General features: G+C 64.2%; 60 protein-coding genes and 2 pseudogenes (1 of these 62 running past the window's edge). 34 read left to right on the top strand and 28 right to left on the bottom strand.

Features of this window, described 5'->3' with window-relative positions:
- Positions 1-1,582 precede the first annotated feature (1,582 nt).
- From gatB to ABIB80_RS24285, 8 genes are all read right to left on the bottom strand, one after another.
- On the bottom strand, positions 1,583-3,067 hold the full coding sequence (gene gatB / locus ABIB80_RS24320; protein WP_007603352.1) for an Asp-tRNA(Asn)/Glu-tRNA(Gln) amidotransferase subunit GatB: 1,485 nt from the start codon (positions 3,065-3,067) through the stop codon (positions 1,583-1,585).
- Positions 3,064-3,960, bottom strand: a complete 897-nt coding sequence (locus ABIB80_RS24315; protein ID WP_219684731.1) for a class I SAM-dependent methyltransferase — start codon at positions 3,958-3,960, stop codon at positions 3,064-3,066. The genes gatB and ABIB80_RS24315 overlap by 4 nt, the downstream gene beginning before the upstream one ends.
- Positions 3,957-4,262 carry a hypothetical protein gene (locus tag ABIB80_RS24310; RefSeq protein WP_219684732.1) on the bottom strand — a complete coding sequence of 102 codons (306 nt, stop codon included), beginning with the start codon at positions 4,260-4,262 and terminating at the stop codon, positions 3,957-3,959. Before ABIB80_RS24310 ends, ABIB80_RS24315 begins: the two co-directional genes overlap by 4 nt.
- Positions 4,253-5,728: an Asp-tRNA(Asn)/Glu-tRNA(Gln) amidotransferase subunit GatA gene (gene gatA, locus ABIB80_RS24305; RefSeq protein ID WP_354128568.1), complete on the bottom strand. Its 1,476-nt coding sequence runs from the start codon at positions 5,726-5,728 to the stop codon at positions 4,253-4,255. Before gatA ends, ABIB80_RS24310 begins: the two co-directional genes overlap by 10 nt.
- Positions 5,725-5,937 carry a hypothetical protein gene (locus ABIB80_RS24300; RefSeq protein WP_007603337.1) on the bottom strand — a complete coding sequence of 71 codons (213 nt, stop codon included), beginning with the start codon at positions 5,935-5,937 and terminating at the stop codon, positions 5,725-5,727. The genes gatA and ABIB80_RS24300 overlap by 4 nt, the downstream gene beginning before the upstream one ends.
- 83 nt (positions 5,938-6,020) lie before the next feature.
- Positions 6,021-6,308: an Asp-tRNA(Asn)/Glu-tRNA(Gln) amidotransferase subunit GatC gene (gene gatC, locus ABIB80_RS24295; RefSeq protein WP_007603335.1), complete on the bottom strand. Its 288-nt coding sequence runs from the start codon at positions 6,306-6,308 to the stop codon at positions 6,021-6,023.
- A gap of 77 nt (positions 6,309-6,385) precedes the next feature.
- Positions 6,386-7,462 carry an NAD(P)H-dependent flavin oxidoreductase gene (locus tag ABIB80_RS24290; RefSeq protein ID WP_219684734.1) on the bottom strand — a complete coding sequence of 359 codons (1,077 nt, stop codon included), beginning with the start codon at positions 7,460-7,462 and terminating at the stop codon, positions 6,386-6,388.
- Positions 7,463-7,479: 17 nt separating this feature from the next.
- Positions 7,480-8,454 (bottom strand): NAD(P)H-dependent flavin oxidoreductase, encoded by a 975-nt coding sequence (locus ABIB80_RS24285; protein WP_219684735.1) that lies wholly within the window; start codon positions 8,452-8,454, stop codon positions 7,480-7,482.
- Between the two features lie 95 nt (positions 8,455-8,549).
- On the opposite strand from ABIB80_RS24285, the gene ABIB80_RS24280 reads away from it, so the two are divergent.
- The 4 genes from ABIB80_RS24280 (at position 8,550) to ABIB80_RS24265 (ending at position 11,950) form a co-directional block, all read left to right on the top strand.
- The gene (locus ABIB80_RS24280) at positions 8,550-9,440 is read left to right on the top strand and encodes a LysR family transcriptional regulator (protein WP_219684736.1); all 891 of its coding nucleotides are present in this window, start codon (positions 8,550-8,552) and stop codon (positions 9,438-9,440) included.
- A gap of 386 nt (positions 9,441-9,826) precedes the next feature.
- Positions 9,827-10,465, top strand: coding sequence for a hypothetical protein (locus ABIB80_RS24275; RefSeq protein ID WP_219684737.1), 639 nt, complete (start codon positions 9,827-9,829; stop codon positions 10,463-10,465).
- 66 nt (positions 10,466-10,531) lie between these two features.
- Complete coding sequence (gene ruvX / locus ABIB80_RS24270) at positions 10,532-11,023, top strand: Holliday junction resolvase RuvX (protein WP_007603328.1); 492 nt, start codon at positions 10,532-10,534, stop codon at positions 11,021-11,023.
- A 3-nt stretch (positions 11,024-11,026) separates the two neighbouring features.
- On the top strand, positions 11,027-11,950 hold the full coding sequence (locus tag ABIB80_RS24265; protein ID WP_007603326.1) for an AEC family transporter: 924 nt from the start codon (positions 11,027-11,029) through the stop codon (positions 11,948-11,950).
- Here ABIB80_RS24265 and ABIB80_RS24260 read toward each other — a convergent pair.
- From ABIB80_RS24260 to ABIB80_RS24245, 4 genes are all read right to left on the bottom strand, one after another.
- The gene (locus ABIB80_RS24260) at positions 11,947-12,708 is read right to left on the bottom strand and encodes a CPBP family intramembrane glutamic endopeptidase (RefSeq protein ID WP_354128567.1); all 762 of its coding nucleotides are present in this window, start codon (positions 12,706-12,708) and stop codon (positions 11,947-11,949) included. The two genes, ABIB80_RS24265 and ABIB80_RS24260, sit on opposite strands and share 4 nt — an antisense overlap.
- Before the next feature lie 23 nt (positions 12,709-12,731).
- Positions 12,732-14,375: an acyl-CoA dehydrogenase family protein gene (locus tag ABIB80_RS24255; protein WP_354128566.1), complete on the bottom strand. Its 1,644-nt coding sequence runs from the start codon at positions 14,373-14,375 to the stop codon at positions 12,732-12,734.
- 20 nt (positions 14,376-14,395) lie between these two features.
- Complete coding sequence (locus ABIB80_RS24250) at positions 14,396-15,148, bottom strand: M15 family metallopeptidase (protein WP_051058558.1); 753 nt, start codon at positions 15,146-15,148, stop codon at positions 14,396-14,398.
- Positions 15,149-15,291: 143 nt separating this feature from the next.
- A complete protein-coding gene (locus ABIB80_RS24245; protein ID WP_007603317.1) occupies positions 15,292-15,537 on the bottom strand; it encodes a hypothetical protein in 246 nt (81 codons plus the stop codon).
- Between the two features lie 504 nt (positions 15,538-16,041).
- Here ABIB80_RS24245 and ABIB80_RS24240 point away from each other — a divergent pair.
- The 4 genes from ABIB80_RS24240 (at position 16,042) to ABIB80_RS24225 (ending at position 20,295) form a co-directional block, all read left to right on the top strand.
- Complete coding sequence (locus tag ABIB80_RS24240; RefSeq protein ID WP_007603315.1) at positions 16,042-16,989, top strand: aspartate carbamoyltransferase catalytic subunit; 948 nt, start codon at positions 16,042-16,044, stop codon at positions 16,987-16,989.
- A 5-nt stretch (positions 16,990-16,994) separates the two neighbouring features.
- On the top strand, positions 16,995-18,296 hold the full coding sequence (locus tag ABIB80_RS24235) for a dihydroorotase (protein WP_219684747.1): 1,302 nt from the start codon (positions 16,995-16,997) through the stop codon (positions 18,294-18,296).
- Between the two features lie 47 nt (positions 18,297-18,343).
- Complete coding sequence (gene plsY, locus ABIB80_RS24230) at positions 18,344-18,940, top strand: glycerol-3-phosphate 1-O-acyltransferase PlsY (RefSeq protein WP_219684748.1); 597 nt, start codon at positions 18,344-18,346, stop codon at positions 18,938-18,940.
- Between the two features lie 146 nt (positions 18,941-19,086).
- Entirely contained in the window at positions 19,087-20,295 is a 1,209-nt protein-coding gene (locus ABIB80_RS24225) for a patatin-like phospholipase family protein (RefSeq protein ID WP_354128565.1), read from the top strand.
- Here the strand turns inward: ABIB80_RS24225 and ABIB80_RS24220 are convergent.
- A complete protein-coding gene (locus ABIB80_RS24220) occupies positions 20,292-21,536 on the bottom strand; it encodes an amidase (RefSeq protein WP_219684742.1) in 1,245 nt (414 codons plus the stop codon). The two genes, ABIB80_RS24225 and ABIB80_RS24220, sit on opposite strands and share 4 nt — an antisense overlap.
- Positions 21,537-21,626: 90 nt before the next feature.
- Between ABIB80_RS24220 and dprA the strand changes: the two genes are divergently transcribed.
- On the top strand, positions 21,627-22,769 hold the full coding sequence (gene dprA, locus ABIB80_RS24215; RefSeq protein WP_354128564.1) for a DNA-processing protein DprA: 1,143 nt from the start codon (positions 21,627-21,629) through the stop codon (positions 22,767-22,769).
- Here dprA and ABIB80_RS24210 read toward each other — a convergent pair.
- The gene (locus ABIB80_RS24210; RefSeq protein WP_219684744.1) at positions 22,766-23,176 is read right to left on the bottom strand and encodes a winged helix-turn-helix transcriptional regulator; all 411 of its coding nucleotides are present in this window, start codon (positions 23,174-23,176) and stop codon (positions 22,766-22,768) included. The genes dprA and ABIB80_RS24210 overlap by 4 nt on opposite strands.
- 83 nt (positions 23,177-23,259) lie before the next feature.
- On the opposite strand from ABIB80_RS24210, the gene ABIB80_RS24205 reads away from it, so the two are divergent.
- A complete protein-coding gene (locus ABIB80_RS24205) occupies positions 23,260-23,868 on the top strand; it encodes an FMN-dependent NADH-azoreductase (protein ID WP_354128563.1) in 609 nt (202 codons plus the stop codon).
- A gap of 72 nt (positions 23,869-23,940) precedes the next feature.
- Here the strand turns inward: ABIB80_RS24205 and ABIB80_RS24200 are convergent, their stop codons facing one another.
- Both ABIB80_RS24200 and ABIB80_RS24195 read right to left on the bottom strand, forming a co-directional pair.
- Complete coding sequence (locus ABIB80_RS24200; RefSeq protein ID WP_007603307.1) at positions 23,941-24,123, bottom strand: hypothetical protein; 183 nt, start codon at positions 24,121-24,123, stop codon at positions 23,941-23,943.
- A 178-nt stretch (positions 24,124-24,301) separates the two neighbouring features.
- Positions 24,302-25,075 (bottom strand): SDR family oxidoreductase, encoded by a 774-nt coding sequence (locus ABIB80_RS24195; protein ID WP_219684745.1) that lies wholly within the window; start codon positions 25,073-25,075, stop codon positions 24,302-24,304.
- Between the two features lie 121 nt (positions 25,076-25,196).
- Between ABIB80_RS24195 and ABIB80_RS24190 the strand changes: the two genes are divergently transcribed.
- Both ABIB80_RS24190 and ABIB80_RS24185 read left to right on the top strand, forming a co-directional pair.
- On the top strand, positions 25,197-25,664 hold the full coding sequence (locus ABIB80_RS24190) for a winged helix-turn-helix transcriptional regulator (protein WP_354128562.1): 468 nt from the start codon (positions 25,197-25,199) through the stop codon (positions 25,662-25,664).
- 171 nt (positions 25,665-25,835) lie between these two features.
- Positions 25,836-26,390: a flavodoxin family protein gene (locus tag ABIB80_RS24185; protein WP_219684943.1), complete on the top strand. Its 555-nt coding sequence runs from the start codon at positions 25,836-25,838 to the stop codon at positions 26,388-26,390.
- A gap of 317 nt (positions 26,391-26,707) precedes the next feature.
- Here the strand turns inward: ABIB80_RS24185 and ABIB80_RS24180 are convergent, their stop codons facing one another.
- Positions 26,708-26,947 carry a hypothetical protein gene (locus ABIB80_RS24180; RefSeq protein WP_354128561.1) on the bottom strand — a complete coding sequence of 80 codons (240 nt, stop codon included), beginning with the start codon at positions 26,945-26,947 and terminating at the stop codon, positions 26,708-26,710.
- 227 nt (positions 26,948-27,174) lie between these two features.
- Between ABIB80_RS24180 and topA the strand changes: the two genes are divergently transcribed.
- The 7 genes from topA (at position 27,175) to ABIB80_RS24145 (ending at position 36,167) form a co-directional block, all read left to right on the top strand.
- Positions 27,175-29,919 (top strand): type I DNA topoisomerase, encoded by a 2,745-nt coding sequence (gene topA, locus ABIB80_RS24175; RefSeq protein WP_219684940.1) that lies wholly within the window; start codon positions 27,175-27,177, stop codon positions 29,917-29,919.
- A gap of 7 nt (positions 29,920-29,926) precedes the next feature.
- Positions 29,927-32,281 carry a ribonuclease R gene (rnr, locus tag ABIB80_RS24170; protein WP_354128560.1) on the top strand — a complete coding sequence of 785 codons (2,355 nt, stop codon included), beginning with the start codon at positions 29,927-29,929 and terminating at the stop codon, positions 32,279-32,281.
- The gene (locus ABIB80_RS24165) at positions 32,275-32,709 is read left to right on the top strand and encodes a DUF983 domain-containing protein (RefSeq protein WP_007603299.1); all 435 of its coding nucleotides are present in this window, start codon (positions 32,275-32,277) and stop codon (positions 32,707-32,709) included. The genes rnr and ABIB80_RS24165 overlap by 7 nt, the downstream gene beginning before the upstream one ends.
- A gap of 32 nt (positions 32,710-32,741) precedes the next feature.
- Positions 32,742-33,491, top strand: coding sequence for an NUDIX hydrolase (locus ABIB80_RS24160; RefSeq protein ID WP_219684938.1), 750 nt, complete (start codon positions 32,742-32,744; stop codon positions 33,489-33,491).
- Positions 33,492-33,738: 247 nt separating this feature from the next.
- On the top strand, positions 33,739-35,064 hold the full coding sequence (locus ABIB80_RS24155) for an LLM class flavin-dependent oxidoreductase (protein WP_354128559.1): 1,326 nt from the start codon (positions 33,739-33,741) through the stop codon (positions 35,062-35,064).
- A 124-nt stretch (positions 35,065-35,188) separates the two neighbouring features.
- Positions 35,189-35,356, top strand: coding sequence for a 50S ribosomal protein L33 (gene rpmG, locus ABIB80_RS24150; protein ID WP_007603295.1), 168 nt, complete (start codon positions 35,189-35,191; stop codon positions 35,354-35,356).
- Between the two features lie 256 nt (positions 35,357-35,612).
- Positions 35,613-36,167 carry a hypothetical protein gene (locus tag ABIB80_RS24145; RefSeq protein WP_219684936.1) on the top strand — a complete coding sequence of 185 codons (555 nt, stop codon included), beginning with the start codon at positions 35,613-35,615 and terminating at the stop codon, positions 36,165-36,167.
- 254 nt (positions 36,168-36,421) lie between these two features.
- Here the strand turns inward: ABIB80_RS24145 and plsY (ABIB80_RS24140) are convergent.
- A pseudogene (gene plsY / locus ABIB80_RS24140) lies at positions 36,422-37,064 on the bottom strand (glycerol-3-phosphate 1-O-acyltransferase PlsY).
- A gap of 437 nt (positions 37,065-37,501) precedes the next feature.
- On the opposite strand from plsY (ABIB80_RS24140), the gene ABIB80_RS39415 reads away from it, so the two are divergent.
- A complete protein-coding gene (locus ABIB80_RS39415) occupies positions 37,502-37,780 on the top strand; it encodes a DUF7957 family protein (protein ID WP_473367965.1) in 279 nt (92 codons plus the stop codon).
- Between the two features lie 77 nt (positions 37,781-37,857).
- Here ABIB80_RS39415 and ABIB80_RS24135 read toward each other — a convergent pair.
- Positions 37,858-38,242 (bottom strand): annotated as a pseudogene (locus ABIB80_RS24135) (MFS transporter); the annotation flags it as partial.
- Positions 38,243-38,302: 60 nt separating this feature from the next.
- Here ABIB80_RS24135 and ABIB80_RS24130 point away from each other — a divergent pair.
- Both ABIB80_RS24130 and ABIB80_RS24125 read left to right on the top strand, forming a co-directional pair.
- Positions 38,303-39,055, top strand: coding sequence for a DUF6064 family protein (locus ABIB80_RS24130; RefSeq protein WP_246649430.1), 753 nt, complete (start codon positions 38,303-38,305; stop codon positions 39,053-39,055).
- Positions 39,056-39,121: 66 nt separating this feature from the next.
- Positions 39,122-39,571: a DUF6789 family protein gene (locus tag ABIB80_RS24125; RefSeq protein ID WP_354128558.1), complete on the top strand. Its 450-nt coding sequence runs from the start codon at positions 39,122-39,124 to the stop codon at positions 39,569-39,571.
- Between the two features lie 13 nt (positions 39,572-39,584).
- On the opposite strand, the gene ABIB80_RS24120 is transcribed toward ABIB80_RS24125, so the two are convergent.
- On the bottom strand, positions 39,585-40,823 hold the full coding sequence (locus tag ABIB80_RS24120; RefSeq protein ID WP_354128557.1) for an MFS transporter: 1,239 nt from the start codon (positions 40,821-40,823) through the stop codon (positions 39,585-39,587).
- Between the two features lie 129 nt (positions 40,824-40,952).
- On the opposite strand from ABIB80_RS24120, the gene ABIB80_RS24115 reads away from it, so the two are divergent.
- The 5 genes from ABIB80_RS24115 (at position 40,953) to ABIB80_RS24095 (ending at position 43,506) form a co-directional block, all read left to right on the top strand.
- Positions 40,953-41,561 (top strand): TetR/AcrR family transcriptional regulator, encoded by a 609-nt coding sequence (locus ABIB80_RS24115; RefSeq protein ID WP_354128556.1) that lies wholly within the window; start codon positions 40,953-40,955, stop codon positions 41,559-41,561.
- A gap of 262 nt (positions 41,562-41,823) precedes the next feature.
- Positions 41,824-42,042 (top strand): hypothetical protein, encoded by a 219-nt coding sequence (locus ABIB80_RS24110; protein WP_007603284.1) that lies wholly within the window; start codon positions 41,824-41,826, stop codon positions 42,040-42,042.
- 776 nt (positions 42,043-42,818) lie between these two features.
- Positions 42,819-43,019 (top strand): hypothetical protein, encoded by a 201-nt coding sequence (locus tag ABIB80_RS24105; RefSeq protein WP_007603283.1) that lies wholly within the window; start codon positions 42,819-42,821, stop codon positions 43,017-43,019.
- Positions 43,016-43,222, top strand: coding sequence for a GDCCVxC domain-containing (seleno)protein (locus ABIB80_RS24100; RefSeq protein ID WP_354128555.1), 207 nt, complete (start codon positions 43,016-43,018; stop codon positions 43,220-43,222). Before ABIB80_RS24105 ends, ABIB80_RS24100 begins: the two co-directional genes overlap by 4 nt.
- 125 nt (positions 43,223-43,347) lie before the next feature.
- On the top strand, positions 43,348-43,506 hold the full coding sequence (locus tag ABIB80_RS24095) for a hypothetical protein (RefSeq protein ID WP_007603280.1): 159 nt from the start codon (positions 43,348-43,350) through the stop codon (positions 43,504-43,506).
- Positions 43,507-43,986: 480 nt separating this feature from the next.
- Here ABIB80_RS24095 and ABIB80_RS24090 read toward each other — a convergent pair whose 3' ends face one another.
- The 3 genes from ABIB80_RS24090 to ABIB80_RS24080 form a co-directional block, all read right to left on the bottom strand.
- On the bottom strand, positions 43,987-44,133 hold the full coding sequence (locus ABIB80_RS24090) for a hypothetical protein (RefSeq protein ID WP_354128554.1): 147 nt from the start codon (positions 44,131-44,133) through the stop codon (positions 43,987-43,989).
- Between the two features lie 445 nt (positions 44,134-44,578).
- A complete protein-coding gene (locus ABIB80_RS24085) occupies positions 44,579-45,952 on the bottom strand; it encodes a PleD family two-component system response regulator (protein WP_354128553.1) in 1,374 nt (457 codons plus the stop codon).
- Positions 45,953-45,966: 14 nt separating this feature from the next.
- Positions 45,967-46,332 (bottom strand): response regulator, encoded by a 366-nt coding sequence (locus tag ABIB80_RS24080; RefSeq protein ID WP_007603272.1) that lies wholly within the window; start codon positions 46,330-46,332, stop codon positions 45,967-45,969.
- Between the two features lie 241 nt (positions 46,333-46,573).
- Between ABIB80_RS24080 and ABIB80_RS24075 the strand changes: the two genes are divergently transcribed.
- Genes ABIB80_RS24075 through ABIB80_RS24065 form a run of 3 tightly spaced genes read left to right on the top strand, consistent with a single transcriptional unit; the run spans position 46,574 to position 48,578 of the window.
- Positions 46,574-46,885: a DUF3572 domain-containing protein gene (locus ABIB80_RS24075; protein WP_007603271.1), complete on the top strand. Its 312-nt coding sequence runs from the start codon at positions 46,574-46,576 to the stop codon at positions 46,883-46,885.
- Positions 46,882-48,171: a DNA polymerase IV gene (locus tag ABIB80_RS24070; RefSeq protein ID WP_354128552.1), complete on the top strand. Its 1,290-nt coding sequence runs from the start codon at positions 46,882-46,884 to the stop codon at positions 48,169-48,171. Before ABIB80_RS24075 ends, ABIB80_RS24070 begins: the two co-directional genes overlap by 4 nt.
- Entirely contained in the window at positions 48,171-48,578 is a 408-nt protein-coding gene (locus ABIB80_RS24065; RefSeq protein WP_354128551.1) for an ACT domain-containing protein, read from the top strand. Before ABIB80_RS24070 ends, ABIB80_RS24065 begins: the two co-directional genes overlap by 1 nt.
- 41 nt (positions 48,579-48,619) lie before the next feature.
- Here ABIB80_RS24065 and ABIB80_RS24060 read toward each other — a convergent pair whose 3' ends face one another.
- Complete coding sequence (locus tag ABIB80_RS24060; RefSeq protein WP_219684926.1) at positions 48,620-49,021, bottom strand: RidA family protein; 402 nt, start codon at positions 49,019-49,021, stop codon at positions 48,620-48,622.
- A gap of 64 nt (positions 49,022-49,085) precedes the next feature.
- A complete protein-coding gene (locus ABIB80_RS24055; RefSeq protein WP_354128550.1) occupies positions 49,086-49,931 on the bottom strand; it encodes a cell envelope integrity EipB family protein in 846 nt (281 codons plus the stop codon).
- 232 nt (positions 49,932-50,163) lie between these two features.
- Here ABIB80_RS24055 and ABIB80_RS24050 point away from each other — a divergent pair, with 232 nt between their 5' ends.
- Genes ABIB80_RS24050 through ABIB80_RS24035 form a run of 4 tightly spaced genes read left to right on the top strand, consistent with a single transcriptional unit; the run spans position 50,164 to position 53,159 of the window.
- Complete coding sequence (locus ABIB80_RS24050; protein ID WP_007603263.1) at positions 50,164-50,631, top strand: RidA family protein; 468 nt, start codon at positions 50,164-50,166, stop codon at positions 50,629-50,631.
- A 5-nt stretch (positions 50,632-50,636) separates the two neighbouring features.
- Positions 50,637-51,383, top strand: coding sequence for a glycerophosphodiester phosphodiesterase (locus tag ABIB80_RS24045; protein WP_354128549.1), 747 nt, complete (start codon positions 50,637-50,639; stop codon positions 51,381-51,383).
- Between the two features lie 54 nt (positions 51,384-51,437).
- Positions 51,438-52,679, top strand: a complete 1,242-nt coding sequence (locus tag ABIB80_RS24040) for a GNAT family N-acetyltransferase (RefSeq protein WP_083870077.1) — start codon at positions 51,438-51,440, stop codon at positions 52,677-52,679.
- 51 nt (positions 52,680-52,730) lie between these two features.
- Positions 52,731-53,159, top strand: coding sequence for an HIT family protein (locus tag ABIB80_RS24035; protein ID WP_007603258.1), 429 nt, complete (start codon positions 52,731-52,733; stop codon positions 53,157-53,159).
- A 92-nt stretch (positions 53,160-53,251) separates the two neighbouring features.
- Here the strand turns inward: ABIB80_RS24035 and tsaA are convergent, their stop codons facing one another.
- The 3 genes in view from tsaA to ABIB80_RS24020 are tightly spaced (at most 31 nt apart) and all read right to left on the bottom strand, a layout consistent with a single transcriptional unit that may run on beyond the window.
- Positions 53,252-53,743, bottom strand: coding sequence for a tRNA (N6-threonylcarbamoyladenosine(37)-N6)-methyltransferase TrmO (gene tsaA, locus ABIB80_RS24030; protein ID WP_007603257.1), 492 nt, complete (start codon positions 53,741-53,743; stop codon positions 53,252-53,254).
- 31 nt (positions 53,744-53,774) lie between these two features.
- Complete coding sequence (locus tag ABIB80_RS24025) at positions 53,775-54,125, bottom strand: AzlD domain-containing protein (RefSeq protein WP_007603256.1); 351 nt, start codon at positions 54,123-54,125, stop codon at positions 53,775-53,777.
- Positions 54,122-54,167, bottom strand: the final stretch of a protein-coding gene (locus ABIB80_RS24020; RefSeq protein ID WP_035994751.1) for an AzlC family ABC transporter permease. 695 nt of this gene lie beyond the right edge of the window; only the last 46 of its 741 coding nucleotides appear in the window; the start codon falls outside the window, past its right edge; the stop codon is at positions 54,122-54,124. The genes ABIB80_RS24025 and ABIB80_RS24020 overlap by 4 nt, the downstream gene beginning before the upstream one ends.

Below are 54,167 nucleotides of genomic sequence, written 5' to 3'. Positions count from 1 at the left end.
GCGGGCAAATTTGAATGGCAGTTTAAGTATCGCGATGAAGCAGACGTAAACGCGCCCGCGCCAGGCGCGTGCGACAAATGCAAGAAGTCCCTGTTTTGCAGGCACTTCTGCAATTCGTCAGATTCGGTTTACCTTGGGATTTTGGGAGAACGATAACCATCGCGCACGGAGACGCGCGTCCTGTGGTGATCCCGCCCGCTATCGTCACCGGATTCCTGAGACGACAATGGTCCCACGGGAAGCTGCGGCGTCCTGGATCGCCCGATCGGAGCCGGGCGATGACGCCGCGAATGGACCAGCGGCGCGCGAACAGCGAGCAATTGCGCCGCAGCCTCCCTGCTCGAGCAGGGCGCGCATATGGAGAAACATATGGCTGGAAGCTCGACTGCGGCCATCCTTCGAGACGCCCGCCTGCGGCGGACCCTCAGGATGAGGGATGAGGATGCGGCAGCAGCAACGCAGATGGGTGCAGCTGAGCCTCATCCTGAGGAGGCCGCGAAGCGGTCGTCTCGAAGGACGAGGCGCTCGCTCAGGCGCCGCTGAGACCTCATATGCGAACCCGCCTGCTCAACGGCAAAACGGCCATGCCGCGGTCAGATCAACAATGTGGGGATATGGGAATGCCGGCAATACCCCGGCCTCATGAGAACGAGGGCGTCGGCGAACACGTCAGGACCAGCTTCCACGTTGGCCCGAAGGCCACTTGTGAAATTGCGGAGCCCCTTACGGAGAACCGCACGAACGAAGAAAACTTGTTTCTTCTGCCGGACCGGCCTTTGGCGAGCGAACCCGCGAAAGAGAACGATCCGACCGTTGACCTGATGTCTCGCCGACACCCTCTATCGTCGACCAGAACCTTTTGAGAGGCGCTGATGACGTGCCGGCTCTCTAGGAGCCGGCAACTTCAAAAAGCGAAGTTACTTCTTCTTGGCGACCTTGCGGGTCTTCTTCGCAGTCTTCTTCACTGCGCTCTTCGCCTTCTTCGCCTTCTTTGCCTTCTTAGCTTTCTTGGCCATGTTGCCCTCCGATGTGTGAGATGGCTTAATCGCTGCATGCAGTCGGGGATCGAGTGCACACTCATCCCGAATACACCAACACAACGAAAAAAACAGCGTCTCGCTTAAAGAAGTGTTGACGACGCAACGCGCCTGCGCTTGGCGAACGCGATGCAAGCGGTCTGCATGACGTGTGCTTGCGATCGCGGAGAGTGCCCGCAGCATCGACCTTTGCGAGAGATGCGATTGCAGAAAAACGCTATGCAGAAAGTATTTTTTTGCGCGCGCGCATCGCGCGCGATCGTTGCAATGATGCATCCTGCCGATCGCGCGAGCGCCTCGCGAAGGCGTTTCGCGGACTCTGAGTCGCGACTTTTGGCAACGAAAATATTTTCATGATTAACGGCGCGAACGCTCGTCAGAGCGCGTGCAAGTCGCCGTTTTGCGCGAATCGCGTGACGGCGATTCGGTCGGCGTATCGCGTTCGATCGGGATGAAGTTCGTCGCCGAGGATGCGCGCGAGCGTCGCATCGCGAACCGAAGCGAGGTGACGACGCCCGTCCGTCACCTCGTTCGAACGCGCGAGGTCAGATGCCGAGCTTGGACTTGAGCAGCTCGTTGACGCTCTGCGGGTTGGCCTTGCCGCCGGATGCCTTCATCACCTGGCCGACGAACCAGCCGAGTGACTGCGGCTTGTCCTTGACCTGCGCCGCCTTGTCGGGATTGGCCGCGATGATGTCGTCGACAACCTTTTCGATCGCCGAAAGATCCGTGACCTGCTTCATGCCGCGGCTTTCGACCAGCGCGCGGGGATCGCCGCCCTCCTGCCAGACGATCTCGAACAGATCCTTGGCGATCTTGCCGGAGATCGTGCCCTCGCCGATCAGGTCGATGATCCCGGAGAGCTGTGCGGCATCGACCGGAGAGTCCGTAATATCCCGGCCTTCCTTGTTGAGACGACCGAACAGCTCGTTGATCACCCAGTTCGCGGCGACCTTGCCATCGCGCGCGCGGTTGGCGAGCTTCTCCAGCACGGTCTCGTAGAACACCGCGCTCTCGCGCTCGGCGACCAGCACGCTGGCGTCGTAGGCCGACAGGCCGAGATCCGCGACGAAGCGCGTCTTCTTCTGGTCTGGCAGCTCGGGCAGCTCAGCCTTCAGCTCGTCGACGAAGCTTTGCGAAAACTCCAGCGGCAGCAGGTCGGGATCGGGGAAGTAGCGATAGTCGTGCGCCTCTTCCTTGGACCGCATCGACCGCGTCTCGCCCTTGTTGGGGTCGTAGAGCCGGGTCTCCTGGTCGATCGCGCCGCCGTCCTCGAGGATTTCGATCTGGCGCCTGGCCTCGTACTCGATCGCCTGGCCGATGAAGGTGATCGAGTTCATGTTCTTGATCTCGCAGCGGGTGCCGAGCGGCGCGCCCGGCTTGCGCACGGAGACGTTGACGTCGGCGCGCAAGGATCCTTTCTCCATGTCGCCGTCGCAGGTGCCGAGATAGCGCAGGATCGAGCGCAGCTTGGTCACATAGGCCTTGGCCTGCTCGGCGTCGCGGATGTCGGGCTTCGAGACGATCTCCATCAGCGCCACGCCGCAGCGGTTGAGATCGACATAGGACATGGTCGGCGACTGATCGTGCAGCAATTTGCCGGCGTCCTGCTCCAGATGCAGCCGCTCGATGCCGATCGTGGCGGTCTTGCCTCCGTCCAGTTCGACCACGACCTCGCCTTCGCCGACGATCGGCGACTTGTACTGGCTGATCTGGTAGCCCTGCGGCGAGTCCGGATAGAAATAGTTCTTGCGGTCAAACACCGAGCGCAGATTGATCTGCGCGTTCAGCCCGAGGCCGGTCCGGACAGCCTGTCTGACGCATTCCTCGTTGATGACGGGCAGCATGCCCGGCATCGCCGCGTCGACCAGCGACACATGCGAGTTCGGTTCGCCGCCGAACGCGGTGGAGGCGCCGGAGAACAGCTTCGCGTTCGACGTCACCTGAGCGTGGACCTCCAGGCCGATGACCATCTCCCAGTCACCGGTTGAGCCCTTGAGAAGCTTGTGGGGTGCGGCAGGTGCGTTCATGGCTTGACTGGTTCCTTTACTGGTCCCTTGACCGCTCGCGCTTCACCGGCTTCGAGAAGCCCGTTGAGCGACCGAAGCACATCGGCCGGCTGGCGCAACGCGATCTCGCGGCGGCCCATCACCTCAATCTCTCCGAATAGCGCGTCGACCTCCGGCGAGGAGGCGAACACGAAGCCGTCGAACGACGTGCTCTGCTCCTCGAAATCGCTGGAGATCTCAACGCGGTAGCCGTGCGCCTTGAGACGATCGACGACCTCGTCATGGAGGGCCTGCGAATGGGTTGCGATGAAGAGATAATCGACGCGGCGCTTGGCGAGCACGCTCTCCGCGCCTTGCAGCATCTCGACCTCGAAGGCCTGGATATCGGCATGCAAGATGTCGAGATGCTTGATCTTCCTGTCCCTGAAGAAGGCGTCGACCTCGAATTTGCCCTTGCCGACGAAGGCCTTGACGAATTCGGCCCGCAGTCCGTTGCGCGCGAAATTATCCTGACCGGTCTTCAGGCAAGCGGGATCCGGCTCGACCAGGATGACCTCTGCCTTGGGCCGCGCCTTCTTGAGCCACATCGAATAGTGGCCCCAATAGGCGCCGAGCTCGATCATCGAGGGCGCCTCGCCCAGCCGCTTCAGCAATTCCTGGAAGACATATTCTTCCAGCGGCTCGTGGACGCCGCGATTGATGATGAGCACACTGCTGAAAGGTCCGTAATAGGCTCCGGGCCCGATGCCCGGAACCTTCAGGCCGTTATGCAGATAGACCTGGTCGCCTTCGACGAGGCCGGCCATCGGGACGCGCTCGATCAGGAGGTTGAGCGGATCGGAAACGATCTCGCGAAAACGGCCGAATAAATCCTCCGGCTTCGCTTTCGGACCCGTGAAACCAGGCTCGCTCATGCGGATGCACTCCCACCCAGCGTATCGGCGATGCGCTGCCATTCTGCTTCAAGCGAATCCGTGGCCACGGGCTGGCCAGCCTGGCGGTACCAATAGCCGGCATTGCCGAGGTCGCCCTCGACCCGGTGCAGATAGGCGTGCACCCAGGCGGCCTCGCGGCTGCTCTCGTCCTGGACGATTCTGTGCGCCTGGTCCCAGTCGCCTTTGGCGGCCCACCACAGTGCGGCGAGCGGCGCGCTGAGATCCGGCGGCGGCGCGGCGCCGTCGAGGCTGCCGATAAACGCCGCCATGTTCACCACCATTTCACTGGCGTGAAGCGGCCGGCGGCCTGCTCGATCACCTCGCCGAGCGAGAACAGCGTCTCCTCGTCGAAGGGACGGCCGATCAACTGCAGGCCGAGCGGCAGGCCCTGCGCGTCCTTGCCGGCGGGCACCGCGATGCCCGGCAGGCCCGCCATGTTCACCGTCACCGTGAAGATGTCGTTGAGGTACATCTCGACAGGGTCCGCGCCGCCCTTCTCGCCGATGCCGAAGGCCGCCGACGGCGTCGCCGGCGTCAGGATCGCGTCGACGCCCTTGGCGAAGCAATCCTCAAAGTCCTTCTTGATCAGCGTGCGCACCTTCTGGGCGCGCAAATAATAGGCGTCGTAGTAGCCGGCCGAGAGCACGTAGCTGCCGATCATGACGCGGCGCTTCACCTCGGCGCCAAAACCTTCGGCGCGGGTGTTCTCGTAGAGCTCGTTGATGTTGCGGCCCTGCTCGCGCAGGCCGTAGCGCACGCCGTCATAGCGCGCGAGGTTGGAGGACGCCTCCGCCGGCGCCACGATGTAATAGGCCGGCAACGCGTATTTGGTGTGTGGCAGTGACACTTCGACGAGTTCGGCTCCTGCCGCTTTCAGCCAGGCCGCGCCCGCTTCCCAAAGCTTTTCGATCTCGGCCGGCATGCCGTCGAGCCGGTATTCCTTGGGAATGCCGATCTTCATGCCCTTCACGGACTTGCCGATCGCGGCCTCGTAGTCCGGCACAGCCATGTCGATCGAGGTCGTGTCCTTCGGATCGTGGCCGGCCATCGAGCGCAACAGCATCGCGGCATCGCGCGTGCTGCGCGCGATCGGACCGGCCTGGTCGAGCGAGGAGGCAAAGGCGACGATGCCCCAGCGCGAGCAGCGGCCATAGGTCGGCTTGATGCCGACCGTTGCGGTGAACGCCGCCGGCTGGCGGATCGAACCGCCGGTGTCGGTCGCGGTGGCGCCCATGCAGAGCAACGCGGCCACGGCGGAGGCCGAGCCGCCAGACGAGCCGCCCGGCACCAGCGTCGCGTTGCTTCCGTCGCGCCGCCAGGGATTGCCGACCGGGCCGAAGCACGAGGTCTCGTTCGACGAGCCCATCGCGAACTCGTCATTGTTGAGCTTGCCCAGCATCACCGCGCCGTCGCGCCACAGCTGCGAGGTGATGGTGGACTCGTAAGTCGGCACGAAATTGCCGAGGATTTTCGAGCACGCCGTGGTGCGCACGCCCTTCGTCGCGAACAGGTCCTTGATGCCGAGCGGAATGCCGGCGAGCGGCCCCGCGTCGCCCTTCCCGATCCTGGCGTCCGCCTCGCGCGCCATGGTCCGCGCCTGGTCCGGCGTCTCCATGACGAAAGCATTGAGCACACGCGCGGCTTCGATCGCGTTCAGATGCGCGTCGGTCAGCTCGAGGGACGTGAAAGTCTTGGCCGCAAGGCCCTTGCGGGCCTCGGCGAGCGTCAGCGATGTCAAATCGGTCATTTATTGATCGGGCTGCAGAAGAACGGAGACAGGGACTTGTCGTTGGCCGGGTCGTCTTTTTTGGCGGACGCTTTGGCCGCCGCCTCGATCTCGTCGAGCACGGCATTGACGGCGACATTGGGGTCGGCGGCCTTGCCCTGCCGCTCCATCTTGTCGAGATAGTTCATATAGGCCTGATAGGCCTTCTCGTCGTCGCAAAGCATGCACATCGGACCACGTCCTAAGACTCTTTAGTTTGACGCGTTTTCTTTACGCGAACCGGCTTCCACTTCGCTCGAAAACGCTATGCAAGTTACTCGACGACCTTCGGCACCAGAAAGAAGTGACCTTCGGTCGCGGGCGCGTTGGCAACGATATCGTCGGCGATCTCGCCGTCATTGACCAAATCCTGCCGCTTCTTCATCTGCATCGGGGTGACCGAGGTCATGGGCTCCACACCCTCGACATTGACCTCCGAGAGCTGCTCGACAAAGGCGAGCATGGCGTTGAGCTCGCCCTGCAGATGCGGAACCTCGCCCTCGGAAACCGCAATGCGCGCCAGATGCGCGATGCGGCGGACGGTAGCGGCGTCGACGGACATTATATAAGGCCTCTCACGGCAAAACCTAAGTGCCGTATAGCAGAGGCCGCTTTTGCGCCGCAACCGGCGGCGGGGACCTATCCGGCGAGAGCTTTCAGGCGAGCCAGGGCCGTTTTGGCGAGATCCCGGGTCAATTCGGCTGCCGGGACCTCGCGGCCGAGGGCGATCGCCTGTCCGGCCCAGAGATTGGTGAAATCTACCCTGCCCTGCTTTTCGGCAGCCGCCTTCAGCGGTCCCAGCGCCGTTGCGGCATGGGGAAATGGCGGCGCGTCCGGCGAAATCGGGCCGGCCTCGCGCATCAGGCGGTTCTGGACGCCGCGCGCCGGCCGCCCGGTCATGACATTGGTGATAACGGTGGAATCATCCCGCCCCTCGGCGAGCGCCGCGCGTGCCGCTGCACTGACTTTGGATTCCGGACAGCGCAGATAGGCACTCCCGATCTGCACGCCGGCCGCGCCGAGCGCGAAGGCGGCTGCAATGCCGCGGCCATCCGCAACGCCGCCGGCCGCAATCACCGGGACCTTCACCGCGTCGACCACCTGCGGCACCAGCGCGAAGGTGCCGGGCTGTTCCGAGATCTTGTCGGTCAGGAACATGCCACGATGACCGCCGGCCTCCGCGCCTTGTGCGATCACCGCGTCAGCGCCGTGCTGCTCGAGCCAGACCGCTTCCCTCACCGTGGTCGCCGAGGAGATGACGAGACATCCGGCCGCCTTGACCCGCTTGAGCAGCGCGGCCTCCGGCAGGCCGAAGTGGAAGCTGACGATCTCGGGCTTCAGCTCCTCCACGACCTCGCAGAAGCCGGCGTCGAACGGCGCGCGGTTCGCGGCATTGATGGGTGCGGCGGGATCGAGGCCATGCTCATTGTAGTAGCCCGCGAGGCGCTGCTTCCAGCGCGCCTCCGCCTCGGCTGTGAGCTCGACCGGTGTGTGGCAGAAGAAATTCATGTTCACCGGCGCGGAGACGCGCTGCCGGATGATGTTGACCTGCTCGCGTGCCTTGTCCGGCGACAGCATCGCGCTCGGTAGCGAGCCGAGCCCCCCGCCTTGCGCAACGGCGATCACCAGCTCCGCGTCCATCACGCCAGCCATCGGCGCCAGCACGATCGGGAATTCGGTCTTGAAGAGATCGATCAGTCGACGGTTCGGCCACATGGTTGTTCTCTCGCAGTTTAGGCGGACACGCTGGAATTTCGCCGGCCGGTTAGCAGTTGCTCGGCCTCGGTCGCAATCCGTTCGACGATTTCGGCGGCGGACGGAATATCATGGATCAGGCCGACAGCCTCGCCGGCAAAGACCGCGGCGACCTCGAAATTGCCCGCGGCCTTTGCCGCGGCATATTCGACGGTCACCTCGGCGGCGCGCTGCATCAGCTCGATCTCGCGGCCCGTCCAGCGCCTGATATGATCGTTGACCAGCGTTCGCGCGGTGAACGGGGCCGGCCAGAACAGGCTGCGCGACCAGTCGACGATGACGCCGCGCACCGTGTCATTGGGATCAGCGTCGCGAATGCGCTGCTTGGCTTCCTCCGCGCCATTGGCCTCCACGCTGGCATAGAAGCGCGTGCCGATCAGCACGCCGGAGGCGCCCAGCATCATCATTGCGGCCAGCCCGCGACCATCGGCAATTCCGCCGGCGGCAACCACCGGCACCCGCCCGGCCGCGAGATCGACGATCGCAGGTACGATATCGACGGTGGTGCGCGATGCGCCGTGGCCGCCGGCTTCGGTACCCTGCGCGATCAGGATGTCCGCACCGGCGTCGAGCGCCTGCTTCGCCATGTCCTCGCTCTGCACCTGGCAGATCAAGCGCACCCCGCACGTCCTGATGCGCGCTGCAAATGGCGCGGGATCGCCGAATGACAGCATGATCGCTTGCGGATTGGCGTCGAGTGCGATGTCGAGAAGTCTTGGTTTTTTTGCGAGGCTCCAGGTGATGAAGCCGATACCGAACGAAGCAGAGCCGCTCAGTTGCCTGGTCTCGGCCTCGAGCCGCTCCTGATCGCCGTAGCCACCACCCAGGATCCCGAAGCCGCCGGCCTCGCTGACCGCCCGCGTCAGCCGGCTGCCGGCGATCGTGTCCATTGGAGCCAGCAGGATCGGATGTTTGATCCCCAGGAGCTGGGTCAGCGGCGTGATGATCGGCATGGCTCCTCCGCTCTCGACACGAACATTAGTCCAGAATACCATTCTCTAAAATTGAATTCTAACGAACGCTACCATCTCAAAAGAGAAACGATATTATGGAACTCAGCGACATCCAGACCTTCGCTGCCGTCGCCCGCACCGGCGGCATCACCCGCGCGGCCGAAGAGCTCAACACGGTGCAGTCGAACGTGACCCAGCGCGTGAAGGCGCTGGAGGCGGAGATCGGTACACCGCTGTTCGAACGCCATAGCCGCGGCATGACCCTGACGGGCGCGGGCAAAAGGCTGTTGCCTTACGCGCAACGGATGTCCGCGCTCGCGCGCGAGGCCGTGCTCGCGGCCTGCGACGACGGCGAGCCCAAGGGACCGCTCGCGATCGGCTCGATGGAAACGACCGCGGCGGTGCGGCTGCCGCCGCTGCTGGCCGATTTTCATCGCCGCTTTCCCGCCGTCCGGCTGAGCCTGCGCACCGCGCCCACCGCCGACCTCGTAGCGTGCGTGCTCGAAGGCACGCTCGACGGCGCCTTCGTCGCAGGTCCGATCGCGCATGCCGATCTCACCGCGACAAGCGCGTTCCGCGAAGAGCTGGTGCTGGTCAGTGCGCGGCGCTGGGCCACGCTCGCCGAGTTGCGTGCCGGCACGCCGGAATCCGGCCCGACCGCGCTGACGTTCCGCACTGGCTGCACCTACCGGCAGCGGCTGGAACAGATCTTTGTCGAGTTCGGCTGGCCGTCAGCCGCACGCTTCGAGCTCGGCACGCTCGACGGCATGATCGGCTGTGTCGCCGCCGATATGGGTGTGACGCTGCTGCCGCGCGCCGTGGTCGAACGCAGCGCGATCAATGGCAGCGTGTCGATGCACGCGCTGAGCCATTCGCACGCGCAGGTCGAGACGCTCTTCATCCAGCGTCGTGCCGGACATCAAACCAGCGCGCTGAACGGGTTTTCCGCCTGCCTGAAGCAGGACGACGAATTCATCGCGGCCTGAGACCCCAGCGCCGCAGTGGCCCAGATCGCCTCGACCACGTCGAACGGCTAGGCCCCTTGCAGGAAGCCTTAAGCCGAACCGGGCACGCAGGACATGGCGAACAGCACCACGAACCATTGGCTGCGGTGTTCCAGGGACCAGCATCGCCGTCACGGCGAACATGCGATCCCGGCAGCCCCCGCAACTCGGTCTCCTCGACAATTCGTTCGACCCATAGTAGGGCAAGGCCATGGATTGGCGGCTTAAAGCACTTGCGTTCCGTGCGCTCGATCTCCCCGGCGGGGCTCAGGCGCACTACTTCTTGCAGCGCCACCTGGCCTCGCCGAGATGCTACGCTTGATGCTCTTGCCGGAATCGCCCGGCGCGTTGTAGCGGACTACAGTGCCGTGAGCGATGCGCTTCCTGGATCGGTCTTGGAAATCGGCGCCGGACGCGATCTGGCCGTTCCTATCGCCCTCAGGGCGCTTGGCGTGCCGAAGATCATCGCATGCGACGTCGAGCGGCTGGCGAAGCTAGATCTGATCCGGCATGCAGGAAGCAGGCTCGGCGGCAAGTTCGAGACTTGGGATGACCTTGCGCGGTCGGGGATTGAGTATCGGGCCCCTTACTATGTGAACGATGACGGAACGAAAGTGGATTGCTCCTGCTCGAACGAGGTTCTGGAGCACGTGCCGGCAGACCAGCTTGTAACCCTTCTCAAGGGATTGCGCGCCGTCACCAATGGCCTCACGACGCATTCAATCGACTATAGCGACCATTATGCCAGGTCGGACAAGTCAGTTTCGAGACTGAACTTCCTCCGCTATTCGGATGAACAGTGGCGACCGTTCAACAGTGGCAAGCAGTACGTCAATCGGCTGCGCCACAGCGACTACTTGCGACTATTCCGCGAGGCAGGATTCCAGATACGGGAAGAGAGCTCGGTGATTGGTGAGCCGCCGCCGGGCTTGGAGGTTGCAGAGCAATTCAGGCGCTATGAGCCGCCCGATCTATTCGCAATTAAGGGGCGCATCGTCGCCGTCTGAGCCGCCTTTCGTGCGGCTTTTCCATTTTGTAGCACCGCAGCGCGACGCGTGATATGCGCTAGTCCCATGCCGGCTCTTATCCTGCCTCTCGTCGATGCTGCAACCCACTGGCCGGAACGCGGCGGCTTGGTCGGCCTTGATCTGGGTACCAAGACCATTGGCGTTGCCGTGTCCAATCCGGACCGCCGGTTGGCGACCGGCGTCGAGACCATCCAGCGCAAGGCGTTCAAGCAGGATGCCGCCCGGCTGCTCGCGATTGCCAGTGAACGCAAGGCCGTCGGCTTCGTGCTCGGCCTGCCCATCAACATGGACGGCAGCGAGGGCCCGCGCGCGCAATCGACCCGGGCGTTTGCCCGCAACCTCGCTGGCCTGACCGCGCTGCCGATCGGCCTCTGGGATGAGCGTCTATCGACTGCCGCGGTCGAGCGCGAATTGATCGGCATGGACGTCAGCCGCGCCAAGCGCGCCGAAGTGATCGACGAGCACGCCGCGATCTTCATCCTGCAAGGCGCGCTCGACCGCCTCGCCAATCTGCGCGCAGCCCCGGGGCCTGACTGATCCATGGCCGTCGTGATCGCGGCGCTCCTCCCCGTCTTTATCCTGATCGTGCTCGGCGTGGTGCTAAAGCGCACGCTGATGCGGCTCGATACGCAATGGAACGGGCTGGAGCGGCTGACCTATTTCGTGCTGTTTCCGATGCTGCTGATCCAGACGCTGGTGAAGGCCGACCTGTCCAAGGTCCCGGTCGCAGGCGTCGGCGGCGCGCTGCTGCTCTCGGCGCTCGCGATGTCGCTGCTCTGCCTCGCGCTCCGCCCGGCCCTGTCGCGGCTCGATATCGACGGCCCCGCCTTCACCTCGATCTTCCAGGGCGCGATCCGCTGGCAGACCTATGTGGCGCTGTCCGTCTCCGCCAATATGTTCGGCGAGGTCGGGCTGGCGCTCGCCTCCGTCGCGATGGTGGCGATCATTCCGCTGGTCAACGTCCTCAGCGTCGCGGTGCTCGCCCACTACGCAGCGCCGAAGAAGCAATCCGCGCGCACCGTTGTCATGACGGTTGTTCGCAATCCCCTGATTTGGGCCTGCGTGATCGGCCTCGTCATCAACGTCGTCCATCTGCCGTTGCCGAAGATCTGGCATGAGGTGGCAGATGCACTTGGCCGCTCCTCGCTCGCCATCGGCCTGCTCGTCACCGGCGCCGGCCTGCATCTTGAAGGCCTGCTCCGCCCCAGCACGGGCGCCGCTATCGGCGTGGTGTTCAAGCTGGTGCTGATGCCCGTGATCGCGCTGGGGCTCGCCGTCTGGTTCGGACTGTCCGGCGACAGTCTCGCGATCGTCGCGATCTGCGCCGCGGTGCCGACCTCGACCAGCGCCTATGTGCTGGCCCGCCAGATGGGCGGCGATGCCCCGCTACTGGCGCAGATCATCACGCTGCAGACGATTTTGGCGGCGATCACGATGCCGATCGCGATCGCGCTGGTGGCCTAACTCCCCAACCACATCGTCAGCACCACCGCCGTCAGATTGTTCAGCGCATGCAGCACGATCGTGAGCCACAGTGAGTTGCTGCGATAGCGCATGTAGCCGAACCAGAGGCCGATGGAGAAGACCTCGGCGAGGAAGTACAGGTCGTATTGCAGGTGCACGACGGTCCACAGCAGCGACGACAGGATGATCGCGCCGGGGACGCGCAGGAAGCTCGCCGACCAGCCGCGGTAGAGGAAGCCGCGCGCCAAAACCTCTTCGGACATCGGCGCCGCCACGCTGAAGGCGAACAGCAGCATCACGGCGGCGTCCTTGTCACGGCCGGATTTCAACAGATCGGTCATGAAGCCCGGCGTCGCCTCGCGGCCGAGACTCCGCGACATCGTCTCCCAGGCCACCACGATCAGAATCAGCCCGACGGCGCCGAACAGGAGTTGCTTCCATGACGGCCAATACAACGCGAGATAGTCGACGAAGGACGCCTTCTTGATGCGGATGGCCAGCCACACGGCGGCCAGCGTCGCCGGCAGGCCCATCGTGACCGAAAACGCGAGCGACGCCGGCTCGCCACCGACGTGCTGCAGTGATGCGAGGTCGATAGGGTCGCGGGCGACCCAGACCAGATAGACGATGGCCCCGATCTGCCCGACGAACATGGCTGCGAAGATAGCGATGCCCCACAGCGCCGTGCCCCAGAATTTCCAGACCCGCGGCGCCGGCGTCTCGATGAGCGGAGGATGATCGGGATTGAGGGAGTCCATTAAAGCGCTTTCGTTTGAGAGGCTCACGGCAGCGCCCGCTCCAGCAGCGCGCGCACATCGCCGCTCTCGAGCTCGACCGCGCCGTACATGCTGGCGTGATTGGCGGCGAGGCGTGTGGCGGAGAACAGTTCGGCTTGGCGCGGCGACACGCCGTTGAGCGCGGCGGCGGCCGCAAGCAGCGCCAGCTTCTCGACCGCAAGGCGGGCAACGCGCTCGCCGTCCGCGCGCCGGAAGGTCTTGCCGATGAACGAGACGGCCTCGCCTGCCCCTGGCAGACCGTTCGTTTCGGCAGCAAGCGCTTGCAGCACCGCCATCGCCGCCTCCGGCTCGCGCGACAGCGCGCGCAGCACGTCGAGGCACATCACGTTGCCCGAGCCCTCCCAGATGGCGTTGACGGGAGCCTCCCGGTAGTGGCGCGCCAGAATGCCGTCCTCGACATAGCCGTTGCCGCCGAGGCATTCCATGGCTTCGTAGAGGAACGGCGGCGCGCTCTTGCAGGTCCAGTATTTGATCGCAGGCGTCAGCAGCCGCATGTAGGCGGCCTCCGCCGGATCGTACGGCGTCCGATCGAAGGCGCGACAGAGCCGCATCACCAGCGCCGTGCTCGCCTCCACATGGAGCGCCATGTCCGAGAGTACGGCTTGCATCAGCGGCTGATCGGCCAGACGTTTCTGAAACACGCTGCGGTGCCGGGCGTGATGCAGCGCGTGGGCGAGCCCCGAGCGCATCAAGCCGACCGAGGCGATCGCGCAATCCTGCCGCGTCAGTTGCACCATCTGGATGATGGTGCGGATGCCCTTGCCCTCGTCGCCGACGGCTTCCGCATAGGCACCGACGAACTCGACTTCGGACGACGCATTGGAGCGGTTGCCGAGCTTGTCCTTCAGCCGCTGGAACTGGATCGCGTTCACCGACCCATCCGGCGCGAAGCGCGGCATGAAGAAACAGGTCAGTCCCTGGTCTGCCTGGGCCAGCACCAGGAAGGCGTCGCACATCGGCGCCGACATGAACCATTTGTGGCCGGTGATGCGGTAGGCGCCTCCGTCGCGCACCGCGCGCGTCATGTTGGCGCGCACGTCGGTGCCGCCCTGCTTCTCGGTCATGCCCATGCCGAGCGTCATACCGCGCTTCTCCCACCACGGCGCAAAGCTGGGATCGTAGCTTTTCGTCGACAGCACCGGCATCACCTTGGCGAGCAGATCAGGCTGCATCGCCAGCGCCGCCACGGAGGCGCGCGTCATCGTGATCGGGCAGAGATGGCCGGTCTCGACCTGCGCGGCCATGTAGAATTTTGCCGCGCGGATGACCTCCGCGGCATCGCCCGCGGGTCTTCCATCCGCGGTCCAAGTCGAATTGTGCACGCCGGCACGGGCGCTGTGGGCCATCAGTTCATGATAGGCCGGATGAAACTCGACCTGGTCGCGCCGATTGCCCTTGGCATCGAAGGTGCGCAGCTTCGGCGTGTTCTCGTTCGCGACGCGCCCCCGATCGGCCATCGCTGCCGAGCCCCAATGCTTGCCGAACTCCGAGAGCTCCGGTTCCGCGGCCGCAGCGCCATTGGTCCTGACCGCCGCGACCAGCGGCTGGTCCGCGGCGAACAGATCGACGTCCTCGAACGGCGGTGACTGGTTGAAGACCTCGTGGGTCGCGAAGCTGGGCTGGGTCATCTCGTGTCCTCGGCGCGGAATCAGTTCCGCCGCGGCTGGATCGGGAAATCATAGGCCGCCCCTCCCGCCCCCGGCAGTGAAAAGTGCCACCACTCCTTCGCATAGTTCACAAAGCCTTGCCTCGCCATCGCAGCCACCAGCCGCTTGCGCCAGGCGCGCTGATCCGGACTGATCGTCGGTCCGGCGGTGTGCCCTTTCACGTCGGTGCAGTCATAGCCGGTGCCCATGTCGACGCTGCCCTCCGGCAGTCGCGCCTCGACCGGCGCCGTGCAATCAGCGTAGGCCTTTGACGGGTCGTATTTGCCTGAATTGTCCGCCTTGAGATCGACCAGCGTGAGATCGAGCGCCGCCCCCGTCGAATGCTGCGAGCGGCTTGCGATGTAGCCGAGGCGGAACAGCTCGGTCTTGGGAATTTTGGGATTGTAGCGCCGCTCGGCGGCCGTCTCGTGGCCGTTCTGCGACCACCTGACCATGTCGAGCGAGGCCCGCGCCGGCCGGTAGCAGTCGAACATCTTCAGCGAGAGATTTTGCGCCGCCAGTTCCTGCTGCACCGCTTTCAGCCGCAGCCCAACCTCCCGCTTCACCACGCACTCGCCGGCCCCGTAGCCGGCGAGCGGACGGCCGACGAAATTGTTCGAGGTGGCGTAGCGAATGTCCTGGATGATGCTGGGATCGATGTCGTGCAAATAGACGAAACCGCCCGGGAGCGATTGGGCGTGAACGTATGAGGTCGACAGAATTGCAACAAGCGCAGTCAGAATCGATTTGGCCAAAAGCGTTCGAACTCCCCCAGTCTCGGACGCGAGCACAAGAGCGAACTCGAAGTCACGTGGCTCGATCGCGCGAACGCTGGCGTCATTGAACCGATGAAACTTGACCAATTCGGCGAACCACGCTGCGTTTCGCTCGATCTGGCCTACGGCTGCGGCGAGAGATGCCTCGGTAGAGGTTCTGAAGCCTTTACCCGCATGCCTTTCTCGGCTTTCTGGATCGCACGCTCCGCCTCGCCCAGGGCCGAGAGAATGTCCTCGTCAACGTGGGTTGAACCGACGATCTCCGGCTTGCGATCCACCCAGAGTTTCTTCGCCAGCCATCCCGTAAGCACGGCACCTACCGTGACCCCTACCGGGAAAAGCAAGGCGATCACTTGGTTGGTGGTCATCGGAGACCTCCCAGGAAAACGTGTCCAGCCAAGTGTACGGCGAAACCGAACACGACGCAAACCGCACCGATCCCAATCAATAGACCGTTGTCCGTGCCTGGCGGCAGAATGTTGAAGATGAACTGAGCCGCGGGCACGAAGGTTCCGGCCGTCATGATGGCTGCAGCCAATGTATTGAGCCAGTTGGCAATGAGATTGAGGTGTTCGTTGCGGGATATCGTCGGACGTCATTGATTGCGTATCCAGCTCGCTTTTGGATTGCTGAACATATCCGAGAAACCCAAAAGATGTAGGGCCTCAGGATCGAAATACAGGGCCATCCTGCTTGGGCCATAACTGCCTCGGCAGGTCACCGGCGTGCGATGGCACTCCGGATTTGCCGATTGCGCTGCTCTTGCTTCGCCTCGCCTTGGACTGACGACGAGGTACAGATCGGGGGATAACTCCCCGCCCCGGCATTGGCCCTTGCCCCCCCGGCCATCCCCGCCTATAGCTCTCGCTTTAATGACATCGAAATCGACCTTCGTCCTCGGTCACCGGCATTTGCTGGGCATCGAGGGCCTTTCCGCGGCCGACATCACCGGCCTCCTCGACCTGTCCGAAGAATATGTCGAGCTCAACCGCCAGGTTGACAAGAAGCGCACCGTCCTGCGTGGACGGACGCAGGTAAACCTCTTCTTCGAGGCTTCCACCCGGACCCAATCCTCGTTCGAGCTCGCCGGCAAACGGCTGGGCGCCGACGTCATGAACATGTCGGTGTCATCCTCGTCCATCAAAAAGGGCGAGACGCTGGTCGACACCGCCATGACGCTCAACGCCATGCACCCGGATATCCTGGTGGTGCGCCATCACGCCTCCGGCGCGGTGGAACTGCTGGCCCGCAAGGTCGACGGTTCCGTGATCAATGCCGGCGACGGCGCGCATGAGCATCCGACACAAGCCCTGCTCGACGCGCTGACCATCCGCCGCAACAAGGGCCGGCTCGAGGGCCTCGTGGTCGCGATCTGCGGCGACGTGCTGCATTCGCGCGTCGCCCGCTCCAACATCATCCTGCTCAACGCGATGGGCGCCCGCGTCCGCGTCGTCGGCCCCTCCACGCTGCTGCCGCCCGGCATCGAGCGGATGGGCGTCGAGGTCGCGCGCGACATGCGCGAGGGGCTCAACGGCGCCGACATCGTCATGATGCTGCGGCTCCAGCGCGAGCGCATGAACGGCTCCTTCGTGCCGTCGACCTCCGAGTATTTCCATTATTTCGGGCTGGACCAGAAGAAGCTCGCCTACGCCAAGCCAGACGCCCTCGTCATGCATCCCGGCCCCATGAACCGCGGCGTCGAGATCGACACTGCGGTCGCTGACGGCGCGCAGTCCCTGATCCGCGAACAGGTGGAAATGGGCGTGGCCGTGCGCATGGCGGTGCTGGAAGCGCTCGCCCGCAACCTGCCGAACGCGTGATGCTCATGTTGACCGACCGCCGACCCATCCTGCTCGCCAATGCCCGCGTCGTCGATCCCTCCCGGGATTTCGATGGCCCCGGCGACGTCCTGATTGCCGACGGCATCATCCGCGAGACCCGCCGCGGCATTGGCGCTGCCGGCGTCCCCGAGGGCACCGATGTCGTCAACTGCGCCGGCAAGATCGTCGCACCCGGCCTGATCGACATGCGCGCCTTCGTCGGCGAGCCCGGCTTCAGCCATCGCGAGACCTTTGCCTCCGCGAGCCAGGCGGCTGCGACCGGCGGCATCACCACCATCATCTGCCAGCCTGATACCTTGCCGGTGATCGACAACTCGGCGACCGTCGACTTCGTGATGCGTCGCGCCCGTGACACCGCGATCGTCAACATCCAGCCGATGGCGGCGCTGACGAAGGGCATGCACGGCGAGGAGATGACCGAGTTCGGCCTCCTCAAGGCAGCCGGCGCGATCGCCTTCAGCGACTGCGACAAAAGCGTGATCAATGCGCAGGTGATGCGCCGCGCGTTGACCTACGCGCGCGATTTCGACGCGCTGATCGTGCACTACACCGAGGATCGCGATCTCGTCGGCGAAGGCGTGATGAACGAGGGCGAGTTCGCCTCGCGGCTCGGCCTGATGGGCATCCCGAACGCGGCGGAGGCCGTGATGCTGGAGCGCGACATGCGCCTGGTCGCGCTGACAGGCGGCCGCTATCACGCGGCGTCGCTGACCTGCATCGAGTCGCTCGAAATCCTCCGGCGCGCCCGCGACGCCGGCCTCGCCGTGACCGCCTCGGCCTCGATCAACCACCTTGCGCTGAACGAGAACGACATCGGCCCTTACCGTTCGTTCCTGAAGCTGTCGCCGCCGCTGCGCACCGAGGACGACCGCCGCGCGCTGGTCGCCGCCGTCGCCTCCGGCCTCGTCGACGTCATCATGTCCGACCACAATCCACAGGACGTCGAGGTCAAGCGCCTGCCTTTCGCGGAAGCAGCCCCCGGCGCCATCGGGCTGGAGACCATGCTCCCGGCGGGCCTTCGCCTCGTGCACAATGACGAGTTGGACCTCAAGACGCTGATCCGGGCGATGTCGACCCGGCCGGCCGAGATTTTGGGATTGCCTGGCGGAACCCTGCGCACTGGCAGCCCCGCCGACGTCATCGTGATCGACCCCGATGTGCCCTGGGTGGTCGATCCCGCCGACCTCAAATCGCCCTGCAAGAACACGCCTTTCGACGAGGCCCGCTTTACAGGCCGCGTGGTGCGCACCATTGTCGGCGGACGGACGGTGTACGAGCATGTCTGACGTGCGGAGCTGCAGCCAGGGAATTTGCAGACATGGAATTTGCAGACATGGCGCTTGAATTGTTTCTGCCGGTGGCTTTCGTCATCGGCTACCTGCTCGGCTCGATTCCGTTCGGGCTGATCCTGACGAAACTCGCCGGTACGCAGGATATTCGCTCGATCGGCTCCGGCAGCATCGGCGCCACCAACGTGCTGCGCACGGGGCGCAAGGGCCTTGCCGCCGCAACCCTGCTGTTCGATGCGCTCAAGGGCACCGTGGCGGTGGTGATCGCCGGCTACATCGCCGGTCCCAATGCCGCGATGCTGGCCGGGCTCGGCGCCTTCCTCGGCCATCTCTTCCCGGTCTGGCTCAAGTTCCGCGGCGGCAAGGGTGTCGCCGTCTATATCGGCATCATGCTCGGGCTGTTCTGGCCGGCCGCACTGGTGTTCTGCCTGCTCTGGTTGGCGACCGCCTTTACCGCCCGCTATTCCTCGCTCTCGGCCCTGGTGGCCTCGTTCATCACCCCGCTGTTCCTGTTGTGGTTCGGCCAGCCCGCACTCGCCGCACTGGCGGCGGTGCTGACGCTGCTGCTGTTCTACGCTCATCGCGAGAACATCAAGCGGCTGCAATCGGGCAAGGAAAGCCGGATCGGCGAGAAGGCATAAGCCGGGAAACCACGGATACCGCGGCACCCCTTCTGCATTATATCGCAAATGGTGTTCGCAACTTGCAGCCGAATCACGGCTGTATGGACGAACGGGTTCCAGGCCTTGGCCCTGATCGTGGGCATGGCTCTACGCGGTTGCTCAGAATGAGCGAGAAGATTGTCAGCGCGCAAGAGGATGGCGATTTGCGAGGTGCTACCTGCACCGCGGCAAGCCGGCTGCTCTCGACGACGGATATCTGGTCTAGTGCGCCCTCGCCGGTTCCTGCTCCCAAGCCTGTGCCCGTTTCGCCACCGACGCCGCAGCCTGCTCGCATCGCGCAAGCTCCTCTGACTGTCGAGGCCGTGACCGGCGCGGCGCCAGTTGCGTCCGCGCGGCCCCGCGCCAACCCATGGCCGCCGCAAAAATTGTCGCTAGCGCTCCAGGGCGGCGGCACCTTCGCCGCTTTCACTTGGGGCGTGCTAGAGCGGCTGCTGGAAGAGCCATCGATCGCGATCGACACCATCAGCGGCGCCAGTGCCGGCGCGATCAACGCGCTGCTGCTCGCTTCCGGTTTCGCCGAGGGCGGCCGCGAAGGCGCGCGCGCGCGGCTGAACCGGTTCTGGATCCGGCTGATGCACGAGGCCTCGTTCCGATCGCTGATGCTGATCGGCGGTTTCTCGCCGGCGGGAAGCTCGGTCGCGTTCGGCCCGACGCTACGCTCCGGCCAGTTCGATCCGTTCGATCTCGATCCGCTGCGGCAGGCGCTGTCGCGCGACATCAACTTTTCCGCCTTGCGCGACCCCCGCTGCCCTAAGCTTCTGATCGCGGCGACCCGGATCCGCGATGGGCAGCAGCAGATCTTCCGCAATGACGCCATCACGGCCGACGTCGCGCTGGCCTCGACCTGCCCACCTTTGGTTCATTGCGCGGTGGAGATCGACGGCGAGGCTTATTGGGACGGCGGCCTCGGCGGCAATCCGCCCCTGCTGCGGCTCGTGCAGGACACGACGAGCACCGAAATCCTGCTGGTCCAGGTCACGCCAGCGCGTGACAGCTACGTGCCGATCACGCTCGCCGCGATCGACCGCAGGCTGGACCAGATCGCGGCCAACGCCGCCCTCAATGCCGAGATCGCGGCGATGGAATGGGCGCAATCGCAGGCCGCATCGTCGCTGCGGCTCTCCAGGATCGCCGCGGAAGATTTCGTCGACGGCCTGGCGCAGCGCTCGTCCACCGATCTCGGCCGCGGTTTCATTCGCGCGCTTCACCGCAGCGGCCGCGAGGCCGCCGGGCGCTGGCTCAAGCAAGGTACCGACCACAGCGCAGCGCCGGCCGCATCCGGCCAGCGCATCGTTGCCCTCGAACCTGCCTAGCCTGATCTCGCCAGCGCCTGCTCCAGGAACCACGCCGTCGCCAGCGCATGCGCGTCGTTGCCGAAGCGCGCGATCACCTGCACGCCGATCGGCAGGCCATTGGCCTTGAGCACCGGCACGTTGACGCAAGGGTTGCCCATCAGCGTCCAGAGCCGGTTGTAGCGGGGGTCGCCGGTGCTCGCGAGCTCCTTGGCCGGCGGCGTGCCCGGCGCCGAATAGGTCAGCAGCACGTCGAACCCCTCGAACAACTCGCCAAGCTCGCGGCGACCGCGGCGGCTGACCCGGCGTGCGTCGTCATAGTCCTTGGGTGTGAGACCGACCGTCGCATCGAGACTGGCGCGCAGCATCGGCGCGATCTCGTCGTGCCGTTCGGAAAATTCCCAGGCGAGCGCGCGATGCGCCTCGAAGTCCTGAATAATCGGATGGATGCGCCAGGCCTCCTGCACCGCTTCCGGCAGATCGATAGTCTGCACGCTGGCGCCGGCCCGCGTCGCCGCCTTGATCGCGGCTTGCAGCCCCTCCTCGGCGGCCGGCTCCACGTCGCCAGCGAACTCCTGCCTGATAACGCCGATGCGCGGCGCCTTCGCCGGGACGATGCCGGCGAATTCGGTGCGGCCGGTCATCGCCAGCAGTCCGCGCGCGAGATCTTCCGCGCGCGCGCCGAACAGGCCGACCGTGTCGAGCGCCCACGAATAGCATTTGACGCCGACCGTCGGCAGCATCCGGAACGACGGCTTGATCGCGGCGGTGCCGCAATAGGCGGCGGGCCGGATCACCGAGCCGCCGGTCTGGGTGCCCAGCGCCAGCGGGATCATGCCGGCACCGACGGCCGCGGCCGAGCCCGAGGACGAGCCGCCCGGCGTATGCCCGAGATTGTGCGGATTGAGCGTCGGGGTCGGATCGCGCGAGGCGAACGCCGTGGTCGTGGTCTTGCCGATGATTGTGGCGCCTGCCCGCTTCAGCATCATCACCACAGGCGCGTCCGCGCGCGGCTGCCAGCCGCGATAGATCGATGATCCCATCTCGGTCGGAAAATCGGCGGTGTCGATGATGTCCTTGATCCCGACCGCGATACCGCGCAGCGGCCCGGCGCTTTGCGCCTTCGCGGATTTGTCGTGACGGACAAAGGCGTGAACGTCCTTCTCCCGCGCCTCGATGGCCGCATGCGATTGCGCGATGGCGGCCTCAGGCGAAAGCTCGCCTGCTTCGATGCGGCGCTGGAGATCGGCAAGTGAGATCATGGCAATACCCTTCTTATTGGGATCGCTTTTAGCATCGGGGCAAGGTCGCGCAAGCGTACGCAGCTGTTGCCCACGCCCTCAGGTTGTTCCATGCTGCGCCTGCAAGGAGCTGCCGTGGACGCCATCAATCCCAGCGTAGAGCTGACCGAAGCCGACAGGATCGACCGCCTGCGGCTGATCCGGTCCGACAATGTCGGGCCGCGCACCTTCCGGTCGCTGGTCGATCATTTCGGCACGGCGCGCGCGGCGCTGGAGCGGCTGCCGGATCTCGCACGCCGCGGCGGTGCGCAGCGATCGGCGCGCATCTGTAGCGCCGAGGAGGCGAAGGCCGAGCTCGCCGCGAGCCGCAAGTTTGGAATTGCCTGGCTCGCGCCCGGCGAGGACGGCTATCCGGCGCGGCTGGCAACGCTCGACGATGCGCCGCCGCTGCTCGCCGTGCGCGGCGACAATGCCACGCTGATGCGGCCGATGATCGCGATGGTCGGCTCGCGCAACGCCTCTGGTGCAGGCTTGAAATTCGCCGGTCAGCTCGCCCGCGAGCTCGGCGAGGCCGGCTTTGTCGTCATCTCCGGCCTTGCCCGCGGCGTCGACCAGGCCGCGCACCGCGCCAGTGTCGAGAGCGGCACCATCGCCGTGCTCGCCGGCGGACATGATTGCATCTATCCGCCCGAGCATGGCGATCTGCTCGCAGCGATCCTCGATCGCAAGGGTGCTGCGATCTCCGAGATGCCGCTCGGCCATGAGCCGCGCGCCCGCGACTTCCCCCGCCGCAACCGGCTGATCTCGGGCGCCGCGCTCGGCGTGGTCGTGGTGGAGGCGGCGCACCGCTCGGGCTCGCTGATCACCGCGCGCATGGCCGCCGAACAGGGCCGCGAAGTGTTCGCGGTGCCCGGCTCGCCGCTCGATCCGCGCGCCGCCGGCACCAATGATCTGATCAAGCAGGGCGCGACGCTCGTCACCGAAGCCGCCGACGTCGTCAACGCCGTCGCACCGATCATGGAGCGGCCGCTGATGCGCACCGCGAACGAGCCCGACAGCGAGCCGTTCGAAAGCGATCCGCAAGGACACGACCGCGACCAGATCACCGGCCTGCTCGGCCCTGCCCCTGTCACGATCGACGATCTCGTGCGGATGTCCGGCGCCTCGCCTGCCATCGTGCGCACCGTGCTCTTGGAGCTCGAGCTCGCCGGCCGGCTCGAACGCCACGGCGGTGGCTTGGTCTCGCTGCTTTAAGGAGAGTTCCGCTCGTCGAAGCGCGTGCGCGCCGAGGCGATCTGCTGCTGATGCGTGATCGCCCATTCGCCAAGTGCCCTCACCGGCTGTTGCAATCCGCGGCCGAGATCGGTCAGCTCGTAATCCACCCGCGGCGGAATGGTCGGGAAGATCGTGCGTGTGACCAGGCCGTCACGTTCGAGCCCGCGCAGCGTCAGGGTCAGCATCCGCTGCGAAATGCCGTTGATCATGCGCTTGAGCTCGTTGAAGCGCTTGGGCCCGTCACTCAGCATCATGATCACGAACACGCTCCATTTGTCGCCGACGCGCGCGAGGATCGAGGCGACGCCACGGCAGTCGGCGTGGTCGCGATCCGGCATCGGCGTGGCAGGCAAATCGATGTGCGCAGGTTTCAAAGATGTGCCCATGGCTCAAAAAGGTGCGTTCTTGCGGGGATTTCGATAGTCACTCATGTAGTTCTGGTTACAAACTTATACCAGGGTGATCCCGAATGAAACTCCTCCATCTCGACGCCAGCGTGCTCGGCCCCCACTCCGTTTCCCGGCAGGTCTCCGCCGCCATCGTCGACCGTCTCAGGCAGGCGACGCCATCGCTCGACCTCGTGTATCGCGACCTGACGCAGAGCCCGCTCGCCCATCTCTCCGGCTCGCATCTGGCGGCCGCGCAAGGCGCGCCTGCGCCGGCGGAACTCGGCCCCGACCTCGCCGCCAGCAAGGCCGCGCTGGACGAGTTTCTTGCGGCGGACATCGTCGTGATCGGCGCGCCCATGTACAATTTCACCATTCCGAGCCAGCTCAAGGCCTGGATCGACCGGGTCCTGGTGGCGGGGAAGACGTTCAGCTACGGCGCCAATGGCCCACAGGGCCTTGCCGGCGGCAAGCGCGTGATCTTCGCGATCTCGCGCGGGGGCTATTACGGCGCGGGCACGCCCGCCGCATCGTTGGAGCACCTCGAAAGCTATCTGCGCGGCGTGTTCGGTTTCATGGGCATCCATCATCCCGAATTCATCACCGCCGACGGCATCCAGGTCGGGCCGGAGCATCGCGAGAAGTCGCTCGCAAGCGCGCTTGAGGCGGCAACCAGCCTGCGCGCGGCCTGAGGCAACGCCCACATCATCAGCCGCCGCAACATTGCCTGCGGCGGCTGATCGACCGGTGCGCGATCGGCGAAGCTAAAACCAGGAGCCCTGAATGCCGAGGATGACGGCGACGAGGGAAACGAACAGGCCGATGCCTGAGAAAAGAGCGACCCCGATGAACTCGGAGGTGTCGGAACGCTTGGCGGGAATGGTGGAGTTTTCGGTGTAAATACGCGGTGCTGAAATCGGGGAAGTAATACGAGCTGCCTTTGGCATATCGGGCTCCCTTGAAAATGAGTCTTCGTGACCCCCTGCCCGTAAAAGTGTCTTGGCAGCGCAAGCGAAGGTTCAACGCCTCACGCAAGGTTCAGAAAATACAGCTCGCGAGACGTGGGAACCGGCCGGCGCAACCACTCGCCGCTGCGCCGACCGATTCAATTTGCACCAAGATTGATCAGCCGCGATAGATCGGCGCGCCGCTCGGCGAGGCAACCGCGCCGCCGTCGACGAAGATTTCCTCGCCCTGCACATGGGCGGAATCGTCGGAGGCGAGGAACAGCACGGTCTTCGCGACGTGATCTGTTTCACCAATGCGCCCCAGCGGCGTCGTCAGCGCGATCCGCTTCTCGAACGCCTTCTCGGCTTCCGGTGTTGCGGTCGCAGGTCCCCAGATCGGTGTGCGGATCGCACCCGGCGCGACCACGTTGACGCGAATGCCGCGCGGAGACAGTTCAGATGCCATGATCCGCGCCATCGCCCGCACGCCGGCCTTGGCGGCGCCATACGCCGAATAGCCGGGAATGCCGAGCACGGAGATCACCGAGCCGCTGAGGATGATCGAAGCGTTGTCGTTGAGATAAGGCAGCGCGGACTGCACGGTGAAGAACACGCCGGTCAGATTGGTGCTGATGACCTTCTCGAAGACCTCCAGCGTGGCCGACCCCAGCGGCGTACCGCCGGCGATGCCGGCATTGGCGAACACGACGTCGAACTTGCCGAACTTTCCGGCGCCCTTCTTGATCGCAGCTTCGGTCGCGGCAATGTCGGTGGCGTCGGCGGTCAGCGCGAGCGCGTTCGGCCCGAGCTCGTTCGCGGCCGCCTCGAGCGTCTCCTTGTTGCGCCCGGTGATCACCACTTTGGCGCCCTCGGCCACGAACAGCTTTGCCGTTGCCAGTCCAATGCCGCTATTGCCGCCGGTGATCAGGGCCGTCTTGTTCTTCAGTCTCACGTTCGCCTCCAGTGGTTGCATCATAAAACTATGATTGCCATCTAGGCTATGTGGTTTTAATATGCAACCACACGAGCGCGTGAACGGCGACTGGACCGTGCGATCGCGAAAGGACCCGACCATGGTGAAACGAACGAGCTTCGAGGGCGACGCCTGCCCGATTGCACGCTCGCTGGAAGCGATCGGCGACCGGTGGTCCCTGCTGATCATCCGCGAGGCGCTGTTCGGCCTGCGCCGCTTCGGCGAGTTTCAGAGTAAGCTAGGCATGGCCAAGAACATCTTGTCGGCCCGGCTGGGCTCACTCGTGGACCACGGCATTTTAGCAACCGCCCCGGCGTCCGACGGCAGCGCCTATCAGGAATATGTGCTGACGCCGAAGGGCCGCGGCGTCTTCCCGGTGTTGGTAGCGCTGCGCCAATGGAGCGAGGAATTCGACGATCGCCCGTCGGAGATCGCGACCATCCTGGTCGATCGCGAGAGAGGCCGCCCGGTGAAGAAGCTCGAGTTGCGCGCCGAGGACGGGCGGCTGCTTAGGCAAGCCGATACCACGCTGAAGCCGCGGCCCGCGCCGCGACGGCGGTCGGCCTAGTAACGTCGAACTGCCACCAGCCCGTCATTGCGAGCGCAGCGAAGCAATCCAGACTGCCACCGCGGAAAGACTCTGGATTGCTTCGCTGCGCTCGCAATGACGGCGTGGCGGGACTTGTACAAGACATCGACAGCGTCAAAGATGGCGAGGTCCCACCAAAGTGGCACCACCATGCCCCTGCTCGCCATCGTCTATTTTTCCATCTCAGGCACCACCGAGAAGCTGGCGCATGCGGTTGCGCGCGGAGCGGATGGCAAGGCGGAGGTCTCGCTATGTCGCATCACCGGCGGCGACATCGTGTCAGGCCGCTTCCAGAATGAGAGCTTACTGGAGACGATCGACCGCGCCGACGCAGTTGCATTTGGCAGCCCGACCTATATGGGCGGACCAGCCGCTCAATTCAAAGCGTTTGCCGATGCTTCAAGCGATCGATGGAGCCGGCAACAATGGGCCAACATGTTCGCAGCCGGGTTCACCACCGGCGCCTGCGCAGGCGGCGATCAACTCCACACACTGACCTACTTTTCCATTCTGGCCGCGCAGCACGGCATGCTCTGGTGCGGACTGGATATTCCGGGTGGGGAGGATCCGAGTGGCCGCAATCGGTTGGGCAGCCAGCTTGGCCTTGCGACGCATCTGGTCGACAGCGTCTTGCCTCAGACCGACCTCAGCACGGCCGAATATCTCGGTCAGCGATTGGCCAAAATGGCAAGCCGCAACGGCTAACCTCACCCGTCATTGCGAGCGTAGCGCCTATCAGGCGCATGTGCTGACGGAAAAGGTCCGCGGTACCTTCCCGACGCGGATACCACGTTGAAGCCGCGGCCGCCGCCGCGGCGGCGGTCAGCGGGTGCGCGCCATCTCTCCAACGTCGTCCTGGCGAAAGCCAGGACCCATTATCCCAAGCAGGAGTTTGGCGAAGACTCGTCACCCGGAATTCGCACCGCACTCAGGTCGATAGACCTCGCGGTATGGGTCCTGGCTTTCGCCAGGACGACTCGGAGAGAGAGACAGCGTAATCGATTCCGCTCGGCATCCCCCCTTCACGACAGCTTGCGCTTGCTCCGCAGCCGCAGATGCTCGTCGGCCTCCAGCTTGGTCATTCCCAGGAGATAGTGCAGCACGTCGAGCTTGTGCCGCTCGGCCAGCTTGCGCAGCGCCCCGACCTGCTCGGCGATGAAGGCGACCGCCTCCTCGACGCCGCCCTCCCCCGGTTCCTCGTGACGCGAGCCTCCCGCCTCGCGCGATGCGGCGCCGGCCCGTTTCTTTCCTGGCTTAGTCACCAGCCCCCACCCGAATCCATGCCCCCTAGAAACATTACGCCGACATCGGCCGCAACTCAAAGGTGGTATTTTGCAACTTTCTCGATATGAAACTTTTCCCATCGGGATAGCTTTCAACACCCCTCGATTTGACAGCGAGGGCCTCACCACCCATGTTCGGGACGAAAGGGCCGACCCGAATCTCATCGAATTCGGCCCCAAATTTCCCCATAAGTTACTGGAACTACATGAATATCGTCATTGTGGAGTCGCCGGCGAAAGCCAAGACGATCAACAAGTATTTGGGCTCGTCCTACGAGGTTCTGGCCTCGTTCGGCCATGTCCGGGACTTGCCGGCGAAGAACGGCTCCGTCGATCCCGACGCCAATTTCAAGATGATCTGGGAGATCGATCCCAAGGCGGCCGGCCGGCTCAACGACATTGCCAAGTCCCTCAAGAACGCCGATCGCCTGATTCTCGCCACCGACCCTGATCGCGAGGGCGAGGCCATCTCCTGGCACGTGCTGGAGGTCTTGAAAGAGAAGCGCGCGCTCAAGGACCACAAGATCGAGCGCGTGGTGTTCAACGCCATCACCAAGCAGGCGGTCACGGACGCCATGAAGCATCCGCGCCAGATCGACGGTGCGCTGGTCGACGCCTATATGGCGCGCCGCGCGCTGGACTATCTGGTCGGCTTCACCCTCTCCCCCGTGCTGTGGCGCAAGCTGCCGGGCGCCCGCTCGGCGGGCCGCGTGCAGTCGGTGGCGCTGCGGCTGGTCTGCGACCGCGAGCTCGAGATCGAAAAGTTCGTTGCGCGCGAATACTGGTCGCTGATCGCGACCCTGCTGACGCCGCGCGGCGACGCCTTCGAGGCACGTCTGGTCGGCGCCGACGGCAAGAAGATCCAGCGGCTCGACATCGGCACCGGCGCGGAAGCCGAAGACTTCAAGAAGGCGCTGGAAGCCGCCAGCTACGCCGTGACCACGGTCGATGCCAAGCCGGCCCGGCGCAATCCGCAGGCGCCCTTCACCACCTCGACGCTGCAGCAGGAAGCCAGCCGCAAATACGGGTTTGCGCCGGCGCATACCATGCGCATCGCGCAGCGGCTCTATGAAGGCATCGACATCGGCGGCGAGACCACCGGACTCATTACTTATATGCGTACCGACGGCGTGCAGATCGATCCGTCCGCGATCACCCAGGCCCGCAAGGTGATCGGCGAGGATTACGGCAACGCCTATGTGCCGGACGCGCCGCGTCAGTACCAGGCCAAGGCCAAGAACGCCCAGGAAGCCCACGAAGCGATCCGGCCGACCGACATGTCGCGCCGCCCCGACAGCATGAGCCGCAAGCTCGAGTCCGACCAGGCGAGACTCTATGAACTGATCTGGAAGCGCACCATCGCGAGCCAGATGGAATCGGCCGAGCTGGAACGCACCACGGTCGACATCACGGCGAAGGTTGGCGGCCGCACGCTGGACCTGCGCGCCACCGGCCAGGTCGTCAAGTTCGACGGCTTCCTCGCACTTTATCAGGAAGGCCGCGACGACGAGGAGGACGAGGACTCCCGCCGCCTGCCCGCGATGAGCCCCAACGACGCGCTGAAGCGGCAGTCGCTCGCCGTCACCCAGCACTTCACCGAGCCGCCGCCGCGCTTCTCCGAGGCCTCGCTGGTCAAGCGCATGGAAGAGCTCGGCATCGGCCGGCCCTCCACCTATGCCTCGATCCTCCAGGTCCTCAAGGACCGCGGCTACGTCAAGCTCGAGAAGAAGCGCCTGCACGGCGAGGACAAGGGCCGCGTCGTGGTCGCCTTCCTCGAAAGCTTCTTTGCCCGCTATGTCGAATACGACTTCACTGCCAATCTGGAAGAGCAGCTCGACCGCGTCTCCAACAACGAGATTTCCTGGCAGCAGGTGCTGAAGGATTTCTGGACCGGCTTCATCGGCGCGGTCGACGAGATCAAGGATCTGCGCGTAGCCCAGGTGCTCGACGTGCTCGACGAGATGCTGGGCCAGCACATCTATCCGGCGCGCACCGATGGCGGCGACATCAGGCAATGCCCGAGCTGCGGCAACGGACGGCTGAATCTGAAGGCCGGCAAGTTCGGCGCCTTCGTCGGCTGCTCGAACTATCCGGAATGCCGTTACACCCGTCAGCTCGCCGCCGACGGCGAGGCGACCGCCGATCGTTCGCTCGGCCAGGACCCTGATACGGGTCGCGATGTCTGGGTCAAGGCCGGCCGGTTCGGGCCCTACATCCAGCTCGGCGAACAGAAGGATTATGCGGAGGGCGAGAAGCCGAAGCGCGCGGGCATTCCGAAGGGGACTTCCCCTGGAGATGTCGAGCTCGACCTTGCGCTCAAGCTGCTGTCGCTGCCACGCGAGATCGGCAAGCACCCGGAAACCGGCGAACCGATCACCGCGGGCCTCGGCCGCTTCGGGCCGTTCGTGAAGCACGAGAAGACCTATGCCAGCCTCGAGGCCGGCGACGAAGTGTTCGACATCGGCATCAACCGGGCGGTGACGCTGATCGCGGAGAAGATCGCCAAGGGCCCGAGCCGCCGCTTCGGCGCCGATCCCGGCAAGGCGATCGGCGATCATCCCAGCCTCGGCACCGTCACGGTGAAGGGCGGCCGCTACGGCGCCTATGTCACGGCGGGCGGCGTCAACGCGACGATCCCGAGCGACATCGAGAAAGACGCCATCACGCTGCCGCAGGCGATCGCGCTGATCGACGAGCGCGCGGCCAAGGGCGGCGGCAAGAAGCCGAAGAAGGCGGCCAAGCCCGCCAAGGCCAAGAAGGCTGCGGCGAAGGCCGCCGACGGCGATGACGCCGCGCCAAAAACCAAAAAGCCGGCCGCGAAGAAGGCGGCCAAACCCAAATCCGAATCCACCAGCAAGGCGCGCGCAGCCGTGTCGTCGACGGCCAAAACGTCGCCGACCAAGGCAGCTGGCGCCAAAGCTCCGGCCAAGAAAAGTGCCGGCACCAAATAGAGGTTAAGTGAAACGCAAGAATGACCGTGGCTTTCCCGACAGGGCAGCCATCGTCGCCTTCATCAAGGCAAATCCCGGAAAGGTCGGAACCCGCGAAATTGCGCGCGAGTTCGGCCTGAAGAACGCCGACCGCATCGAGCTCAAGCGCATGCTGCGCGAGCTCGCCGACGACGGGCTCGTCAAGAAAAAGCGCCATATGATTTCAGAGCCGGACAGCCTGCCGCCGACGCTGGTCGCCGACATCACCGGCCGCGACGCCGACGGCGAGCTGGTCGCCTCCCCCACCGAATGGGACGAAGTCGAAAGCGGCGAACCGCCAAAGATCCTCATCACGATGCCGCGCCGGCCCAAGCCCGGCACCGCGGCCGGCGTCGGCGATCGCGCGCTGCTGCGGGTCGAGCGCTCCGACGAGACCGAAGGCCCGGCCTATCGCGGCCACATCATCAAGGTCTTCGACAAGACCAAGAGCCGCATCCTCGGCGTCTTCAGCAGCCTGCCCGAAGGCGGCGGACGGATCATCCCGGTCGACAAGAAGTCCGCCGACCGCGAGCTGAACATCGCGCCGACCGAGACGCACGGCGCGCAGGACGGCGATCTCGTCAGCGTCGATATCATCCGCTCGCGCGGCTTTGGGCTGGCGTCAGGCCGCGTCAAGGAGAAGCTCGGCTCGGTCAAGTCGGAGAAGGCGATCAGCCTGATCGCGATCTACGCGCACGACATCCCGCTGCAATTCCGCCCCGCGGCGGAGCGCGAGGCCGAAGCAGCGGAGCCGGCCAATTTGAAGGGGCGCGAGGACTGGCGCGACGTGCCGCTTGTCACCATCGATCCGCCGGATGCCAAGGATCACGACGACGCGGTGCACGCGCAGCCGGATCCTGATCCCAACAACAAGGGCGGCTTCATCGTCGATGTCGCCATCGCCGATGTGAGCTTCTACGTGCGACCGGGCACCGCACTCGACCGCGACGCGCTCGACCGCGGCAACTCGGTCTATTTCCCCGACCGCGTCGTGCCGATGCTGCCCGAGCGCATCTCCAACAATCTCTGCTCGCTGGTCCCGGGCGAGCCGCGCGGCGCACTCGCGGTGCGGATGATCATCGCTGCCGACGGGCGCAAACGCTCGCACAGCTTCCACCGCATCCTGATGCGCTCCGCAGCCAAGCTGAGCTACGCCCAGGCGCAGGCCGCGATCGACGGCCGGCCGGACGACATCACCGGCCCCCTGCTCGATCCGATCCTGCGGCCGCTTTATGCGGCCTATGCCTGCGTCAAGCGCGCGCGAGACGAGCGCGATCCGCTCAATCTCGATCTGCCCGAGCGCAAGATCCTGTTGAAGAGCGACGGCACGGTCGACCGCGTCGTCGTGCCCGACAGGCTCGACGCGCACAAGCTGATCGAGGAGTTCATGATCCTCGCCAATGTCGCGGCAGCCGAGATGCTCGAGAAGAAATCGCTGCCGCTGATCTACCGCGTGCATGACGAGCCGACCCTGGAAAAGGTCCACGCGCTCGCGGAATTCCTGGAGACGCTGGACGTTCCCTTCGCGAAATCAGGCGCGTTGCGCCCCGCTCTGTTCAACCGCGTGCTGGCGCAGCTCGAAGGCCACGACCATTTTCCGCTGGTCAGCGAGGTCGTGCTGCGCGCCCAGGCACAGGCCGAATACTCCTCGGAGAATTACGGTCATTTCGGCCTGAACCTGCGCCGTTATGCGCATTTCACCTCGCCGATCCGCCGCTATGCCGACCTCGTCGTGCACCGTGCGCTGGTTCGCGCGCTCGGTCTCGGCGAAGGCGCGCTGCCCGACACCGAGACGCCGGAAACGTTGAGCGAAGTCGCAGCCCACATCTCGGTCACCGAGCGGCGCGCGATGAAAGCGGAGCGCGAGACCGTCGACCGCCTGATCGCCCATCACCTCGCCGACCGCATCGGTTCGAGCTTCCAGGGTCGCGTCTCCGGCGTCACGCGCGCCGGCCTGTTCGTCAAGCTCGCCGAGACCGGCGCCGACGGCCTGATCCCGATCCGATCCCTCGGCACGGAATATTTCAACTATGACGAGGGCCGCCACGCCCTCGTCGGCACCCGCAGCGGCACCATGCATCAGCTCGGTGACGTCGTCGACGTCCGCCTGATCGAAGCAGCTCCGATCGCAGGCGCCCTGCGCTTCGAGCTGCTGTCATCGACGGGTGAGACCGCGCCGCGGCACCGCAGGTCCTCCGGTCCGCAACGTCGCCCCTCGTTCAAGGCGCATCCGGGGCGCAGTCCCGACAAGAAGCGCAAGCCGGACAAGCCGAAGAAGCCCGGCAAGGGGAAAAAAGCCAAAGGACAAAGCAAGGGCAAGGGTCAGAAGGGTAAGGCATGGTGAGCACAGCCCCGAAGATCTGGACCCGCGAGACCGGCCTCGTCGAGAAGCGCGACGTCTTTGCTGCGATAAGGCGCGGCTTTCGCGGCCGCTGCCCGCGCTGCGGTGAGGGAAAGCTGTTCCGCGCCTTCCTGAAGACGGCGGATAATTGCGCGGTCTGCGGCCTCGATTTCACGCCGCATCGGGCCGACGATCTGCCCGCCTATCTCGTCATTGTCATCGTCGGCCATATCGTGGTGCCCAGCATCCTCTGGATCGAGACCAATTACACCACGCCGGTCTGGATCAGCTTCGCGGCCTATCTGCCCTTCACCTTCGTCGCCTCGCTGGCACTGCTGCAGCCGGTGAAGGGAGCCGTGGTCGGATTGCAATGGGCTCTGCGCATGCATGGGTTTGACGAGAACCCGACGGATGGTATTCCGCCGGTGTAAGCAAAATAAGCAAAAGTGGTTTGGGTGAGGACATGACGGATACGTCGCAGGCAACCGACAAGGCGAAGATCCACGAGGGCAAGGAAGCCGACCATCATCCCTATTTCCGCCCGCGGGATGCGGCGACACTGATCCTGGTCGACCGCAGCGGAGCCATTCCAAAAGTCCTTGTCGGCAAGCGCCACGACAAGGTGGTGTTCATGCCCGGAAAATTCGTCTTCCCCGGCGGCCGCGTCGACAAGGACGATTTTCGCGTGCCGTGCGCGGCGCCTGTAACCGCCGAGCTGGAAGCCAATCTCGCCAAGGGCAGTCCGAAGACTCCGGCCTCGCGCGCGAAGTCGCTGGCGATTGCCGCGATCCGCGAGGCCTGCGAGGAGACCGGCCTCTGCCTCGGGCGCAAGGCCGAAGGCAAAGCGAAACTGGAAGGCCCCTGGAAGCCGTTCGCGGATGCGGGCCTGCTGCCCGATCCCTCCAGCCTGTTCCTGATCGCGCGCGCGATCACCCCGCCCGGCCGCGTCAAGCGGTTCGACACGCGCTTCTTCACGGCGGACGCCTCCGCGATCGCCCATCGCGTCGACGGCGTGATCCATGCCGATGCCGAGCTTGTCGAATTGGTCTGGGTCGAGCTCGGCTCAAAGCCGCTCGCCGATCTGCATCCGATGACGCGCAATGTGCTCAACGAGCTCGACGCGCGCCTTGCCGCCGGCCCGCTCCGCCATGATGCGCCGGTGCCGTTCTTCCATTTCTACGGCGGCAAGATGCAGAAGGATATTTTGAGCTGACTGGCCGCGCGGGCCCACGTCTCTCCTCCGTCATTCCGGGACGCGCGTAGCGGCGAACCCGGAATCCATTCAACACCGTCCTTGCTGCTCGATGGATTCCGGGTTCGCCGCTACGCGGCGCCCCGGAATGACGCGAATGTGCTGAGCGCGCATCGAAAAACAAAATAATCTTCCCGCCTCCCCCGATGGCGGAGTTCCTGGGCATGCCTATGTCTTCCGGAACGACACCAAGAACGGACACCGGGCGATGGCACAACGGCAACTCAAGCTTGGCGCGTTCATGCGCCCGATCAGCATCCACACCGGCGCCTGGCGCTATCCCGGGGCCTGGCCGGACGCCAATTTCAACTTCGGCCACATCAAGACGCTGATCCAGAAGCTCGAGGCCGGCAAGTTCGACGCCTTCTTCATGGCCGATCACCTCGCCGTGCTGAACATGCCGGTCAATGCGCTGAAGCGCAGCCACACGGTCACCTCGTTCGAACCGTTCACGCTGTTGTCGGCGCTCTCCGCCGTCACCGAGCGGATCGGCCTGATCGCGACGGGCTCGACCACGTTCGACGAGCCCTATCACGTCGCGCGGCGCTTCGCCTCGCTCGACCATCTCAGCGGCGGGCGTGCGGGCTGGAACATCGTCACCACCTCGAACCCGGATGCGGCGCTGAATTTCGGCCTCGACGACCACATGGAGCACGCCGAGCGCTACAAGCGCGCCCGCGAGTTCTACGACGTCGTCACCGGCCTGTGGGATTCCTTTGCCGACGACGCCTTCGTCCGCGATGTCGACAGCGGCGTGTTCGTCGATCCCGCCAAGATGCATGTGCTCGACCATCACGGCAAATATCTGAAAGTGCGCGGTCCCCTCAACATCGCCCGCCCCGTCCAGGGCTGGCCGGTGATCGTGCAGGCCGGCGCCTCCGAGGATGGCAGGCAGCTCGCCGCTGAGACCGCTGAAGCCGTCTTCACCGGCGGCGGCAGTCTTGCCGACAGCCAGAAACTCTATGCCGACATCAAGGGCCGCATGGAGAAGGTCGGCCGCGATCCCGAACACCTCAAGATCCTGCCCGGCGCCTTCGTCGTGGTCGGCGACAGCGTCGACGAGGCCAGGGAGAAGCGCGCGCTGCTCGACAGCCGCGTGCATTACGACAGCGCCATCGCCTCGCTCTCGGTCGTCCTCGGCACGGATGCCTCCGGCTTCGATCCGGATGGACCGCTTCCCGAAATTCCCGAGACCAACGCCAGCAAGAGCGGCCGCCAGCGAATGGTCGATCTCGCCGCGCGCGACAAGCTCACGGTGCGCCAGCTCGCCCAACGCGTCGGCGGCTATGGCGGGCTATCCTTCGTCGGCACGGCCAAAACCATCGCCGACCAGATGGAGGAATGGCTGGTCGGGCGCGGCTCGGACGGCTTCAACATCATGTTTCCGTTCCTGCCCGCCGGCCTCGACGATTTCGTCGACAAGGTGGTCCCGGAGCTCCAGCGCCGCGGGATTTTCCGGAAAGAGTACGAAGGGCCCACTTTGAGAGAGAATCTGGGCCTGCCGCGGCCGAAAAACCGGTTCTTCGAGGCCTGATTGGCCCGATTTGAGTGCTTTTCGAGCCCTAAAATCTTGACATCAGGCGGTTTCTGGCTAGGTTGCCGGCCAACGCGGGCCATTTGGCCGGCTCCAGATTCCCTTCATTCCTGAGGTACTGAACATGGCCAAAGCGGTCACCATCAAGGTCAAGCTCGTGTCCTCGGCCGACACCGGCTTCTACTACGTCGCCAAGAAGAATTCGCGCACCATGACCGACAAGCTGGTCAAGAAGAAGTACGATCCCGTCGCGCGCAAGCACGTCGAATTCCGCGAAGCCAAGATCAAGTAAGCAAGATCGCGGAACGTAGAAGACTTTTGCGGGGCCCTTTCGGGCCCCGTTTTATTTTGGCCCCTCTCTCGTGTCCCGGACGCGCAGCAGCGCCCCGTGGACGTGACGCTGCGCTGCGACCGGGGCACGAGAGCTGAGCTCGGCGCAGCGAGTCATCGCCAGTTATTCTATCAACCCTCGGTTGCCCGCCTCCAAATGTATGTTACCGTGCACTTGCCGGGCGGAATGTCCGTCCCGGCTTTGGAAGGACATGGTCATGAGATTCTCATCAAGCCTTGTCGTGCCTTCAGCCGTCGCTGCCTTGTCGACCGTCTTGCTGTGCGCGCCGGCAGCGTCGCAAATCCCAACCGGCTCCGCCGCCACGATTCCCCCCGTCACGGTCGACGCGCCGAAACAGGTGGCAAGGCCGCATCTGTCGGAGCGGGGAGTAAACACAATTGCGCCGCGTCGGACTGTATCAACAGCTCGAACGCCAACCGCGCGCACGCCTTCCTATGCGCCGGGTTCTGTGATGGGGAGGATTGCCAGCCTGGAGAAAGTCGCCAGCAGCTGCAACGGCGGCTGTGCATCAAGCTTCCGGCACGGCAACGAGCCCTGGATTGGATGCAGCGAGTCGGGCGGTAACGTGAACTATGGACCTTTCTCGCCAACGTGCCGAGACACCATCACCCATAAATCCTACGTGGATTGCGTCGAGACGAAGGTGTTCCTGGGCGAGTTTCGAAACAGAGCCCACTGGTTTTGCAGCAGCCTGCAGGCCGGCAACAGGTTCAAGGTCGCCGATCTCAAGCGGTCAGGACGCACGCGTTAGTCCATGCTGCCAGCTGGTCGCGCGCGGGCACGTCGGATTCAGCGAAGCCAAGACAAACAGGATCGCGGGATAGACTACGGACTTTCGACGGGGCCCGGTGGGCCCCGTTTTGTGCGCTCTGGTGTCCCGGGCGCGCTGCGACGCGCAAGTCACCCGCACAGCGTTCAGGCCCGTTCGACGACCGGGCGTTGCGGCACCTCAATAAGCGGCCGCCGATGAGTCCTGTGCTAAACCTGCGCTTCCGCTTTCGTACCCTAGCCATTTCGAACCAGACGCGGCTCCGTTCCCGCCAAAAGCCTTTGGATGTTGGCACGATGGCGGATGATCACGTAGAGGCCGCCTCCGATCACCAGCAACCGATACGGCAATGGGTGCTCGACCGCGCAGACAAGAACAATTGCCGTCAACGCCGCGAGCATCGAGTTCAAGGAAACGATCCGGGTCATAGCCAGCACGAAGCCAAAGGCGGCTGCAGCCCCCAATCCCACGGGCCACGACATCGCCAGCAACACACCGAGCCCGGCCGCGGCCGACTTGCCGCCCGTGAAGTTCAGCCAGATCGATCGGCTATGTCCCAACAGCACGGCAATTCCAGCCAGACAAAACAGCCCATGGCACCCAGACCTGCAGATCAGACGCTGTCGCCGGCGGGGATAATTCCGCGTACAGCCAAGGACAGAACGAACGCGCGACGATAATGGCACCCACGCCCTTCAGCACATCGCCGACGAGCACGAACAAGGCAGGCCATTTGCCGAGAGTGCGCAAGACATTCGTTGCCCCGGTGGACCTGGAGCCATGCCTTCGGATGTCGATACCCCTGAGCAGTTTCCCCGCCAGATAGCCCGTGGAGACCGAGCCGAGAAGATAGGCGATCACCAACCCAACCGTATCCAAAAAGCCATGGGTCTTAGGTCCAGTTTGAACGCTGTTTTATCCCCGACTTCGTCTGACCGCCATGGGTCTGAAGAGGCCGCGGATGCTCGTGAGCACCCGCTCCGCTATGCCGTCCGCAACACTGGCACCGCTCGGCATTGGCCCGGGGTTGCGCCTTCGCAAGTTCGCTCTCATGTCCCGGACGCGCTGCAGCGTGAAACGCTGCTGCGCAGAGCCGGGACCCAGAAAGCAACACAGCACGATGCAGCGACATGGGCCCCGGTTCTGCAGCGCACCTTCGAAGTGACGCTGCGCTGTGTCCGGGCACGAGAGCTGGGCTAGGCGGGCTCCTGAAGCTGCCGTGTCTTCTAGACGCACAGGAGACACCACTGAGATCGGATGGCTTCACGAAGCTTGTCCTGATATGAAAAAACACCAGCCGGGATGGCCTCGCCGACATGAGAAGAATCCATAAGTCCGTTTGTCTTCCCAACGATGTCGGCCGAGTCATCGTCTTCGCGTGGAACCGAAAGTCTGAGCAAGACCAAAATCTGGTCTGTATTGAACCGGACGAGCGAGTGAGGTGGAAGGCGACCCTTCCAACCAAGGACGCAGGCGATTGCTTCGTGGATGCAGAACTTGAAGGTGATCTAATCCGAGCCAATAGCTGGAGCTGTTACACCGTTTGGCTCGATCCCCTGACGGGTGAGACAGTGCGAACACAATTCACTAAGTAGTGGGCGGTCTCCCGTGGTCGGATGCCCGCTGCAGTGCATGCCGCGATGAAGGCTAAGCCGTGCGCTTCCCCCTCCCCCTACGCCGTCCGCAACACCGGCGCCGGCGGCAGCGACGGACGGATCAGCGCGAACGCCACCTGCACGATGCCACCGGCCAATCCCAGCGCGACGCCGATGCGCCAGGCCATCGTATACGAGCCGAGCGCGTCGTAGACGCACCCCTCCGCCGTACGCCCCGAGGAAGCTGCCGATCCGGTGGCTCATGAAGGCGAAGCCCTGGATCATCGCCTGCCAACGCAGGCCGAACATTTCGGCGACGGCACCCGCGACCAACGGGCCGGCGCCCATCCACAGAAAGCCCATGATGGCGCCGAACAGCAGGGTCGAGGCAGGCGTCGCCGGCAGCATGAAGTACCAGGCCAGCGCCAGCAAGCGCAGGACGTAGATGCCGCCAAGCAGCGCGGCGGCTGCGACGGACAGCCTCCATGTCGCCCCTCGGCCACGAGTTGCCCCCGAGGGACGTTGATCCTCGTCAAGCAGCGAAGCAACGCAGTCCTCTACGCTCAAACGATCGGGCACGAGCGCACCATGCTTCCCTTCACCCTTGAGCAGTTCCTCAGCGTCTTCGCGGCCTACAATACGGCAATCTGGCCCGCGCAAATTTTTGCTTATGCGCTTGGCGCCATCGCCGTCGCCGCCGTTCTCTGGAAAGGCCGTGCCTCTGATCGCGTTGTCTCAGCCGTCCTCGGATTGATGTGGCTGAGCACTGGCATTTTCTATCACGGCGTCTTCTTCTCCTCGATAAACAAGGCCGCGTTCGCCTTTGGCGCCTTGTTCGTCATTGAGGGCGTGGCACTGCTCTACACGGGTGTCGTCCGCGGCGGCCTTCGTTTCGCGATGACTTTCGGGCTTCGAGCGGTGATCGGCGCGGGGTTTGTTCTCTACGCATCTCTCATCTATCCGATGATCGGAATTGCAGCGGGGCATTCTTGGCCGACGTTACCGATGTTCGGTGTAGCTCCTTGCCCTGTTACCATCTTCACCTTCGGTCTTTTACTTATGACGACCGACCGCTTGTCCTACTGGCTCCTGGTGATCCCCTTCATCTGGTCAATCATCGGCGGGAGCGCAGCTATCTTCCTGGACGTTCGGCAGGATTGGCTGCTTCTGATTAGCGGCTTCATTGCCGTTCCGATCGTCGTCGTCGGGAACCGACATACACCTACCGTACTAGCCGAGACGAGATTGACGCCCTCAACCGAATTGAGCCCCTGATTGCAACGTGTGGCAGCGACCGCGCGCCCATGTTGGAAAGCCACTTCCGAGAATGGACGACTTGGCATGCCTTCAGGCAACATGATTTGGAAGGCAGTTGTTGCAGGATTGTGCGGAAGCATCGCGCATTCGCTGCTGATGTACTTCAAGTTTTGGGCTGGACTGCTTCCATCATTCCAGCCCTATGAAAGCCTCCAAACGACGCTGAGCCATGTGACCGGCACGGCAATCCATCCAGTGGTGCCGTGGCTACTTTCATTCCTGAATGGCTCAACCTTCGTCAGTCTCGCCTTTGGACAGCTCTATCGATGGCTGCCAGGCAATATCGGAGCGATCAAAGGAATGGCATACGGCGTGCTCGGATGGGCGACCATGGGGTTGGTGTTCTTTCCCATGATCGGGCTAGGATTTTTCGGAGTGCAGGCTGGGCTTGGCATTTCGCCAGCACTGTTCTCGCTGGCGATGCTCCTGACTTACAGCGTCATCCTGGGCATCGTTTACGACGCGCTCAATTGAAGACGCGGCCTCCCTACGCCGTCCGCAACACCGGCGCCGGCGGCTGCGACGGCCGGATCAGCGCGAACGCGACCTGGATGATGCCGCCGGCCAGCCCCAGCGCGACGCCGATGCGCCAGGCCATCGTGTAGGAGCCGAGCGCGTCGTAGAGCACGCCGCCCCCATACGCGCCGAGGAAGCTGCCGATCTGGTGGCTCATGAAGGCGAGACCCTGGATCATCGCCTGCCAGCGCAGGCCGAACATCTCGGCGACCGCGCCCGCGACCAGCGGGCCCACGCCCATCCACAAAAAGCCCATGATCGCGCCGAACAGCAGGGTCGAGGCAGGCGTCGCCGGCAGCATGAAGTACCAGGCCAGCGCCAGCGAACGCAGCACGTAGATGCCGCCGAGCAGTGCGAGCTTGTTCCAGCGCTGGCCGGCCCAGCCGAAGAACAGCGAGCCGAGCACGTTGAAGCCGCCGATCATCCCGAGCGTCTGCGCGCTCAGCATCGGATCGAGGCCGCAGATCGCGAGATAGGACGGCAGATGCGTGGTGAGAAACACCAGCTGCATGCCGCAGACGAGATAGGCGCAGGTCATCACCACGAACGACGCGTTGCCGAAAGCGGTCTTCGCTGCAATCAACGCCGTGGCATCGACGATCTCGTCAGTCGCGGGCTTCGGCGGCGGGACCGCGTCGACGCGCCCGGCATACCAGGCCGCCGGGATCATCAGCACCGACATCACCACGAAGCCGGCGAGCCCGACGCGCCACCCGAATCCCTCGTTGAGCATCTGCCCGATCGGCGCCGATAGCAACGCGCCGAGCGAGCCCGCGCCCGAGACGATGCCGAGCACGGTGGAACGCACCGTTGCGGGCACCGCGCGCGCCGCCACCGACATCGCGATCGCAGCCGCGGTGCAGGCGAGCGAGGTGCCGATCAGCACGCCGGCGCCGATCATGATGGCGACGAGGCCGTTCGCGGTTGCCATCAGCACGAGGCCCGCGATGTACATGAACGAGCCTGCTATCATGATCGGACGGAAGCCGTAGCGCGTGGTCATCGCGCCGGCGAGCGGCTGGAGAAAGCCCCAGGCGAGGTTTTGCACGGCCAGCGCCAGCGTGAAGTCGGAGATCGACAGATGGATGTCGTGGGTCAGCGGCTGCATGAAGATGCCGAGGCTCTGCCGCAGCCCCATGCTCAGCGTCAGCATGATCGAGGCGCCGATCAGGATGGGCAATGTCGGGCGCAGGACCTGCAACAGGGGCATTTTCGTCTCCCTCATCGGCGCGGCGCGAGCGCCGTCGTCTGCAATATCGGTTGATTTTGGTTACACAGACCTGTGTACTTAGGCTATGGATAGCGTGCACTGTCAAGCGAACAGGACATTCACCGCCGCATGGCTCCCCCGCCCGCCCCACAGACGATGAAAGAGCGGATCCTCGAGACCGCCGACAAGCTGTTCTATCTGCAAGGCATTCGCGCCATCGGCGTCGACACCATCGCGGCCGAGATCGGCATCTCCAAGCGCACGCTCTACAACCACTTCCCCTCCAAGGACGCGCTGATCGCGGCCTATCTGGAGCGCCGCTTCGTGCAGCCCCGCCCCTCGGACAAGCCTCCGGCCGAGCAGATCCTCGCCACCTTCGATTCGCTGCAGCGCCGCTTCGCCGCAAAGGACTTTCGCGGCTGCCCATTCGTGAATGCGGTCGCCGAGCTTGGCCCGGCGGATCGTGCCGTGAAGAAGATCGCCATCGCCTTCAAGGAAAGCCGCCTCATCTGGTTTCGCGACCGCCTCAACGAGCTCGGCGTTACGAATGCAGAGGCGCTCGCAACGCAGCTCGTGCTGCTGGTCGACGGCTCCATCGCACAGGACCTCGTCCGCGACGACCCCGCAATGGCGCGTGCCGCGAAGGAGGCGGCGACGGTGTTATTGCGAAATGCGGGGGTGGATGTGGGAGATGAGACTGCGGTGAAGCGAGGCAAACGGCCGGCCCGGCATCCCTGAAGTAGCTACGAGATCAGAACCCGATCCGCCCGCCGCAAGAAGGCCGGGCAGGCCAGCACGCACTCCAGCGGCCAACCCGTTGGCCGAGCTTCATTTCGATCTCTTGAAGGGAGCGCGCCGGTATCCCTGAGGGAGTAGCGAAGAGCGAACAGCTGGTGCCGCAACTTATGGCCGCACTTCGTGACCGAGCCTATTAACATAGTTAAATTGATTTAATTTGATTTATCGTATTTAATATTTCCGCCAGCCCCGGAGAGAACCCATGCCTGACCAGGACGACCGCCGCGAATTTCTAAAGACCTGCGGAAAGTTCGCAGCCGTGACACCTCCAACTATAACGCTGCTGCTCTCCACCTCCCTCACGTCCGATGCAATTGCTAAATCGGGTGCGAGCGCGGTCCATCACCACCACGGCAACAATGGCTGGGGTAACGGCGGCGGCGATGGCAGCCCCAACGGAAAGGACGACAGAGGCCGCTAAACATTTTTCGGCGGCACCACAGTTGAAACGGCTCGCCGGTCACCAATTTTTCCGACGCCCATTCCTATATCGGTAATGCAGTCCAGTCGGGCCCCAGCTCTTCCCATTGCCCCCGGAGCTGGGGCTCATTTTTGTTCGGCTAGGAACGACTTGCCGATTGCCAAGTTTTCCCGTGCCCCTCCCCAAGGGGGCAGCTGCTTCGCCAAGGCAGCTCAACAGCCCCAGCTTCACCGCCCTGAAGCTGGGGTTCCTTTTGCTGTCTCAATTGCCTTCCGCCTGGCCGCATCTTCTTCAGCGCGTCATGGACGCGCTGGCCGAAGCCGCGACCCTGAAGCAGTGAGCCTGACGTATTGAAATCCGATGTTTACCTATGGTAGATTGCCATTTTTTCCCGATAGTTCTTTTTGTGCTGGGGAGAACATCCATGCGAAGCTCTCGCGCAATCCTTTATGCCCAACAACTTAGCGAACTCACTTCTCAGCTCTCAGAATTGGAATATCTTCGAGGTCTGGTCGAAGAAGCAGAGCGAAGCGCCCGCGCTGTGCCTCCATTACGCTTGACACATCCTGCTTCGCGCCGCCTTCGAAGTCGTGAACCAGGCGCCCTGTCTGTCCGCCTCCGTCGTCGCGCGCCACCAAGCTGGAATGCAGGAGCTATCAGCCCCCCTGACAACGACAACCAAGTCGACCAGACTTTGCTGGAGCCATTCCCCGACGGATGGTGGGCTTCCCCCTAAAGCCTCTCCAAGCGCTGACCCGACGAAGAGATTTGATCCCATGCACCACATCCAGAGTACGCATATTGCCGCGATATTAAAACTGACCGCCCGGCAGCTTGAAGCACTTCGCAGCCCCCGAGAGATCCAAAAGGAATATTCCGAAATCCTCGTTTTGAGAGAGAAGATAAAACTGGTGACCGATCAGAAGAAGGCTCGCCGGCAATCCTTGCTCGGTGTCTGCCACGCGCCTGGTAAATGATCCTGAACTCCACGATCACGTGTCCCAAGTGCGGTCACGCTGCTGCCGAGGTCATGCCGATCGACGCTTGCCAGTTCTTTTATGACTGCAAACGCTGCGGCGAGCGTCTGAAGCCGCTCCCCGGCGACTGCTGCGTGTTCTGTTCCTTCGGCACCGTTCCCTGTCCGCCGGTTCAAGAGAACGGCACGGGCTGCTCTAACTAGCTGCCCTGAAGGGAGTGGATGCAGCACAAGAGGAGTGGTGCGAGCGTTTTGCGGCATGCTTGACACGTCACGACAACCCAAGGGAGCATCTGGCGTTTTTTTTCATTCTTTTGGAGATTGCCACGATGACTACCATCCACATGGACTCGTCCGTCAGCCAGACCGCCACCCGCGCCGTTATGAACGGAGGAGTTCTGAGCTGCACAAAGACCAGCGACAAGGATGTTTATTCTCATTCGATCTGGGCGACCGAAAGCAACATCCGGCAGTTCACGATGCACTAAGGGGACAGCATCGTCATCCCGCCCGGTTCGAGCGTGACGACATGGATATTCCGCACGCGGCCGGGAAAATCGACTTGGACCATGGACTTCGAACTCAAGGAAAAGGCTGCCTGACGCGCCATATGAAACAGCCTCTCTCGGAAATCCGGGAGCGGTCACCTGAATGACCGAACTGAAAGGAACAATCGCCATTTCGGCGTAGTTGACCTTCTTTACACCGGAGAAGGTCATGAATCGAAAATCGCTTCTTCGTACAGCCGCACTGTCCTTCGCTGTTGCCGCACCGGTCCTCGCACAAGGCGGCGGAGGTGGTGGTGGCGCGGCCGCGAGCGGCGGCGCGTCCGGATCATCCGCGAGCTCAGGTGCAGGCACTGGCACGTCTGGCGCCGCCAATGGAGGTCCCTCGGCCCCATCCGGCATGGGCACAAACGCAACCTCAACCGGCGCTCACACCAATAACTCTCCAACCAACCCGAACGTTCAGCCCCCGACGCCGAACGGCAACACCGCGAGCACACCGGCCGCACCGGGCAGCTCGGGCGCGGGCAGCACCGCGACCGGATCGACACAGATCGGCACGCCAAACGGGAGCGACAGGTCCGGCATCACGGCGACCAATGGTGCCAACAGCGATAACAGGGACCAGATGAGCCCCGCTGAGCAAGCAAGGACGGGGATCAAGACACTTCCGCAAGATCAAACTCCAGGAGCCGTCAGTGCGCCGGGCGTTGGCGTCGGTCATGCGGCGAACGGCTTGCCGATCGGTACGCCAGGTTCGGGGACCAGCAACGTCGATCAGAAGTAACCCGGACTTTCGGTCCACATGGATTCCATCGCTTGAGCCGAGACGCCGCGGCGTACTGGATTCCCCGCCTGCGCGGGGAATGACAGCAGAGTTCGTGGGATTTTCGGAATGCTAGCAGCATGCTCCTGTTTTGCCCGACGAGTCAAACGGCATTGCGGTCCAGCATCAGCCGTTTTGCGGCCGACGTAAGCCATTGATCCGACTAGCGTCGGCTACTGTGCATGGGGTTGTTTTCGCGTTTTTTTGCGCCGGCCTGTGCGAGCGGCCTCACGCCGCGTGCGACACCACGCGATTGCGGCCGTCGTGCTTGGCGCGGTACAGCGCAGTGTCGGCGCGCTTGAGGACGTCGCCAACCGCCTCGCCCTTCTGCTCCAGCGTGGTCAGGCCGATCGAGATCGTGACCTCGATGCGCTTGGTGCCCTTGTGGATCGCAAAGGGCTCGCCGGCGATCGAGCGGCGCAGGCGCTCGGCGACCATGCCGGCGACGTGGAGATCGGTCTCCGGCATCACGATGACGAATTCCTCGCCGCCGTAGCGACAGGCAAGGTCGATGCCGCGGATCGACTTGCGCACCCGCACGGCGAATTCGCGCAGCACGTCGTCGCCGGCGTCGTGACCGTAATTGTCGTTGATCGACTTGAAGTAGTCGATGTCCAGGATCATCAGCGCCAGCGGCTTGCCGCGGGTTGCGGCCTGCTCGGCGAGCGTCGCGAGATGGCTCTCCATGTAGCGGCGATTGTGCAGCCCGGTGAGCGCGTCCGTGATTGCCATCTCGATCGAGTTCTGCACGTTGTCGCGCAGATGGTCGGTGTAACGGCGGCGGCGGATCTGGGTGCGGGCACGCGCCAGCAGCTCGATCTTGTCGATGGGACGCAGCAGATAGTCGTTGACCCCGATCTCGAGCCCACGCAGCAGCCGCGTGGCGTTCTCGGGGTCGGCGATCGCCAGGATCGGCACATGCCGCGTGCGCTCCAGCGAGCGCGCCTGGCTGCACAGCCGAAGGCCGTCGAAATTGTTGAGGTCGAGCGAGACGATCAGCAGATCGTAATTGCCCTCGGCGGCGTGGAACAGCGCTTCCGTCGGGTTCGGCTCGACGTCGATGGTGTGCTCGGCGGCGAGGATCGTCGCCAGCCGCTCATAGGAGGACTGGCGGTCGTCGACCAGCAGGATGCGGCCGCCCTTGCCGGTGTCGGAGATTGCACTGCGCTCGGGCGCCTGCATGCCGATCTCGAGCGAAGTGATGGCGCGCATGCGCAGCTCGTCGGTCATCATCTTCAGCCGGGTCAGCGAGCGGACGCGCGCGATCAGCACGACATCGGAGACGGGTTTTGTCAGGAAATCGTCGGCGCCGGCTTCCAGCCCGCGGTTGCGGTCGGCCGGGCTGTCGAGCGCGGTGACCATCACGACGGGAATGTGGTGCGTGGCCGGATCGTTCTTGAGGCGGCGGCAGACCTCGAAACCGTCCATGTCCGGCATCATGACGTCGAGCAGGATGATGTCGCATTCGGCGCGGGCGCAGATCGCCAGCGCCTCGGTGCCGTTCGCGGCGGTCATGACGTCGAAATATTCGGCGGATAGGCGAGCTTCGAGCAGCTTGACGTTGGCAGGGACGTCATCGACGACGAGAATACGCGCGGACACTGTGAACTCACTTCCTATCCGATGAAACGTCGGACCGTCTCAATGAATTTGCCGACCGAGATCGGCTTGGACAAATAGGCTTCGCAGCCGCCCTCGCGGATGCGCTCTTCGTCGCCCTTCATCGCGAACGCCGTGACGGCGACGACGGGAATGCTGCGCAGCTCCGGATCGTCCTTGATCCAGCGCGTCACCTCCAGGCCCGAGACCTGCGGCAATTGGATATCCATCAGCACGAGGTCGGGCCGCATCTTGCGAACGAGGTCGAGCGCCTCGTAGCCGTTGCTGGTACCGGTGGTCTGGTAGCCGTGCGCCTCCAACAGGTCGCGGAAGAGCTTCATGTTGAGCTCGTTGTCTTCCACGATCAGGACGGTCTTAGCCATCCCGCCCTCCTGATTGGTCCGCAGACCGATGCATGTGACGCCTCAGGCGCCGGTCGCCGGCGCTTCGAAAACTGGATTCAAACTAGCCTCGAATTCGCTTGAGTTTCGTTAAACCCGAGGACCGACTTTCTGCGATGTGGTTTCCAGTTGCTTGTCGGGGGTCACAAGACTCAGGAACGAGACTCGGGCATGGTGACCCCAAAGTAGACACCGAAAGTTAACGGAAAGGCAAACCGGCCACGTGAAAAAGCCTGTTCACAACCCGCGCGAAGTCGCTGAAATCGTTGCGCTTCAGGCGCTGTCTTTCGTCGCGGGCGAACCCGAGCGGCTGGGCCTGTTCCTGGCCGAGACAGGGGTCGGCCCGGAGACGCTGCGCAATGCCGCCTCGGACCCCAATTTCCTGCTCAGCGTGCTCGATTTCGTGATGCGGGATGACGCCACCGTGAAGGCCTTTGCCAGCGCTGCGGAACTGCATCCGACCAACGTTGCCGCAGCGCGGCAGGTTCTCGGCGACGCGCTCGGCGACCCCAATTGGGAGCGCGACGTGCCGTGACCTCCCTGGAGACGGCCGGGCCCCGCTGCTTCTGCCGGGATTGTTCGGCCGATCTGGATATCGGCGTTCGGCGTTGTTCCGCCTGCGGTTCCCCCCGCCTCGCCCGCCACCGCGCACTCGCAAGCCTGACCATCGCCCATATCGACTGCGACGCCTTCTACGCGACAGTCGAGAAGCGCGACAACCCCGACATCGCCGACAGACCCGTCATCATCGGCGGGGGCAAGCGCGGCGTGGTGTCGGCCGCCTGCTATATCGCGCGCACCTACGGCGTGCGCTCGGCCATGCCGATGTACAAGGCGTTGGAAGCCTGCCCGCATGCCGCCGTGATCCCGCCGGACATGGCGAAATATGTCCGGGTCGGGCGCGAGGTGCGCCAGGCCATGCAGGCCCTGACGCCGCTGGTCGAGCCGCTCTCGATCGACGAGGCGTTCCTCGATCTCTCCGGCACCGAACGGGTGCACGGCATGATCCCGGCCAAGGTGCTGGCGCGGTTCGCACGTGACATCGAGCGCGACATCGGCATCAGCGTCTCGGTCGGCCTCTCCTGCAACAAGTTCCTGGCCAAGATCGCCTCCGACCTCGACAAGCCTCGCGGGTTTGCCGCGCTCGACCAGGAGGAAGCGCGCTTGATGCTTGCGGAGAAGCCCGTCGGTTTCATCTTCGGCGTTGGACCCGCGACGCAGGAGCGTCTGGTGCAACGCGGCTTCCGCATCATCGCCGACCTGCAGAAGGCCGACGAGATCGAGATGATGCGGCAGTTTCCGAGCGACGGCCGCAGGCTGTGGCGGCTCGCGCGCGGCATCGACGACCGCCGCGTCGAGCCCGATCGGGGCGCCAAGACGATTTCGAGCGAGACGACGTTCGAGACCGACATCCGCGATTTCGCGACGCTGGAGAAGATCCTGTGGCGCCTCTGCGAGAAGACGTCGTCTCGCCTCAAGAGCAGCGAGCTCGCCGGCCTGACCGTCACGCTGAAGCTGAAGACCGCGGATTTCCGCCAGCGGACCCGCTCGCAGTCGATCACGGCCCCGACGCAGCTTGCCGCGAAGATCTTTTCGATCTGCCGCGAGATGCTGGCGAAAGAGATCGACGGCACCGCCTTCCGTCTGATGGGCGCCGGCGTCAGCGCGTTGCGCGAGGGTTCAGTCGCCGACGACACCGACATGCTCGACCGCCGCGCCGCCCACGCCGAGCGCGCGGTGGACAGCTTGCGCAAGAAATTCGGCAGCGCCGCAGTGATCCGCGGCATCGCGTATGAGGGGCCGGAAAAGGCGCAGGAGTGATGACAGGCGAACGCGACCTCGACGCGCTGCTGAGACACGTGAAGCCGGAGATGCGGCCAGGCATTTTCGTGTTCTGCACGATCCCGACAGGCCAGTCGATTCCCGCAGCGCTCAGCCCTTTGCTGACGTTCCGCGAGCAGGAAGGGACGACGCTCGTGATCCCACGCGAACAGGCCGAAGCGGCGGGACTACGGTACGCATTCGCATCGTGCCTGATCACCCTGACGGTTCACTCCGCACTCGATGTGGTGGGCTTCCTGGCGGCAATCACGGCACGCCTCGCCGCAGCCGGCATCAGCGTGAACGCCGTTTCGGCGTTTCACCACGATCATCTATTTGTGCCGGCTGACAGGGCGGACGACGCGATGGTTCTTCTGCAAGAGATGTCCAAGGCTACGCACTCGTAGCCCGGATCAAGCGCAGCGCAATCCGGGCTACGGGAAAGATCTCAATCCGCGACCGCCACCGCCTCGATCTCGATCATCCATTCCGGCGCGGCGAGCGCCGAGACGCCGACCAGCGTGCTCGCCGGCGGCTCCATGCCTTCGAAGAAGACCGAGCGAGCCTTGCCGATGATCGGGCGCAGCTCCGGCTTGTAGTTCACGACGAAGGTCGTGATCTTCACGATGTTGGCGTAGCTCGCGCCGGCTGCTTTCAGCGCGTGCCCGAGATTCTGCATCACCTGCGTGGTCTGCGCGGCGAGATCGCCCTCGCCGACGATCCGCCCTTCCTCGTCCACCGATACCTGGCCGGAGATGTAGATCGTCCGCGCCCCCGTGGCAGTGACGACATGCGAATAAGCGGGATTGTGATGCAGGCCGCTGGGGCGGAGATGATCGAGCTTGGGCATGATGCCTCCCGGATGTTTGTGGTTGGGAGGGAGCCTAGCCAGAGACCGCGTTGCAGGCCAGCCCTCAATTGCAGGGCTTGCTGTCCTTCGCGTCGAACTTGCCCATCGCGCCCGAAATCACAAAATCGTTGTAATCGAGCACGAGCTGGCGCGAGACGCCGTTCTCGTAGAGCTCGAACGCCATCGCATAGACCGGCGTCTGCTCGCCTTCCTTCTGCTGGGCCTCGCGGTCGAAATAGCTGACGGTGACGGGCCAGCGCTTGAGCGACTTCATGTGCTCATCTGACGTCGACGGATCGGGCGAACCTTCGCGCTCGGCCGGGATCGGCTGGCCGATCACGGTCAGCGTGTTGTAGACCTTCTGGCCATCGTCGGAGCCGTCATAGACGGAGAGCTCGAGCAGCGACTTGCCCTCCTTCGCGGCGGCAATGATGCGCTGGATCTGTTCGGTCGGAAACACGATCTTGCCGTCGAGCGTGAAATTCTTCGGCGCCGGCAGCTTCAGCTTGACGTTGATGTGGTCGCCGTCGCGCTCCGCCGAGCCGTCGACCCGGCCGGCATCCGCCTCGTTCATCCGCGTCTCGATCTTGAAGCGGTAGCTTTTGCCGCCAGCGTCCTCCCAGGAATTGGAGCGGAGATCGCTGAGCGTGACCTTGCCCTCGCCACTGTCGAGCTCGGAGACCTGGCGGAATTCGGAGGTGTAGCCCTCGCACGAACTTCCGGTGAAATTGTAGAGGATGCGGCCGCGCGCGCTGTTGATCGAATTGGAGCGCGATTTCACCAGGCTCAAATCATAGAGCGCCTGATGCGCGAGGAACGGACCGTTCGCGGCTAGCGCCCCGCCTCCGGGGCCGAGAGCGGCCGCCGCGAGCGCCGTCGCACCGAGCGAAGTCCGGAAAAGGTGCAGCATGTCTGGTCCCTGGGGAAAGCGCAGATTCGACATTTTAATGAACGTTCCATTGCGTCGCAACTGAGGCCGTTTCACGTAAAGTTGCGGCCTTTGCGTTGAACCTCCTGCCCTGCCTCAACAAAATGCCACCCCCGAGGGTTGCTTGCATGTGGCGGCACGATGGGCGAAACAGGGCCCGCCGGGCTGCGACGGATCTGCCCGGCGGATGGATTTTTGGACAACGAGGTCGGACATGGCGGGTACGGTCGAGCAGAAGCTGGCGGAACAGGGTATCAAGCTGCACGAGGCCCCCACCCCCGTGGCCAATTACGTCCCGTTCGTGCGCACCGGTAATCTGCTGTTCGTCTCGGGCCAGGTTTGCTTCGATCCCGCCGGCAAGCTGATCGCCAAGGGCAAGCTCGGCGCCGGCGTGACCATCGAAGAGGGCGCGGCGGCCGCCCGCGGCTGCGCCGTCAACCTGCTGGCCCAGGTCAAGGCGGCGCTCGGCGACCTCGACAAGGTCGTTCGCGTGGTGCGCCTCGGCGGCTTCATCAACTCGGCGCCGGACTTCCTGGACGGGCCGAAGGTCCTCAACGGCGCCTCCGATCTGATGGTCGCCGCCTTCGGTGACAAGGGCCGTCATGCCCGCACCACCGTCGGCGTCGCCTCCCTGCCCGCGGATGCGGCGGTCGAGGTCGAAGGCGTGTTCGAGGTCGCCTGAGGCGAATGCGCGCTCCTGATTGGTTGACAGCCCGCCCGGTCGCCCATCGCGGCCTGCACGACATTTCCCGCCGCATCGTCGAGAACATGCCGGGCGCGGTGCAGGCTGCGATTGCGGGCAATTTCTCGATCGAGGTCGACATCCAGCTCTCCGCCGACGGCGAGGCCATGGTGCATCACGACCATGCGCTCGGCCGCCTTACCGAGGCCACCGGCCCGCTGGTCGAGAAAACCGCCACTGAACTGAAGGCGCTCACGTTCAAGGACACGGCCGAGCGGATGATGTCGCTCAGCGACCTCTGCGGCCTGGTCGCCGGCCGCGTGCCGCTGGTGATCGAGGTCAAGAGCCATTTTGACGGCGACCGCAAGCTGGTGAAGCGGATGGCCGAGGTGCTGGCATCCTATGACGGCCCCGCCGTCGGCATGTCCTTCGACCCGGACCAGGTGCTGGCGCTGCGCGAGCTGTTGCCCTCCCGCCCCCGCGGCATCGTCGCGCAGCGGAGCTATCAGGACGAATACTGGGCTTACCTGACCCGGGAGCAGCGCGACAGCATGCTGTACCTGCGCCACGGCTTCCAGACCCAGCCGCATTTCGTCGCCTTCAGGGTCGACGACCTGCCCGCCCCCGCCCCCTGGATCGCCCGCAATGTGTTCGGCTGCGCCCTGCTCGGCTGGACCGTGCGTACGACCGAGCAGCGGACGCGGGTCGCACAACATGCGGATCAGATGATCTTCGAGGGCTTCGTACCGTAGGCTTGATGTTTCCCACTCTTGAAGTCGCTGCTGCAATGCACGATCTTGGGCATGATGGCACCATCCGAAATCACCCTTGAGGCCGTACCTTCCATTGGCGAAGTATCGCCGGACGACTGGGACGCCTGCGCTAGTCCCGGCAAGTCTTGTAATGGGCATGGCAAGGGAACCTCATCCGGGCTTCCAGGCGATTCTCTCGGCCTCTCAAAGCCTGCCTATAACCCCTTCGTCTCCCACGCGTTTTTATCGGCCGTTGAGAAATCGGGTTCGGCCACGATCCGCACCGGCTGGGGGCCGCGGCATCTCGTGGCCAAGATCGACGGTCGCGTCGCCGGCGTCGTGCCCTGCTACCTGAAATCGCACTCGCAAGGCGAATATGTCTTCGACCGCGGCTGGGCCGATGCCTATGAGCGCGCCGGCGGGCGGTACTATCCGAAGCTGCAGGTTTCGGTTCCCTTCACGCCGGCCACGGGACCGCGGCTGCTGGTTCGCGAAGGCGTCGACCACGAGCGCATCACGGAGGCACTGGCGAGCGGGCTGGTGGCGCTGTGCGGCGTCAGCAAGGCTTCCTCGGTGCACGTCACTTTCGCCCGCGAAGCGGAGTGGAAGCTGCTCGCCAAGCACGGCTTCCTCCAGCGCACCGACCAGCAGTTCCATTGGCACAACGAAGGTTTTGCGAGTTTCGACGATTTCCTGGCGACGCTGAACTCACGCCACCGCAAATCGATCAAGCGCGAGCGGCGCGATGCACTGGCCGCCGGGGTCACGATCCACTGGCTCACGGGCAAGGACATTACGGAAGACGCATGGGATGCGTTTTTCATGTTCTACATGGAGACCGGCTCGCGCAAATGGGGCCGGCCTTATCTGACGCGGGAATTCTTCTCGCTGATCGGCGAGACCATGAGCGATGACGTGCTGCTGGTGATGGCCCGTCGCAACGATCGCTGGATCGCGGGCGCGATCAACTTCATCGGCTCGGACACGCTGTTCGGCCGCAACTGGGGTGCGGTCGAGCATCATCCCTTCCTGCATTTCGAAGTCTGCTATTATCAGGCGATCGACTTCGCCATCAAACGCGGGCTGGCGAATGTCGAAGCCGGTGCGCAGGGCGAGCACAAGATCGCACGCGGCTACCTGCCGCGGACCACCCACTCCGCTCACTTCATCGCCGATCCGGGCTTGCGCCGCGCCATCGACGATTACCTCAAGCGCGAGCGCGCCTATGTCGCGGAAGCCGGACGTGAGCTAGCCGAGCTCGGCCCGTTCCGCAAAGGCGCCGACGAGGCGCCTTGACGGTTCGTTGCGGCTGGTGACAGTAAGCGCAAATTCTAGGGAGCCGCCGCCATGACCGCCTACGACCCCAACAACATTTTCGCAAAGATCCTGCGCGGTGAATTCTCCTGCCACAAGGTTTACGAGGATGAGCACGTGCTCGCGTTCCTCGACATCATGCCGCGGGTACCTGGCCACACGCTGGTGATTCCAAAAGCACCTGCCCGCAACATCCTCGACATCAAGCCGGACGACTACGCCCATGTCGCCCGCGGCGCGCACAAGATCGCTGCCGCAGCGATGACGGCGTTCAAGGCCGACGGCATCACCGTGCAGCAGTTCAACGAGGCGGCCGGCGGACAGGTGGTGTTTCATCTCCACATGCACGTGATGCCGCGCCACGACGGCGTGGCGATGCTTCCGCCCGCCAGCCGCAAGGAAGACGTCAAAGTGCTGGAAGAGAACGCGACCAAGCTGATCGCGGCGTTGAAGGCGGTTTGAGTCTCAGCTCCCGTAGCCCGGATGGAGCGAAGCGCAATCCGGGACCGTTCCCGCATTCCGCTTCGCTCCATGCGGGCTACGATGACCGCCTCTTACTCCGTCTGGAAATCCCCCGGCTGCGGCGCGGCCAGTGGCGTGAACTCGCAGCGATCCGGTTTGATGTCGATCAGCGGCGTGTTGTCGAGGCAATCGAGCCCGCGCACCAGAATCGCGTTGCCCTCGATGCCGACCAGCTTCACGATCGACGTCCCGATCGGATTGGGGCGCACCGGCGAGCGCAGCGAAAACGTGCCGCGGGTCTTTTCGTTGTTCTTCGGGCTTTGCAGGACGATGTCGCGGCGCGACTTGTCGAGCCAGTAGAGCACTTCGAGATTGCTGTAGAAATCGACACCTTTGATCGCCGGCACGAATGGCTCGAAGACCTCGAGCCGGCATATCGGGCCGTCATGCCGGCCCTGCCGCGGGGTCTCCAGCCGCGAGCTCCAGGGCGTGCGGATGCGGCCGATAAAGACGAGGCCGGCATCCTGCGTCGGCGGCAGCTCGATGGAGACTTCACCCTCGCGGAGCTCGTTTTCGCGAACCATATTTCCAAATCCCTGCTGTTCGCCGGCAGTTTTAGCCCAACCACCACTTGCCGGCCAGCATGAAGACTTCGCCCGCGACCACGCCCGCGAAGATCGAGCGGCGGGTCAGCAGGAAGACGACGAGGCCGGCGCCGACCGCACCGTAGCGTAAGGCATCGGGCACGCTCGCAAGCGCCCCAGGCGGCTCGACCACGATCTGGGCGATGACGCCGGCCAGGATCGCGGTGGCGACCGCCCGTACCCAGACCAGAAGCTCGGAGCCTTCGTCGATGCCGCCGCCGAACCACAGGCCCAGCATGCGCCATATCTGGTTGGGAACAACGCCGGCGACGAACAGCACCGCCAGCGCGTGCCAGTCGCCAATGAGCTGCGCAAAACTCATGCACGCACCTCCCGCCACCAATGCACGCCATAGGCGATGGTG

It is taken from the genome of Bradyrhizobium sp. i1.15.2, assembly GCF_040548425.1.
Classification (GTDB): domain Bacteria; phylum Pseudomonadota; class Alphaproteobacteria; order Rhizobiales; family Xanthobacteraceae; genus Bradyrhizobium; species Bradyrhizobium canariense.
Note: the sequence above shows the minus strand (reverse complement) of the source record. Positions and strands in the feature narration are given on the sequence as shown.

Excerpts from the sequence above, each read along its gene's own strand:
- ABIB80_RS24060 (WP_219684926.1), bottom strand. The coding sequence starts at position 49,021 with ATGCCCAAGCTCGATCATCTCCGCCCCAGCGGCCTGCATCACAATCCC.
- ABIB80_RS24035 (WP_007603258.1), top strand. The coding sequence starts at position 52,731 with ATGACCGCCTACGACCCCAACAACATTTTCGCAAAGATCCTGCGCGGT.
- ABIB80_RS24300 (WP_007603337.1), bottom strand. The coding sequence starts at position 5,937 with ATGTGCATGCTTTGCGACGACGAGAAGGCCTATCAGGCCTATATGAAC.
- ABIB80_RS24290 (WP_219684734.1), bottom strand. The coding sequence starts at position 7,462 with ATGTGGCCGAACCGTCGACTGATCGATCTCTTCAAGACCGAATTCCCG.
- ruvX (WP_007603328.1), top strand. The coding sequence starts at position 10,532 with ATGCCGGCTCTTATCCTGCCTCTCGTCGATGCTGCAACCCACTGGCCG.
- gatA (WP_354128568.1), bottom strand. The coding sequence starts at position 5,728 with ATGACCGATTTGACATCGCTGACGCTCGCCGAGGCCCGCAAGGGCCTT.
- dprA (WP_354128564.1), top strand. The coding sequence starts at position 21,627 with ATGCTGCGCCTGCAAGGAGCTGCCGTGGACGCCATCAATCCCAGCGTA.
- ABIB80_RS24045 (WP_354128549.1), top strand. The coding sequence starts at position 50,637 with ATGCGCGCTCCTGATTGGTTGACAGCCCGCCCGGTCGCCCATCGCGGC.
- ABIB80_RS24225 (WP_354128565.1), top strand. The coding sequence starts at position 19,087 with ATGAGCGAGAAGATTGTCAGCGCGCAAGAGGATGGCGATTTGCGAGGT.
- tsaA (WP_007603257.1), bottom strand. The coding sequence starts at position 53,743 with ATGGTTCGCGAAAACGAGCTCCGCGAGGGTGAAGTCTCCATCGAGCTG.
- plsY (WP_219684748.1), top strand. The coding sequence starts at position 18,344 with ATGGCGCTTGAATTGTTTCTGCCGGTGGCTTTCGTCATCGGCTACCTG.
- ABIB80_RS24200 (WP_007603307.1), bottom strand. The coding sequence starts at position 24,123 with ATGCCAAAGGCAGCTCGTATTACTTCCCCGATTTCAGCACCGCGTATT.
- gatC (WP_007603335.1), bottom strand. The coding sequence starts at position 6,308 with ATGTCCGTCGACGCCGCTACCGTCCGCCGCATCGCGCATCTGGCGCGC.
- ABIB80_RS24025 (WP_007603256.1), bottom strand. The coding sequence starts at position 54,125 with ATGAGTTTTGCGCAGCTCATTGGCGACTGGCACGCGCTGGCGGTGCTG.
- ABIB80_RS24235 (WP_219684747.1), top strand. The coding sequence starts at position 16,995 with ATGTTGACCGACCGCCGACCCATCCTGCTCGCCAATGCCCGCGTCGTC.
- ABIB80_RS24100 (WP_354128555.1), top strand. The coding sequence starts at position 43,016 with ATGATCCTGAACTCCACGATCACGTGTCCCAAGTGCGGTCACGCTGCT.
- ABIB80_RS24205 (WP_354128563.1), top strand. The coding sequence starts at position 23,260 with ATGAAACTCCTCCATCTCGACGCCAGCGTGCTCGGCCCCCACTCCGTT.
- ABIB80_RS24280 (WP_219684736.1), top strand. The coding sequence starts at position 8,550 with ATGGAACTCAGCGACATCCAGACCTTCGCTGCCGTCGCCCGCACCGGC.
- rpmG (WP_007603295.1), top strand. The coding sequence starts at position 35,189 with ATGGCCAAAGCGGTCACCATCAAGGTCAAGCTCGTGTCCTCGGCCGAC.
- ABIB80_RS24055 (WP_354128550.1), bottom strand. The coding sequence starts at position 49,931 with ATGCTGCACCTTTTCCGGACTTCGCTCGGTGCGACGGCGCTCGCGGCG.
- ABIB80_RS24265 (WP_007603326.1), top strand. The coding sequence starts at position 11,027 with ATGGCCGTCGTGATCGCGGCGCTCCTCCCCGTCTTTATCCTGATCGTG.
- ABIB80_RS24285 (WP_219684735.1), bottom strand. The coding sequence starts at position 8,454 with ATGCCGATCATCACGCCGCTGACCCAGCTCCTGGGGATCAAACATCCG.
- ABIB80_RS24165 (WP_007603299.1), top strand. The coding sequence starts at position 32,275 with ATGGTGAGCACAGCCCCGAAGATCTGGACCCGCGAGACCGGCCTCGTC.
- ABIB80_RS24185 (WP_219684943.1), top strand. The coding sequence starts at position 25,836 with ATGCCCCTGCTCGCCATCGTCTATTTTTCCATCTCAGGCACCACCGAG.
- topA (WP_219684940.1), top strand. The coding sequence starts at position 27,175 with ATGAATATCGTCATTGTGGAGTCGCCGGCGAAAGCCAAGACGATCAAC.
- ABIB80_RS24125 (WP_354128558.1), top strand. The coding sequence starts at position 39,122 with ATGCCTTCAGGCAACATGATTTGGAAGGCAGTTGTTGCAGGATTGTGC.
- ABIB80_RS24065 (WP_354128551.1), top strand. The coding sequence starts at position 48,171 with ATGACAGGCGAACGCGACCTCGACGCGCTGCTGAGACACGTGAAGCCG.
- ABIB80_RS24240 (WP_007603315.1), top strand. The coding sequence starts at position 16,042 with ATGACATCGAAATCGACCTTCGTCCTCGGTCACCGGCATTTGCTGGGC.
- ABIB80_RS24050 (WP_007603263.1), top strand. The coding sequence starts at position 50,164 with ATGGCGGGTACGGTCGAGCAGAAGCTGGCGGAACAGGGTATCAAGCTG.
- ABIB80_RS24110 (WP_007603284.1), top strand. The coding sequence starts at position 41,824 with ATGCCTGACCAGGACGACCGCCGCGAATTTCTAAAGACCTGCGGAAAG.
- ABIB80_RS24160 (WP_219684938.1), top strand. The coding sequence starts at position 32,742 with ATGACGGATACGTCGCAGGCAACCGACAAGGCGAAGATCCACGAGGGC.
- ABIB80_RS24210 (WP_219684744.1), bottom strand. The coding sequence starts at position 23,176 with ATGGGCACATCTTTGAAACCTGCGCACATCGATTTGCCTGCCACGCCG.
- ABIB80_RS39415 (WP_473367965.1), top strand. The coding sequence starts at position 37,502 with ATGAGAAGAATCCATAAGTCCGTTTGTCTTCCCAACGATGTCGGCCGA.
- ABIB80_RS24260 (WP_354128567.1), bottom strand. The coding sequence starts at position 12,708 with ATGGACTCCCTCAATCCCGATCATCCTCCGCTCATCGAGACGCCGGCG.
- ABIB80_RS24115 (WP_354128556.1), top strand. The coding sequence starts at position 40,953 with ATGGCTCCCCCGCCCGCCCCACAGACGATGAAAGAGCGGATCCTCGAG.
- ABIB80_RS24220 (WP_219684742.1), bottom strand. The coding sequence starts at position 21,536 with ATGATCTCACTTGCCGATCTCCAGCGCCGCATCGAAGCAGGCGAGCTT.
- ABIB80_RS24040 (WP_083870077.1), top strand. The coding sequence starts at position 51,438 with ATGGCACCATCCGAAATCACCCTTGAGGCCGTACCTTCCATTGGCGAA.
- gatB (WP_007603352.1), bottom strand. The coding sequence starts at position 3,067 with ATGAACGCACCTGCCGCACCCCACAAGCTTCTCAAGGGCTCAACCGGT.
- ABIB80_RS24105 (WP_007603283.1), top strand. The coding sequence starts at position 42,819 with ATGCACCACATCCAGAGTACGCATATTGCCGCGATATTAAAACTGACC.
- ABIB80_RS24315 (WP_219684731.1), bottom strand. The coding sequence starts at position 3,960 with ATGAGCGAGCCTGGTTTCACGGGTCCGAAAGCGAAGCCGGAGGATTTA.
- ABIB80_RS24095 (WP_007603280.1), top strand. The coding sequence starts at position 43,348 with ATGACTACCATCCACATGGACTCGTCCGTCAGCCAGACCGCCACCCGC.
- ABIB80_RS24310 (WP_219684732.1), bottom strand. The coding sequence starts at position 4,262 with ATGGTGGTGAACATGGCGGCGTTTATCGGCAGCCTCGACGGCGCCGCG.
- ABIB80_RS24120 (WP_354128557.1), bottom strand. The coding sequence starts at position 40,823 with ATGCCCCTGTTGCAGGTCCTGCGCCCGACATTGCCCATCCTGATCGGC.
- ABIB80_RS24145 (WP_219684936.1), top strand. The coding sequence starts at position 35,613 with ATGAGATTCTCATCAAGCCTTGTCGTGCCTTCAGCCGTCGCTGCCTTG.
- ABIB80_RS24190 (WP_354128562.1), top strand. The coding sequence starts at position 25,197 with ATGGTGAAACGAACGAGCTTCGAGGGCGACGCCTGCCCGATTGCACGC.
- ABIB80_RS24245 (WP_007603317.1), bottom strand. The coding sequence starts at position 15,537 with ATGACCACCAACCAAGTGATCGCCTTGCTTTTCCCGGTAGGGGTCACG.
- ABIB80_RS24080 (WP_007603272.1), bottom strand. The coding sequence starts at position 46,332 with ATGGCTAAGACCGTCCTGATCGTGGAAGACAACGAGCTCAACATGAAG.
- ABIB80_RS24255 (WP_354128566.1), bottom strand. The coding sequence starts at position 14,375 with ATGACCCAGCCCAGCTTCGCGACCCACGAGGTCTTCAACCAGTCACCG.
- ABIB80_RS24155 (WP_354128559.1), top strand. The coding sequence starts at position 33,739 with ATGGCACAACGGCAACTCAAGCTTGGCGCGTTCATGCGCCCGATCAGC.